The 56,441-nt window shown below is 65.9% G+C and carries 56 protein-coding genes, 2 tRNA genes, 7 pseudogenes and 1 riboswitch (1 of these 66 running past the window's edge); of the genes and pseudogenes, 32 read left to right on the top strand and 33 right to left on the bottom strand.

All coding sequences use genetic code 11. From position 1 onward, the window contains the following. On the top strand, positions 1-961 hold the 3' portion of the coding sequence (locus tag NI18_RS01030) for an MFS transporter (protein WP_052148897.1). The gene continues 371 nt to the left of window position 1, outside the view; only the last 961 of its 1,332 coding nucleotides appear in the window; its start codon lies beyond the left edge, outside the window; its stop codon occupies positions 959-961. On the opposite strand, the gene NI18_RS25410 is transcribed toward NI18_RS01030, so the two are convergent. Beyond that, positions 951-1,118, bottom strand: a complete 168-nt coding sequence (locus tag NI18_RS25410) for a hypothetical protein (RefSeq protein ID WP_192008475.1) — start codon at positions 1,116-1,118, stop codon at positions 951-953. The genes NI18_RS01030 and NI18_RS25410 overlap by 11 nt on opposite strands. Before the next feature lie 96 nt (positions 1,119-1,214). Here NI18_RS25410 and NI18_RS01025 point away from each other — a divergent pair, with 96 nt between their 5' ends. From NI18_RS01025 to NI18_RS21925, 3 genes are all read left to right on the top strand, one after another. Further along, positions 1,215-1,898, top strand: a complete 684-nt coding sequence (locus NI18_RS01025) for a peptidylprolyl isomerase (RefSeq protein WP_037527447.1) — start codon at positions 1,215-1,217, stop codon at positions 1,896-1,898. 140 nt (positions 1,899-2,038) lie between these two features. After that, positions 2,039-3,028, top strand: coding sequence for a methyl-accepting chemotaxis protein (locus NI18_RS21930; protein WP_198526917.1), 990 nt, complete (start codon positions 2,039-2,041; stop codon positions 3,026-3,028). Further along, positions 3,025-3,252, top strand: a complete 228-nt coding sequence (locus tag NI18_RS21925) for a hypothetical protein (protein ID WP_198526916.1) — start codon at positions 3,025-3,027, stop codon at positions 3,250-3,252. The genes NI18_RS21930 and NI18_RS21925 overlap by 4 nt, the downstream gene beginning before the upstream one ends. A 209-nt stretch (positions 3,253-3,461) precedes the next feature. Here the strand turns inward: NI18_RS21925 and NI18_RS01010 are convergent, their stop codons facing one another. Beyond that, a complete protein-coding gene (locus NI18_RS01010; RefSeq protein ID WP_037527445.1) occupies positions 3,462-3,887 on the bottom strand; it encodes a hypothetical protein in 426 nt (141 codons plus the stop codon). Positions 3,888-4,535: 648 nt separating this feature from the next. Here NI18_RS01010 and NI18_RS01005 point away from each other — a divergent pair. From NI18_RS01005 to NI18_RS01000, 3 genes are all read left to right on the top strand, one after another. After that, positions 4,536-5,210 (top strand): recombinase family protein, encoded by a 675-nt coding sequence (locus NI18_RS01005; RefSeq protein WP_037527443.1) that lies wholly within the window; start codon positions 4,536-4,538, stop codon positions 5,208-5,210. A gap of 1,064 nt (positions 5,211-6,274) precedes the next feature. After that, positions 6,275-6,538, top strand: a complete 264-nt coding sequence (locus tag NI18_RS24020) for a hypothetical protein (RefSeq protein ID WP_128082012.1) — start codon at positions 6,275-6,277, stop codon at positions 6,536-6,538. A 28-nt stretch (positions 6,539-6,566) separates the two neighbouring features. Next, complete coding sequence (locus NI18_RS01000) at positions 6,567-7,079, top strand: hypothetical protein (RefSeq protein ID WP_037527441.1); 513 nt, start codon at positions 6,567-6,569, stop codon at positions 7,077-7,079. An 89-nt stretch (positions 7,080-7,168) separates the two neighbouring features. On the opposite strand, the gene NI18_RS24880 is transcribed toward NI18_RS01000, so the two are convergent. Then, on the bottom strand, positions 7,169-7,345 hold the full coding sequence (locus tag NI18_RS24880) for a hypothetical protein (protein WP_157840463.1): 177 nt from the start codon (positions 7,343-7,345) through the stop codon (positions 7,169-7,171). A gap of 290 nt (positions 7,346-7,635) precedes the next feature. On the opposite strand from NI18_RS24880, the gene NI18_RS00995 reads away from it, so the two are divergent. Continuing rightward, positions 7,636-8,469, top strand: a complete 834-nt coding sequence (locus tag NI18_RS00995; protein ID WP_128082011.1) for a hypothetical protein — start codon at positions 7,636-7,638, stop codon at positions 8,467-8,469. 324 nt (positions 8,470-8,793) lie between these two features. Here NI18_RS00995 and NI18_RS00990 read toward each other — a convergent pair whose 3' ends face one another. From NI18_RS00990 to NI18_RS00975, 4 genes are all read right to left on the bottom strand, one after another. Then, complete coding sequence (locus tag NI18_RS00990) at positions 8,794-9,894, bottom strand: site-specific integrase (RefSeq protein ID WP_128082010.1); 1,101 nt, start codon at positions 9,892-9,894, stop codon at positions 8,794-8,796. Further along, entirely contained in the window at positions 9,851-10,390 is a 540-nt protein-coding gene (locus NI18_RS25405; protein WP_347574776.1) for a DUF6538 domain-containing protein, read from the bottom strand. The genes NI18_RS00990 and NI18_RS25405 overlap by 44 nt, the downstream gene beginning before the upstream one ends. A gap of 90 nt (positions 10,391-10,480) precedes the next feature. Continuing rightward, positions 10,481-10,556: transfer RNA gene (locus NI18_RS00980), tRNA-Ala, on the bottom strand. 82 nt (positions 10,557-10,638) lie between these two features. Continuing rightward, a complete protein-coding gene (locus NI18_RS00975; protein ID WP_031395784.1) occupies positions 10,639-10,965 on the bottom strand; it encodes a TIGR02300 family protein in 327 nt (108 codons plus the stop codon). A gap of 98 nt (positions 10,966-11,063) precedes the next feature. Here NI18_RS00975 and aroA point away from each other — a divergent pair, with 98 nt between their 5' ends. Both aroA and cmk read left to right on the top strand, forming a co-directional pair. Then, the gene (gene aroA / locus NI18_RS00970; protein WP_031441627.1) at positions 11,064-12,410 is read left to right on the top strand and encodes a 3-phosphoshikimate 1-carboxyvinyltransferase; all 1,347 of its coding nucleotides are present in this window, start codon (positions 11,064-11,066) and stop codon (positions 12,408-12,410) included. A 1-nt stretch (position 12,411) separates the two neighbouring features. After that, positions 12,412-13,046: pseudogene (gene cmk, locus NI18_RS00965) on the top strand ((d)CMP kinase). A 260-nt stretch (positions 13,047-13,306) separates the two neighbouring features. Here cmk and NI18_RS27690 read toward each other — a convergent pair. After that, positions 13,307-13,558, bottom strand: a pseudogene (locus NI18_RS27690) (SemiSWEET family transporter); the annotation flags it as partial. Between the two features lie 274 nt (positions 13,559-13,832). Between NI18_RS27690 and rpsA the strand changes: the two are divergent. The 5 genes and pseudogenes from rpsA (at position 13,833) to NI18_RS00935 (ending at position 17,992) form a co-directional block, all read left to right on the top strand. Beyond that, positions 13,833-15,549, top strand: a pseudogene (rpsA, locus tag NI18_RS00955) (30S ribosomal protein S1). A gap of 128 nt (positions 15,550-15,677) precedes the next feature. Beyond that, on the top strand, positions 15,678-15,959 hold the full coding sequence (locus NI18_RS00950) for an integration host factor subunit beta (RefSeq protein WP_031393082.1): 282 nt from the start codon (positions 15,678-15,680) through the stop codon (positions 15,957-15,959). A gap of 64 nt (positions 15,960-16,023) precedes the next feature. Beyond that, positions 16,024-16,107 (top strand) — tRNA-Leu (locus NI18_RS00945). 149 nt (positions 16,108-16,256) lie between these two features. After that, a complete protein-coding gene (locus NI18_RS00940) occupies positions 16,257-17,561 on the top strand; it encodes an ABC transporter substrate-binding protein (RefSeq protein WP_249403298.1) in 1,305 nt (434 codons plus the stop codon). 5 nt (positions 17,562-17,566) lie between these two features. Continuing rightward, positions 17,567-17,992 (top strand): DUF4112 domain-containing protein, encoded by a 426-nt coding sequence (locus NI18_RS00935; RefSeq protein WP_037527432.1) that lies wholly within the window; start codon positions 17,567-17,569, stop codon positions 17,990-17,992. Between the two features lie 7 nt (positions 17,993-17,999). On the opposite strand, the gene NI18_RS00930 is transcribed toward NI18_RS00935, so the two are convergent. The 13 genes and pseudogenes from NI18_RS00930 to NI18_RS00885 all read right to left on the bottom strand — a co-directional run bounded on the left by NI18_RS00930 (position 18,000) and on the right by NI18_RS00885 (position 26,057). Then, positions 18,000-18,719 (bottom strand): ribonuclease T, encoded by a 720-nt coding sequence (locus NI18_RS00930; protein WP_037527474.1) that lies wholly within the window; start codon positions 18,717-18,719, stop codon positions 18,000-18,002. Between the two features lie 5 nt (positions 18,720-18,724). Continuing rightward, on the bottom strand, positions 18,725-19,162 hold the full coding sequence (locus tag NI18_RS21920) for a hypothetical protein (protein ID WP_052148893.1): 438 nt from the start codon (positions 19,160-19,162) through the stop codon (positions 18,725-18,727). Between the two features lie 65 nt (positions 19,163-19,227). Then, positions 19,228-20,073, bottom strand: a complete 846-nt coding sequence (nadC, locus tag NI18_RS00925) for a carboxylating nicotinate-nucleotide diphosphorylase (protein WP_031441621.1) — start codon at positions 20,071-20,073, stop codon at positions 19,228-19,230. Further along, positions 20,070-21,074 (bottom strand): quinolinate synthase NadA, encoded by a 1,005-nt coding sequence (nadA, locus tag NI18_RS00920; RefSeq protein ID WP_037527429.1) that lies wholly within the window; start codon positions 21,072-21,074, stop codon positions 20,070-20,072. Before nadA ends, nadC begins: the two co-directional genes overlap by 4 nt. A gap of 14 nt (positions 21,075-21,088) precedes the next feature. Beyond that, positions 21,089-21,829: a DUF4230 domain-containing protein gene (locus NI18_RS00915; RefSeq protein ID WP_042467614.1), complete on the bottom strand. Its 741-nt coding sequence runs from the start codon at positions 21,827-21,829 to the stop codon at positions 21,089-21,091. After that, entirely contained in the window at positions 21,814-22,665 is an 852-nt protein-coding gene (locus tag NI18_RS00910) for an MBL fold metallo-hydrolase (protein WP_037527472.1), read from the bottom strand. The genes NI18_RS00915 and NI18_RS00910 overlap by 16 nt, the downstream gene beginning before the upstream one ends. Before the next feature lie 148 nt (positions 22,666-22,813). Continuing rightward, a complete protein-coding gene (locus NI18_RS26150) occupies positions 22,814-23,314 on the bottom strand; it encodes a hypothetical protein (RefSeq protein WP_306286148.1) in 501 nt (166 codons plus the stop codon). Then, entirely contained in the window at positions 23,302-24,108 is an 807-nt protein-coding gene (locus NI18_RS26145) for a M56 family metallopeptidase (protein ID WP_306286147.1), read from the bottom strand. The genes NI18_RS26150 and NI18_RS26145 overlap by 13 nt, the downstream gene beginning before the upstream one ends. A 109-nt stretch (positions 24,109-24,217) precedes the next feature. Continuing rightward, positions 24,218-24,445: pseudogene (locus NI18_RS26140) on the bottom strand (M56 family metallopeptidase); the annotation flags it as partial. Continuing rightward, entirely contained in the window at positions 24,442-24,810 is a 369-nt protein-coding gene (locus NI18_RS00900) for a BlaI/MecI/CopY family transcriptional regulator (protein WP_037527427.1), read from the bottom strand. The gene NI18_RS00900 and the pseudogene NI18_RS26140, both read right to left, overlap by 4 nt. Positions 24,811-25,161: 351 nt before the next feature. Continuing rightward, the gene (gene grxD, locus NI18_RS00895; RefSeq protein ID WP_031395260.1) at positions 25,162-25,488 is read right to left on the bottom strand and encodes a Grx4 family monothiol glutaredoxin; all 327 of its coding nucleotides are present in this window, start codon (positions 25,486-25,488) and stop codon (positions 25,162-25,164) included. Between the two features lie 10 nt (positions 25,489-25,498). Beyond that, positions 25,499-25,729 carry a BolA family transcriptional regulator gene (locus NI18_RS00890; RefSeq protein WP_031395261.1) on the bottom strand — a complete coding sequence of 77 codons (231 nt, stop codon included), beginning with the start codon at positions 25,727-25,729 and terminating at the stop codon, positions 25,499-25,501. Between the two features lie 4 nt (positions 25,730-25,733). Continuing rightward, positions 25,734-26,057, bottom strand: a complete 324-nt coding sequence (locus NI18_RS00885) for a DUF1476 domain-containing protein (protein WP_031395262.1) — start codon at positions 26,055-26,057, stop codon at positions 25,734-25,736. Positions 26,058-26,207: 150 nt separating this feature from the next. Between NI18_RS00885 and NI18_RS00880 the strand changes: the two genes are divergently transcribed. Beyond that, on the top strand, positions 26,208-26,405 hold the full coding sequence (locus tag NI18_RS00880) for a hypothetical protein (RefSeq protein ID WP_037527422.1): 198 nt from the start codon (positions 26,208-26,210) through the stop codon (positions 26,403-26,405). A 24-nt stretch (positions 26,406-26,429) separates the two neighbouring features. Here the strand turns inward: NI18_RS00880 and NI18_RS00875 are convergent. The 10 genes and pseudogenes from NI18_RS00875 to NI18_RS26130 all read right to left on the bottom strand — a co-directional run bounded on the left by NI18_RS00875 (position 26,430) and on the right by NI18_RS26130 (position 35,835). Then, positions 26,430-27,427: pseudogene (locus NI18_RS00875) on the bottom strand (NADPH:quinone oxidoreductase family protein). Next, positions 27,390-28,019, bottom strand: a complete 630-nt coding sequence (gene leuD / locus NI18_RS00870; protein ID WP_037527420.1) for a 3-isopropylmalate dehydratase small subunit — start codon at positions 28,017-28,019, stop codon at positions 27,390-27,392. The pseudogene NI18_RS00875 and the gene leuD overlap by 38 nt, the downstream one beginning before the upstream one ends. After that, positions 28,016-28,141: a hypothetical protein gene (locus tag NI18_RS26135; protein ID WP_261362615.1), complete on the bottom strand. Its 126-nt coding sequence runs from the start codon at positions 28,139-28,141 to the stop codon at positions 28,016-28,018. The genes leuD and NI18_RS26135 overlap by 4 nt, the downstream gene beginning before the upstream one ends. Then, a complete protein-coding gene (gene leuC, locus NI18_RS00865) occupies positions 28,138-29,577 on the bottom strand; it encodes a 3-isopropylmalate dehydratase large subunit (protein ID WP_037527419.1) in 1,440 nt (479 codons plus the stop codon). The genes NI18_RS26135 and leuC overlap by 4 nt, the downstream gene beginning before the upstream one ends. Before the next feature lie 125 nt (positions 29,578-29,702). Continuing rightward, positions 29,703-30,635, bottom strand: a complete 933-nt coding sequence (locus NI18_RS00860) for an FAD-dependent oxidoreductase (RefSeq protein ID WP_037527418.1) — start codon at positions 30,633-30,635, stop codon at positions 29,703-29,705. 98 nt (positions 30,636-30,733) lie between these two features. Continuing rightward, the gene (locus tag NI18_RS00855) at positions 30,734-33,046 is read right to left on the bottom strand and encodes a glycoside hydrolase family 127 protein (RefSeq protein WP_037527417.1); all 2,313 of its coding nucleotides are present in this window, start codon (positions 33,044-33,046) and stop codon (positions 30,734-30,736) included. Between the two features lie 141 nt (positions 33,047-33,187). Beyond that, entirely contained in the window at positions 33,188-33,397 is a 210-nt protein-coding gene (locus NI18_RS00850) for a hypothetical protein (protein ID WP_037527415.1), read from the bottom strand. Between the two features lie 95 nt (positions 33,398-33,492). After that, positions 33,493-34,062 (bottom strand): ankyrin repeat domain-containing protein, encoded by a 570-nt coding sequence (locus NI18_RS00845; protein WP_306286152.1) that lies wholly within the window; start codon positions 34,060-34,062, stop codon positions 33,493-33,495. A gap of 73 nt (positions 34,063-34,135) precedes the next feature. Then, positions 34,136-35,506 (bottom strand): catalase, encoded by a 1,371-nt coding sequence (locus NI18_RS00840; RefSeq protein WP_306286151.1) that lies wholly within the window; start codon positions 35,504-35,506, stop codon positions 34,136-34,138. After that, on the bottom strand, positions 35,506-35,835 hold the full coding sequence (locus NI18_RS26130; RefSeq protein WP_306286146.1) for a hypothetical protein: 330 nt from the start codon (positions 35,833-35,835) through the stop codon (positions 35,506-35,508). Before NI18_RS26130 ends, NI18_RS00840 begins: the two co-directional genes overlap by 1 nt. Before the next feature lie 218 nt (positions 35,836-36,053). Next, a riboswitch (cobalamin riboswitch) is annotated at positions 36,054-36,294 on the top strand. 248 nt (positions 36,295-36,542) lie between these two features. Here NI18_RS26130 and NI18_RS00830 point away from each other — a divergent pair. Both NI18_RS00830 and NI18_RS00825 read left to right on the top strand, forming a co-directional pair. Then, positions 36,543-38,633, top strand: coding sequence for a TonB-dependent receptor (locus tag NI18_RS00830; RefSeq protein ID WP_306286145.1), 2,091 nt, complete (start codon positions 36,543-36,545; stop codon positions 38,631-38,633). Positions 38,634-38,759: 126 nt separating this feature from the next. After that, positions 38,760-39,893 (top strand): hypothetical protein, encoded by a 1,134-nt coding sequence (locus NI18_RS00825; protein WP_037527408.1) that lies wholly within the window; start codon positions 38,760-38,762, stop codon positions 39,891-39,893. A gap of 113 nt (positions 39,894-40,006) precedes the next feature. Here NI18_RS00825 and NI18_RS00820 read toward each other — a convergent pair whose 3' ends face one another. Continuing rightward, positions 40,007-40,291 carry a hypothetical protein gene (locus NI18_RS00820; RefSeq protein WP_037527406.1) on the bottom strand — a complete coding sequence of 95 codons (285 nt, stop codon included), beginning with the start codon at positions 40,289-40,291 and terminating at the stop codon, positions 40,007-40,009. Between the two features lie 173 nt (positions 40,292-40,464). Here NI18_RS00820 and NI18_RS00815 point away from each other — a divergent pair, with 173 nt between their 5' ends. From NI18_RS00815 to NI18_RS26120, 6 genes are all read left to right on the top strand, one after another. Next, on the top strand, positions 40,465-42,075 hold the full coding sequence (locus tag NI18_RS00815; protein WP_037527404.1) for an ATP-binding protein: 1,611 nt from the start codon (positions 40,465-40,467) through the stop codon (positions 42,073-42,075). Then, on the top strand, positions 42,072-42,668 hold the full coding sequence (locus tag NI18_RS00810; protein WP_031393582.1) for a LuxR C-terminal-related transcriptional regulator: 597 nt from the start codon (positions 42,072-42,074) through the stop codon (positions 42,666-42,668). Before NI18_RS00815 ends, NI18_RS00810 begins: the two co-directional genes overlap by 4 nt. A 23-nt stretch (positions 42,669-42,691) precedes the next feature. Continuing rightward, on the top strand, positions 42,692-43,063 hold the full coding sequence (locus NI18_RS21915) for a hypothetical protein (RefSeq protein ID WP_031439869.1): 372 nt from the start codon (positions 42,692-42,694) through the stop codon (positions 43,061-43,063). Further along, entirely contained in the window at positions 43,053-44,528 is a 1,476-nt protein-coding gene (locus NI18_RS26125) for a DUF2779 domain-containing protein (RefSeq protein ID WP_306286144.1), read from the top strand. The genes NI18_RS21915 and NI18_RS26125 overlap by 11 nt, the downstream gene beginning before the upstream one ends. Positions 44,529-44,665: 137 nt before the next feature. After that, the gene (locus NI18_RS00800) at positions 44,666-45,520 is read left to right on the top strand and encodes an endo-1,4-beta-xylanase (protein WP_306286143.1); all 855 of its coding nucleotides are present in this window, start codon (positions 44,666-44,668) and stop codon (positions 45,518-45,520) included. Next, positions 45,517-45,807, top strand: a complete 291-nt coding sequence (locus tag NI18_RS26120; RefSeq protein ID WP_306286142.1) for an endo-1,4-beta-xylanase — start codon at positions 45,517-45,519, stop codon at positions 45,805-45,807. The genes NI18_RS00800 and NI18_RS26120 overlap by 4 nt, the downstream gene beginning before the upstream one ends. Positions 45,808-45,910: 103 nt before the next feature. Here NI18_RS26120 and NI18_RS00795 read toward each other — a convergent pair whose 3' ends face one another. Beyond that, the gene (locus tag NI18_RS00795) at positions 45,911-49,300 is read right to left on the bottom strand and encodes a TonB-dependent receptor (RefSeq protein WP_052148891.1); all 3,390 of its coding nucleotides are present in this window, start codon (positions 49,298-49,300) and stop codon (positions 45,911-45,913) included. Between the two features lie 221 nt (positions 49,301-49,521). Here NI18_RS00795 and NI18_RS27685 point away from each other — a divergent pair. The 8 genes and pseudogenes from NI18_RS27685 to NI18_RS00760 all read left to right on the top strand — a co-directional run. Continuing rightward, positions 49,522-49,860 (top strand): annotated as a pseudogene (locus NI18_RS27685) (tryptophan 7-halogenase); the annotation flags it as partial. 8 nt (positions 49,861-49,868) lie between these two features. Beyond that, entirely contained in the window at positions 49,869-50,984 is a 1,116-nt protein-coding gene (locus NI18_RS00790) for a tryptophan halogenase family protein (protein WP_347574777.1), read from the top strand. Continuing rightward, positions 50,981-51,304, top strand: a pseudogene (locus tag NI18_RS26115) (tryptophan 7-halogenase); the annotation flags it as partial. The gene NI18_RS00790 and the pseudogene NI18_RS26115, both read left to right, overlap by 4 nt. Further along, a complete protein-coding gene (locus NI18_RS22825; RefSeq protein WP_306286150.1) occupies positions 51,241-52,176 on the top strand; it encodes a tryptophan 7-halogenase in 936 nt (311 codons plus the stop codon). The pseudogene NI18_RS26115 and the gene NI18_RS22825, both read left to right, overlap by 64 nt. Continuing rightward, complete coding sequence (locus tag NI18_RS22820; RefSeq protein WP_157840462.1) at positions 52,064-52,381, top strand: tryptophan 7-halogenase; 318 nt, start codon at positions 52,064-52,066, stop codon at positions 52,379-52,381. The genes NI18_RS22825 and NI18_RS22820 overlap by 113 nt, the downstream gene beginning before the upstream one ends. Positions 52,382-52,438: 57 nt before the next feature. Further along, positions 52,439-53,896 (top strand): tryptophan halogenase family protein, encoded by a 1,458-nt coding sequence (locus tag NI18_RS00770; protein ID WP_052148890.1) that lies wholly within the window; start codon positions 52,439-52,441, stop codon positions 53,894-53,896. Next, on the top strand, positions 53,893-55,395 hold the full coding sequence (locus NI18_RS00765; protein ID WP_037527389.1) for a tryptophan halogenase family protein: 1,503 nt from the start codon (positions 53,893-53,895) through the stop codon (positions 55,393-55,395). Before NI18_RS00770 ends, NI18_RS00765 begins: the two co-directional genes overlap by 4 nt. Next, positions 55,395-56,441 (top strand): glycoside hydrolase family 9 protein (locus tag NI18_RS00760; protein WP_198526914.1); only part of this gene is annotated, 1,047 nt, incomplete at its 3' end. The genes NI18_RS00765 and NI18_RS00760, both read left to right, overlap by 1 nt.

Here is a 56,441-nt window from a genome sequence, read left to right as displayed (position 1 = left end):
GGGGGTGCATTCGACGTTCTTCGGGCCGATCAAATACGCGATCCTGCCGCAGCATCTGCCGCCATGCGACGTGCTCGGCGGCACCGGGCTGGTCGAGGCCGGTACCTATCTGGCGATCCTGATGGGGACGATCACCGCCGGGTTCATGACCGATCATATCGAACGCGCGGCGATCGCGGTGCTGGCGATCGCGGTGATCGGCTGGTTCGCGGGTCGCCAGGTGCCGCCGGCGCCACGCGAAGGCCCACCCCTGGTGCTCAACTACAACCCGTTCACCGCGTCGTGGCGGCTGATCAGCGCGACGATGCACATCCCGCGGCTGTTCCTGGCGATCTGCGCGATCAGCTTCTTCTGGACGATCGGGGCGGTGCTGATCGTGATCTTCCCGCCGCTGGTCAAGAACGTGCTGACAGCGGACGAGCGGGTCGCGAGCTTCGTGATCGCAGTGTTCTCGATCGGCGTCGCGATCGGTTCGGTGGTGATCAACACGATGCTCAAGGGCCGGATCTCGGCGCGCTACGCACCCGCCTCGGTGATCGCGATGGGCGTGTTCGTCCTTATCTTCTCGGTCCTGGTGCGGACCTGGACCCCGGCAGCGCCGGGCCATTTCTACGACTGGGCCGGATTCCTCGCACAGCCGCGCGCCTGGCCGGTGCTCGGCACGCTGATGATGATCGCGATCACCGGCGGCATGTTCGTCGTCCCGCTCTACGCGTTCCTGACGACGACGGTCGAAAAGGATCAGACCGCGCGGACGGTGGCGGCGAACAACGTTGTCAATTCGGGCGCGATGACGATCGGGTCGATCGCGGTCATCGGCATCACGATGGCGGGCGTGACACCCGAGGATCTGCTGTTCCTGGTCGCCGGCATGTGCCTGGTATCTGCCTGGATCGCGCAGAAGCTGCACCGCGCCTGTGACGACGATGCCGAAACCTGCCTGCCCGTGATCAGAAAATGAAGCTGTAGAAGCAGGTGAAGAAGGCCGCGAAGCTCAGCACGAACAGCTTGACGTCCTGATCGTCGCGCCCGCCCGGCGCTGCGATCGCGGGCGGGGGCAGCGTCCGTCGAAACGGGTGGCGCGCGGCTTCGTTGGTCAGGACTAGGCGTCGGGTCATGGCGACCGGTTAACGCGGTGTTTACCTTTTCGACCAGCGACAAAATCGTCCCATTTTAACCCGTCCGCGAATGGGACAGAATTCAGGAGTTTCGACATGCTGCGATACGCCGTCCTCGCCACCCTGCTGGGCAGCACCCCGCTTGCCGCGCAAGAGGTGCCATCAGTGCCAGCGCCTGCCATCACGCCAGCCACCGGGCCCGCAGATGCGTCGCCACCGGTGCCCGTTGCGACGCCGCGCCCCGCGACCATCGGCGTGACCCTGACCACCAGCCTCGGCCCGATCGTGCTCGAGCTCGAGAAAGAGCGCGCTCCGATCACCACCGCGAATTTCCTGCGCTATGTCGACGCGCGCAAGCTCGACGGCACGACCTTCTATCGCGCACTGCGGCTGGGGCCAGATACGGGACTGATCCAGGGCGGGATCGAGGGCGATCCCAAGCGGGCCTTCCCGCCGATCGCGCACGAGCCGACCAGCAAGACCGGCGTGCTCCACACCGACGGCACGATTTCGCTCGCACGGCTGGCGCCGGGGACCGGCCGCGCCGACGTCTTCATCACTGTCGGCGCGATCCCCTTCCTCGACGCGCATCCCGAGAAGCCGGGCGACAATACGGGCTTTGCCGCCTTTGGCCACGTTGTCCAGGGCATGGACATTGTCCGCGGGATCCTCGCCGCGCCCACCTCGCCGACCAAGGGCGAAGGCGTGATGAAGGGCCAGATGATCGCCGCACCGATCCGCATCCTGACCGCCCGGCGGACTCCGCCCGCGACACGGTAACGCCCGTCGTAAAGGGTAACGGATCGGGGTTAAGTAACGGACTTAAAACCATTTTGGGCTAGTCCGCGGTGATGCAGACGCGACATGCCGTAATCCCCCGCCCCTTGCCAGCGGTGGAAGCCGCGCCAGGCACCGGATCGATGCCCCCCGACGTCTTGCTGGCGATCGCGATGACCGCGGTCGCGGACGGCGTCGTGGTCTTCGACCCGGCGGAGCGGATCGCGCTGGTCAATCCACGCGTGGGGGCGCTGTTCCGCTTCGACCCGGACCGCGTCATGATCGGCATGGACATGGCGGACTTTCTCGGAGTCGTCGGCACCGCCGTCGGCTGGTCCGCGGCACGGATCGCGACGGTGGTCGACAATCATCGTCGCTGGCAGGCCCGGCAGGAAAGCGTCGATATCGATCATCATTTCGACGACGGGACGATCCTGCATATCAACTTCGCCCCGCTGCCCGGGCACTGCGCGGTAATCACCTACCGCGACGTCACGGTCGAGCGACGGCTGACCGACGTCGTCGCGGCGCAAGCCGCGCAGGCGGAACGGTTCCGCAAGGAGATCGCGACCGTCGTCACCGAAACCGATGCCGCGGCGGCGGAAGGCCAAGCGATGGGCCGCGCGGGCGAAGCCGAACTCGAACTGATCGTCCGCGATTTGGGCGACGTCGTCGTCGCCGCGCAGCAATCCACCGCCGCGATGCAGGATGCCGCACAGACCTCGGCGATGATGGCGGGCATGATCGACACGGTCGTCGACCAGGTCCGCCACACCAGCAGCGCCGCCAGCGGTGCGATGGCGCATGCGCACGAGACGGTCGCCCTGTCGCAAGGGCTGTCGGACCGTGCCGGATCGATCGGCTCGATCCTCGACATCATCCGCGCGGTCGCCCGGCAGACTAGCCTCGTCGCGCTCAACGCCGCGATCGAGGCGGCGCGCAGCGGAGAGGCCGGGCGCGGCTTCGCAGTGGTCGCAGCCGAGGTGAAGACGCTTGCCACGCAGACGTCCGATGCGGTCGCGCGGATCGAGCCGCAGATCTCGCGATGCAGATCGCGACGCGCGACGTCGTCGCGGCGAATCGCGCGATCGCGCACGACATCGCCGATATCCAGGCTCGCGCGGTCATCGTGACCGACACCGCACATAGTCAGAGCGAGCGCATTCTCGCGATCACCGCCGCGATCGACGAAACCGCGCTCACCGCGCGCGCGACGACCGACAGCGTCGAACATCTCGAAGTCCGAAACCAGCGCTTCATCAGCTTGGCCCGGCGGATCGGCCAGCAGCTCGAATCCGTACACGCACTGACCCATGGTCTCAGCGTCGCCACCGAGACCTTCCAGGCGACCTATTGACGCCCGTCACCGCACAACGGCAGTACGACCCGCTGCGGGGTATCCATCATAAATAAGGGACCGCGACCGCGTCGCGTATCAACGAGAATGGTGGAGCCGAGGGGGATCGGTTAAAATCCCCGTAAGCACTGAAAAACAAAGGATATTTATTTCGGCGTCGGGACCGTTGTATTAGCCCTTTGTACTAGCTGAGGCAAGGGGCTTCCGTGCTATCCCTGCCCTGCCACACCTTTGATAAGCTCGATCATACGTCGCCGCTGTTCGCAGAATATGAGGTACTGCCGCTTATCCGTAGCCGCAGGCCAGATATCGTGGTCCTTCTCGTTCATGGCTAGATACTGAGCATCTGCCTTGTACTCCGCCTCAACATCCGCCTTAAGCTTTTCTGTGACTGGGTAGTCGTACCCAATATGGGCCAAGCTATTTTGCAGCATCTGTATAGCCTGCATATTCATGCCAATCTTGCTCATAGCCATTTTACTGCCTCTTGGCTGAATGACCATTCGCTCTGACATATCGAGTGCTACAATCGCTGCCTCCTTCCGCTCTCTTGCTTGCACCCTTTCGGTTTCAGCCTTCTCTTGGGCAAGGAGCCGAGCAGATATTCCGTCCAACTCAGCAAGTCGCTCTTGCATTGCGATCTCGGCGGATGCTCCGCAAACGGGCCCGTGACATCGCCAGTTTCCGGTAGGGGCTGGACCAATACTTCACCCGGATCATGCTTGTGCTTTCTAGGTCGCACTAATGATCCAAAACTCAATATTATTCCTAAGAGGCCGAATAGCCACGGCATGTAGCCAATGACACCCATACCTTTATGCCAAGCGTCAGATATGTCCCCCCGGCAAATTTATTAGATCTATGCCCTCTTTCACTGCAACTACAGTGAGCAAGATGATCCCCCCAAACTCGCGCTGTAATCCTAGTCATTCCCCAACCCTATCTGAGCGGCACTGTTAGCCGCCACCCCCGAAGATAAGAGAGGGCATTTCACCACGCAGGGCAAGGATAGCGAGCCGCCTACGATCTAAAATTGCTAGAGATTTGCGAGAGGGTCCCTCCGATCAGAGTGAGCGCGGTTTACCCCGTATGCCCGGTCCCAGCCTCAGGCGATTATGACACGCCTAGCGCGACCTGCATTATCGCGCGTGGTTCTCCATCCCTGCATGACGTGTCACTATCGCCAAACGATCCGCTTCCTGCTCTGTCCAGAATAACCTAACGAGCGTTTGACAATTATGGACAGCGGTTCTACCTAGGCTTGGCAACAGGGAAGCCAGCCAATGCGAACCGTCACCTACTACCGTGTCTCAACTGCCAAGCAGGGCCGCAGCGGCTTGGGCCTAGATGCTCAGAAAGCTGCCATCGCCTTGTTCTGTCAGTCGCGGGATTGCCAGCCCCTCGCTGAGTATGTCGAGGTAGAGAGCGGCAAGCGGGATGATCGGCCTGAGCTTATCAAGGCACTGCATCATGCCAAGGTGACAGGGGCTACCCTCGTTATCGCCAAGCTGGACCGACTGAGCCGCAACCTCGCCTTCCTCGCCAAGCTGCAAGATGCGGGGACACGGTTCATCGCTGCCGACATGCCAGAGGCTAACGAGCTTACAATTCACATCATGGCAGCAATGGCCCAGGCCGAACGCAAAGCTATCAGCAAGCGGACGATTGAAGCCCTCGCTGCCGCCAAGGCCAGAGGCACCAAGTTAGGCAATCCAATGGGCGCTAAGGCGTTCGGGGAGAGCAAGGGCAACGGGGCAGCGGTGGAAGCGATCAAGGCCAAGGCTCAGGCGTTCGCTAGTGACGTTGCGCCCATCATTGAGGCTATCAAGGCTGACGGGCATACCAGCCTGAGGGCTATTGCCGGGGAGCTTAATGCTCGCGGGATCATCACAGCCCGAGGCGGCAAGTGGGCGGCTCAGTCCGTTAGCGACGTAATGCGCTGCCATTCCCCAACCTGATACCGAGCAGGCAGCGGGAAGGCCCGCGTATCCGCCGCAGGGGGTCGCTGGACTCGTTTAGTAGGGGTTCGGGTACTCACCCAGCCTGATTGTCAGAATGACTCTGTACGGGGCTTATTCGGCATCGGGCCTTTTTAGTACCGTCTAGAATAGCAAGCATCATTAGCCCATTCGGTCCTATTCAGTACCGTATTGCAACAGAGACAATCGTCTTCGCAATCGGTCCCTTCCAGTACCGTAGTGCAATAGAAAACCATTCATCACCGCCATAGCTAGGAAGCCCTAGGACGCCTGACAGTGCGATAACTGTAGATACCACAGCCCGCGAGGGTTAGCCGTAGGGCGAAGGGGTGTGCCGACTTTAACAGTTTGGCTCACGGTATCGGACGCTAGGCTCTACAAGCGACGTATGATCTAACTCAAGATGATGCTGCTGTATTTGCTGCCCACTGACTGTAGCTGAGACATTCCGTCTCTCCCTATGTAGTCGATTATCCTCATATCCGTCTTACGGGTAGCATCCGGTTTCGGAGGCTTGGGGGGTAGGGGGGACGCTAGGATACAGCTTAATATTCTCTAATCTAAGATGATACCATAGTATTATCTATGATACCCCGGATCAATCTCCGGTACTCTACGGCCCCATTCCGTATTTCTCATACGCATCCTTCAAATAAGCTCAGTAGTCAATATCGAGGCGCCCCTAGTCTTTGTATTTGATAGGCATACGATACGCTGGTTTCCGTCATTGGTTTTCCAGTGATCTGTCATACTGAGTTTATTTGAGGAATGTACGAGCGTTGAACCTTAACAGGTCCGCTTCATGGCAAGCATATTGCGGCGATAGGCTTGCCGCTCCTCTACCTACGCAATACTCATTTATCCAATGACGCCCATCGGCCCTGAGCATTGCCAGCCTGCTAACTGTAGCGTTGCCCCTGTTGGCAGTTAGCAGGCATCCCTTCTCATACCATCGATTTACCCGTTCCCGTTTGCTTATACGCAAGGGGGCTATCTCTCTTTTACATTGGGACAAGTTCCTACACACCATGAAAGGATAAGCCATGAATACCGTCACCGTTAACACCGACCGCATCAATAATAAGCCCGTTGCTGATTACCTCGCATCTACCGACCGCCGTGTAACGATTGGCGTTCGCTTCACATTGGAAGCCCTAGGCATCGAATTGCCTGACTTCCTCTGCCGTAAGCCCGCAGGCCGACCGGGACGGGCCGCTCTGATGGCCGCAGTCGATGCCGATACAGGCACGATCCATACCTACCGCGCCGAGAAGCTACGGGTCGGCCCGTTCGCTCCGCGTCCTTAATCCCCTCAATACATTCCAAGGAAAACCAATGACACAGAACACCACGCTTGCAGATATCGCTAATGAGATTGAAACCCTCAACAGCAATCTGCTTAAGATCAAGGACCTTGTTGCTCTAATCGGCAAGCCCGCAATCCTCAAGGCTGATGAAGTCGCTAAGGCCTTGGAAGATGCAAAGGAACGGTACGCCGAGGCTCTTGCTAATCAGGCAACGGTAGCGCGAGAGGAACGGCTTAAGGCTTTCACCGATATACGCATTGTTGCTACACCCGGTCACAACCTGATGAATACGGCTTTTACGATCCATTATACCCGTAAGGCTTGGGACAATGACGCAAAGGAATCTCTCCCCAAGGTGTTTGAGTGCAGGGGGTTTGCTGGACTGGACGATGCTGCATACGAATATCTCGTAACGGTGAAGCCTGAGGCTATCCCTGCCGAGATTATGAAGCTGGCACCGGGAAACGCACAGGAGGCGTTCGGCCTGTACTTCATCGGTAAACAGCGGGGCTACGTTAAGGGCGCGGCGGTAGCGGCCTAATGTCTAACCTTGATGATCGGGGAACAGGGGATGCGCCAAGGCCATCCCGCCCTGATTATGTCCCCAAGGTAGCTATCGTACCGCAGACCCTAGACGATCTGATGCAGCGAGCAGGGCCATATGCCGATGCCGTCAAAGCCCATCTGGAATGGTCCGCCATTTCCGTTTGGTTGATGAAGACAGACGGCGAGCAGGTTGACGCCGCATCGTTGCCGGTCCGTGTCGCTAACCTCTCCGTCCTCCTGATAAGGGAAGCCGAAGAACATGCCGCAGGATGGCCCCGCCTATCAGGCCCTGCCGTAACTCCTGCAATCTACGGCTATTCCCCGGACAGCCAATGCGAAGCCCGACACTCCGCCGCTCAAGTCCGCTCGATATGGGAAGCTAATGGCCGCCCGTATCTCCGGGCTAGCGATTGCAAGTTCGGCTTCCAGTACCTTGCCGCCTGCATCCGCTCCGGCGTGATCCCTCCCGTCCCGACCATTGGCGACGTGGAGCCAAGCTCCCCTGCCAAACCGGCACCGCCTCACATTCTAAATATGTACAAGGAAAACCAATGACCGCACTAACCCCCCGCCAAGCCATTAAGGTAAAGGCCGCTCTTTCGCTGATTGCAGTACATGGGCACAATCCCCGTACTGTACAGAAGCAAGCTCAGGACGAAATGGCAAAGGGCTATCCCGCCAATGCCGCATACTCTACGGCTCTAAATGCTTTTTCGGCTCGCGTTCCTGCATTGAAGAACACCCTAGAGATTGCTGTCGATCTTATCCACAACAGCGATGATGCTACCGTTTCGATGTATGACAAGGCGCTGACTGCATACAATAATACCGGTGATGAAGGCCATCTTGATAACCTAGCTCCTATGATCCTTGAGGATGCAAAGGCGCTGGCTATCAGTAAGGGCGAAGTCACCGAAGCCGATGCCGCTAACTGGACCGTTGATGATGCTCTAGGCAGCACTGTCGAAGCCTATGCAGAAACGCCTGATGTTCCTGAGGCGTCTTCGATCCCGCCCGGTGAGACTGTCAAAAGCTCATTCGGATTTAATATCCCGAAGCCGAATGCTCCACAGCCCGCCCAGCAGCCCGCTCAGGCGCAACCGACCGGCCCGCAGTGGATCATGGGTCCGACCGGCTACACCCTCGTAGCGAAGGCTCCTACCGGCCCACAGACGGGGCAGAGCATGACCGGCTATGATCCCTACAAGGGCGGACAGGACGTGACCGGCATTCGGGTAGCTCAGACCGGCGACGCAGCCCGTCGTTCGTATGGCACCCCGGTAGGCGATGTTGCCGGTTTCCAGACCGATACGGGATACCGCGTTACCCCGACCGGGGAGCAGGCCCGCCGCGAGGCTGGCGTCCCGCTTGGCTATGATGCCTAATAGACCGGCTAGGAGAGTCGCTGAGAGGCGGTAGCTAATCCGGCCATACAGATACCCGAACGCATTCGATTGATTCCCCAAGGGGCTGATACGGGCGCAATCCGGGTATCTGTATGTTCGGCTCTTTTAGCGCCCGCCTGTCGTGGTTCGATAGCAGATATTACGATCATCATCTTCGACAACAACCCTGATAGTGAGCGGCATGGATATAGTCTTGTCAGCCTCGCTAATCGCTTCTTCCAAGGTAGCAAAGCGGTCAGAATTATAGACTTGATCATTAGGCTCAAATATTCGAGTGACTGTGTACCACATTAATTCTCTCCATCAGGTGAAATTATATTTAATTATGATTAACCCCGGCACCCGGTATGTCGCCATAGCTTCCGCCAAACTATGCAGGTCGTATCCGCTGCCGTAATCGTCGGCTACGTCTTTGCCTGCATGGCCCATTAGCTGCCGCTGCACTCCCTCCGCGATCCTGGCCCTACGGATATAATCCTTGAAGGTATGGCGGAAGGAATGGAAAACCTTACGCTTGTCAGTGATACCACAGACCTTGCGGAGATAAGGCCCAAACCACTCTCCCCACTTTGCAGTAAGCCGACCATAGACGTTAGCCTTTAGGTCCGGGAATACCCTGCCCTTTTGATCCGCTAACTTCTCGACATAGGCTATAAACCCGAGCCGCTCTAGATCAGGATGCAATGGAATTAGTCTCTCACTTGCTGCATTCTTAATTCTGTTATCCTGCCCCAGCGCATCGGTAGCCTCAGTGATCTGTAGGAACCAGCCTGACAGCATCTTGCCGTCTTGATCGGGGTATTCCTTACGCTGCACGTCCGACACGCGAAGCTGTCCAATTTCCTCTAGCCGCGCCCCAGTGAACAGACCGAGCAGCGGTAGCCAGTATGCAGCCTCAAGCCTGCCGCCCTTGGGCCGCTCGCCCTTCGCATAGACCGGGCTGGCAAAGATGGCCTGCAAATCAGACAGGGAGAACGGTTGGCGCTGCATCTTGCCGCCGTCAGCAACCTTGACGCTAATGCCCTCAGCTACGTTCGCTGGCGCTAGATCGTTCTGATATGCCCAGCCTATCAGCGTCCGCAGGCGGGATAGCTTCATGTTCGTATTGGCGACTGTCTGCCCCTCAGCGAGCAGCTTGTCTTTGAAGGCCAGCACGTCCTGCCGGGTGATTAGCTCCACCGGCTTGCGCCCAGTCCGCTCATAGAACCACCGCGCTACGGCCTCATGGGTATCCTTGCCCTTGGGAACAACACCGCGTTCCGCAGCCCAGCGATCTAGAATATCCTTGTCGAGATACAGACCGGACCCGGTAGCAGGCTCGCGCTCAGTGGTAGCGGGCTGGCATTCAACGGCTCGATTTTTACCCAGCAATGCGCGGGCATCTTTTACATGCTTCGGCTGCATGGAGAAAAGTAGGGCTTCCCCGTTCCGCCCCCGCCTTCTCCCGTTCATGCAGGACCAGCAAGCGCCCAGCCCTAGCTATCTCAGCCGGGGAAGCATCGGCCTCCTTGCCCTCGCTAAGTGCATCCATGATCGGCCCTAGGGCTTCATGCTCCATATCAGCGGCGAATGATTCGTCAGCGGCATAGTCAGCTTGAGCTTGCTCATGCTCCCAACGCTGGCGCTCCCGCTCGGTCTGAGCAGCGGCCTTGTTAGGCATCGGCTTAGGTTCGGATTTATCCCCGGACTTATCCACAGCTTTATCCCGCTCCGCTTGCTTAAGCAGGGCATGAGCAGCCTTCGTCATGTCGGGTATCACGGCTTTAGCGGCATCACGGTCCTTTAGCCCTAGCGACCGCTTTATCTCCCGCTTGCCAGCCATGAAGGGGCGCAGGTCCGCAGGTATGCCCATGCGGAAATAATAGACCCCGTTGGGTGCTCTGTGGAGGTATGAACACATAGGCTTTCGTCCTCGTACCTTTGTACTAGACGCCTGTAAAAGTCCTATGTTTCCCAGTGGTTTACCGTGATTTCAACGGCTTAACGAGAATGGTGGAGCCGAGGGGGATCGAACCCCTGACCTTTCGCATGCCATGCGAACGCTCTCCCAGCTGAGCTACGGCCCCATTCCCGTTGGGAGGCGGCTCACTAACCGGAGCCGCCCGGGTTGGCAAGCGGCGTAAACGCCGCCTGCCAAATTTCTTTATCTCAACGCTCGTGCTCGTCCTGCGGCGTCTCGACGCCAAGGTCGTCGTCGCCGCCCAGATCGACTTCGTCGTCCGCGGACGGCTCTTCGTCCTCGCCGGTGATCGAGGCGATATCCTCTTCCTCGTCACCCTCGAGATCCGCATCGGGCTTCTTGGTGTCGGGCTTGGCGACCTCGAACGGCAGCGGCTGCTTCGACTTCAGGATCGGCTCGGGCTCCCACGCATACCCGCATTCGATGCAGGTGACGGGGTCGGCCTTTTCGAGGTCGTAGAAACGCGTCGCGCATTTCGGACACGAACGCTTCGTGCCCCATTCCGGCTTGATCATGCCGATAGAACCTTTCGAATGGATAGATTGTGGGGGATGCCCCCGCAAAGTGGGCGCGCCTTGCCATAGCGCAAGGCCACTGTCAAAAGCCCGGCCCCATGACACACCCCCTCCCCCAACCGCTGGACGTCGTCGCGCGCGGTCCGTTGACCGGTTCGATCGCGGTCCCCGGTGACAAGTCGATCAGCCACCGCGCGCTGATGTTCGCGAGCCTCGCGGTCGGGACCAGCCGGATCACCGGCCTGCTGGAGGGCGAGGACGTGCTCGCCACCGCGGCGGCGATGCGCGCGATGGGCGCGACGATCGAGCGGCAGGACGACGGCATCTGGGTCGTCGACGGCGTCGGTGTCGGCGGGCTGCTCCAGCCCGAGACCGCGCTGGAGATGGGCAATTCGGGCACCTCGACGCGGCTGCTGATGGGGCTGGTGTCGAGCCACCCGATCACCTGCACCTTCACCGGTGACGCCTCGCTGTCGGGACGACCGATGGGCCGCGTGATCGAGCCGCTGTCGCAGATGGGCGCGGACATCACCGCGTCGCCCGGCGGCAAGCTGCCGCTGATGGTGCGCGGGATCTGCCCCGCGGTGCCGATCACCTACACGTTGCCGGTCGCGTCGGCGCAGGTGAAGTCGGCGATCCTGCTGGCGGGGCTCAACACGCCCGGCATCACCACGGTGATCGAGCCGGTCGCGACGCGCGATCACAGCGAGCGGATGCTGACCGGGTTCGGCGCGCAGCTGACCGTCGAGGAAACGGACCAAGGCCGCGTGATCTCGATCACCGGCGAGGCGGAGCTGACCCCGCAGGATATCGTCGTGCCGGGCGATCCGTCGTCCTCAGCCTTCTGGCTGGTCGCGGCGTCGATCGTGCCGGGGTCGGACATCGTCGTGCGCAATGTCGGGCTGAACCCGACACGGATCGGCATCGTCACGGCGCTGCGCATGATGGGCGCGGACATCACCGAGCTCGATCCGCGGACCGTCGGCGGCGAGCCCGTCGCCGACCTGCGCGTCCGCCATGCCGCGCTGACCGCGATCGAGGTGCCGGCCGATCTCGCGCCGAGCATGATCGACGAATATCCGGTGCTGTTCGTCGCCGCGGCGTTTGCGTCCGGCACGACCGTCGCCAGGGGCGCGCACGAGCTGCGGGTGAAGGAATCGGACCGGATCACGACGATGCGGATCGCGCTCGAGGCGTGCGGCGTGACGTGCGAGGAATTCGAAGACGGCATGGCGATCACGGGTTCGGGCGGGGCGGCGATTCGCGGTGGCGCTCGGGTCGCCTCGAAACTCGATCATCGCATCGCAATGAGCATGGTGGTGGCTGGACTTGGCAGCGCCGAGCCCATCACGATCGACGACATATCGCCGGTGGCGACGAGCTATCCCGTGTTCTTCCGGTCGCTCGACGAATTAACGGGTCGGGCGACCGGCCAGGGGAATTAAGATGATCATCGCAGTCGACGGTCCGGCGGCATCGGGCAAGGGCACGATCGCGCGCGCCTGGCGAAGCATTACGGCCTCCCCTATCTCGATACCGGCTTGCTCTACCGCGCGGTCGCGCTGAACGTGGCGCGGATGGGGCTGGACCCCGAACAGGAAGCCGATGCGGTTGCCGCATGCGACTTCGACGATGCGGTGATGACGGACCCGGCGCTGCGCGACGACGATGTCGGGGCGATGGCCTCGATCGTGTCCGCACATCCGCTGGTCCGCGCGGCGCTGATGCAGCGGCAGAAGCGGTTTGCCGCGCAGGCGGGTGGCGCAATTCTCGACGGGCGCGATATCGGCACGGTGATCGCGCCGGATGCGGATGCCAAGCTGTTCGTGAAGGCGACCCCCAATATCCGCGCGCAGCGGCGCCATGCTGAATTGCAGGCACGTGGCGGGACGGCGAGCAAGGACCGCGTGCTGGCGGACATCCGGGCGCGGGATGCGCGCGACAGCGGGCGCTCGATCGCACCGCTGGTGATGGCGCCGGACGCGGCGCTGCTCGATACGAGCTTCCTGTCGATCGAAGCGTCGGTGCAGCGCGCGGTGGCGCTGGTCGAGGCGCAGCGGGCGAAGAAGGCTGCGGGTTAAGTCTTTCGCTTCCCGCTTAGAGCAACACCACCCCGCGTAGGCCGGGGCCCAGTTGGAAAGGTCGCAGTAACGGAGCGCTGCCCTTAGTCAGCGACGTCTCCCAACTGGGCCCCGGCCTTCGCCGGGGGTGGTGGTTGGGGGAAGTGCGGTAAACCAACAGCGTTTCCCCGCGAAGGCGGGGACCCAGACTGGGCTCCCGCCTTCGCGGGAGACCAAGGGGGCGGAGAGCCGGCACTCGTTCCGAAGCCGCCCCCCTTACACGCCGTCGCCAGCGTGATCGCGCCCAGCACCACCCCCGGGAAGTTCGCCACCGCGATCGGCCAGTCGCGCTTCGGCTTCAGCACGCCATACGCGACCCACAGCCCGCAATTGACCATCGTCGCGAACGGCTGGACCACCGATCCCTTCTGACCGGCCAGGTTCAGCATGATCTGGTCGATATACGACAGGTACATCACGATTGCCGTCGCCGTGGCGATCCAGCCCAGCACGAGAATGCCGCGTTCGCTCAATCTTCGCTCCTGTTGTAAGCCGCCCCTAACGCTGCAGCGGCGAACTTGCTCCGAGACGGGGTTTCCGCTACACAGGAGCGTCCGGCGAGCGATGCTCGTGGAGGAAGGCGCGGAGACCTCTGAGTCTCACGCGCCGTTTTCGCATTCAGCGTCTACGTCCTCTGCGCCTCGTGCCGTCCGGATGCCGTGCCGGCGTTCGGTCGTCGCGGCAACGAAGGCCAAGACCAGCGGATCCAACCGCTTGGCCGGAAACAGACTAGGATTACTGAATTCTATGGCAACCCAGGTAATGCCGTCGCGCGACGATTTCGCCGCGATGCTGAACGAGACGCTCGGCGACGCCGACAGCTTCGAGGGCCGCGTGGTGCATGGCACCGTGACCGGCATCGAGAACGACATGGCCGTCATCGACGTCGGTCTGAAGTCGGAAGGCCGCGTGCCGCTTCGCGAATTCGCAGCGCCGGGCCAGAAGGCTGACCTGAAGGTCGGCGACGAAGTCGAAGTCTATGTCGACCGCGTCGAGAACGTCCATGGCGAAGCGATGCTCAGCCGCGACCGTGCGCGCCGCGAAGCCGCATGGGACAAGCTGGAAACCGAATTCTCGAAGACGACCCGCGTCGAGGGCGTGATCTTCGGCCGCGTGAAGGGTGGCTTCACCGTCGACCTGAACGGCGCCGTCGCGTTCCTGCCGGGCTCGCAGGTCGACATCCGCCCCGTGCGCGACGTCACCCCGCTGATGGACATCCCCCAGCCGTTCCAGATCCTGAAGATGGACCGCAAGCGCGGCAACATCGTCGTGTCGCGTCGCGCCGTTCTCGAAGAGACGCGCGCAGAGCAGCGTTCGGGCCTGATCCTCAGCCTCGCCGAGGGCCAGATCATCGACGGCGTCGTCAAGAACATCACCGATTACGGTGCGTTCGTTGACCTCGGCGGCATCGATGGCCTGCTGCACGTCACCGATCTCAGCTACAAGCGCGTCGGTCACCCGAGCGAAGTCCTGAACATCGGCGACACCGTCAAGGTGCAGATCATCCGCATCAACAAGGACACCCAGCGCATCAGCCTCGGCATGAAGCAGCTGGAGAGCGATCCCTGGGATGGCGCGATGGTCAAGTATCCGGTCGGCGCCAAGCTCACCGGCCGCGTCACGAACATCACCGAGTATGGTGCGTTCGTCGAGCTGGAAGCGGGCATCGAAGGCCTTGTCCACGTGTCGGAAATGTCCTGGACCAAGAAGAACGTCCATCCCGGCAAGATCGTGTCGACCTCGCAGGAAGTCGACGTCATGGTCCTCGAAGTCGATTCCGAGAAGCGTCGCATCTCGCTCGGCCTCAAGCAGGCTCAGGCCAATCCGTGGGAGGCCTTCGCGGCCGCGCATCCGATCGGCTCGACCGTTGAGGGCGAAGTCAAGAACGCGACCGAATTCGGTCTGTTCATCGGCCTCGACAACGACGTCGACGGCATGGTCCACATGTCCGACATCGCCTGGGGCGTTTCGGGCGAGGACGCGCTCAACCTGCATCGCAGGGTGAGACCGTCGAGGCGTCGTGCTCGACATCGACGCCGAGAAGGAGCGTATCTCGCTCGGCATGAAGCAGCTCGAGCGCGGCGGGCCTTCGGCCGGCGGCATCGCAGCAGCAGGCGACAAGCTGAACAAGAACGCGATCGTCACGGTCACCGTTCTCGAAGTCCGCGACGCGGGCCTCGAAGTTCAGCAGGGCGACGATGGCGCGACCGGCTTCATCAAGCGCACGGATCTGGGTCGCGATCGCGACGAGCAGCGTCCGGAGCGTTTCCAGGTCGGCCAGAAGTTCGACGCGATGGTGACGGGCTTCGATCGTTCGAAGAAGCCGACCTTCTCGATCAAGGCGATGCAGATCTCCGAAGAGAAGCAGGCTGTCGCTCAGTATGGTTCGTCGGATTCCGGCGCGACCCTCGGCAACATCCTGGGCGAGGCTCTCAAGGCCCGCACGGAAGCCGAAAAGAAGTAAGCGAATTGGGACCGGGATGCTCGATGCATTTCGGTCCCTTTTGCTTTTGGCTTGAAACTCATTTGGTGCTATCGCCCCAATTACTGACCTAAATCAGTATTATCACATATGGGCGGGGGCTCGTTACCATGATCAGATCTGAGCTTGTTCAAAAACTGACCGATGCGCATCCGGACCTGGAGCCGCGCGAGGTCGAATTGATCGTCTCGTGTTTCTTCGACGAGATCTCGAAGCGCCTGGCCGCCGACGGCCGGGTCGAACTGCGCGGCTTCGGCGCATTTTCCACGCGCGCGCGCGATGCGCGGACCGGACGCAATCCCCGGACCGGCGAAGTCGTCGCTGTCGACGCCAAGCGCGTCCCCTATTTCAAGCCCGGCAAGGAAATGCGCTCGCGTCTTAACGTCGATTGAGCGGCACCTGCGGGTCCAACATGGGTTGACCCTGCGCTCGACCTCGTCTTTCTGACTCCAGTGTGCGGACGTGGCGAAACCGGTAGACGCAGGAGACTTAAAATCTCCCTCCCCTGGAGTGCGGGTTCGAGTCCCGCCGTCCGCACCATCACGCTTGCCTGTGCCGCCGCGCTGCTCTTCGCACCGGCGGCCTGCAACCGGCGCCGCGACTCGGGCGCGGTCGTCGTCAGCGCGATCGGTGGGGTGCCCGCTGCCGCGGATGCCCGCCGAGGCCCGATCGACCTCCCCTCGCGCCTGTTGATCGATTCGACGGCGCAGGGGCTGGTCCGGTTCGATGCTGCCGGCCAGATTGAGCCCGGCCTGGCCGAACGTTGGATCGTCATCGATGATGGCATGAGCTATATTTTCCGCCTGCGCGAAGCCACGTGGAGCGACGGTAGCCGCATCACCGCGGACCAGATTGTCGCGATGCTCAAACGCCAGATCGTGCCGGCATCGCGCAATCCACTCGCCCCCTTTCTCAGCGCGGTCGACGAGATCGTCGTGATGACGCCGCAGGTGATCGAGGTCCGGCTGTCGCGGCCGCGTCCCGACCTGCTCAAGCTGTTCGCTCAGCCCGAACTTGCCCTGCTGCGTCTGCGCCCGCCCGGCGGCAGCGGCCCGTTCCGCATCGCCCAGCCCGGCGCCGCGCCGCTGCTGCGCCCGGTCTATGATCTCAACCGCGCCGACCCCGAAGACCAGCTCGAGATGCAGCCCGAACGTGACGTCCGTCTGATCGGCGAGCGCGCCGCGCGGGCGATCGCGCGGTTTGCGCATCGCGACTCGGACCTGGTCAGCGGCGGCAGCTTCGCCGACTGGCCGCTTCTCGCGACGGCCGATATCGCCCCCGCCGCGATCCGGGTCGACCCCGCGGTCGGGTTGTTCGGGCTCGCGATCGTTTCGCGGACGGGCTTCCTTGCCGAGGCGGCGAACCGCGCCGCGATCTCGCAGGCGATCGATCGCAGCGCGCTGACCGCCGCGATCGCCCCCAATTGGGAGGCGGCCGACCGCATCCTCGCCGAACCGCTCGACTCCGCCGGGCTCCCGCAGGTGCCGTCATGGACGCTGCTGAACCAAGACGAGCGCCGCGCGGGTGCCCGGTTACGGGTCGCGACGTGGCGCGAGCAGGCGCAGAGCGGGCCGATCGCGATGCGGATCGCCCTGCCCGCCGGATCGGGCGCGACCATCCTCTACGCGCATGTCGCCGCCGCCCTGCTCCGGATCGGCATCCTGCCCGAGCGCGTCGCGATCGACGCCCCCGCCGATCTGCGACTGATCGATCTGGTGGCGCCCTATGATAGCGCGCGCTGGTATCTGGCGAACGCCTGCATCGTCTGCAGCGCCCCCGCGCAGGCGGCACTCGACGCCGCGCGTGCGGCACCGACGCTTGCCGAACGCAGCCAGCGGATTGCGGCGGCCGATGCCGCACTGAACGAGGACGTGCCCTTCATTCCGCTCGCACGGCCGCTCCGCTGGTCGCTGGTCGCGACGCGGCTGCAACAATGGCAGCCGAACAGCCGCGCGTGGCACCCGTTGAACAGGCTTCGTCCCGACACCAAGTGAGTCGCATGACCAACAATGCCACTCGCATCGATCCCGCCACGCTGGCCAGCAGCTTCGCGATCGGTCAGGACCCGGCCTCGGTCCGCGCCCGGGTCGAGGCGCTGGAGCGGATTCTCGAACGCGCGTTCATGGTCCCCGGGATCAACCGCTCGATCGGGCTCGATGCGATCGTCGGGCTCATTCCCGTCGTCGGCGACCTGATCGGTGCGCTGATGGGAAGCTGGCTCGTCTGGGAGGCGCGCAACCTCGGCATGTCGAAGTTCCAGCTCGCCCGGATGATGGGCAATGTCGGGTTCGATGCGGCGCTCGGACTGGTGCCGTTCGTCGGCGACGCCGCAGATTTCATGTTCCGATCGAACACGCGCAACCTGCGGATCATTAAGCGTCACCTCGACAAGCACCACCCCTCAACTGTCACGCTGGCCGGCTGAGTACGGGTCAGCCCTCGCCGCGCCAGATCCTGATCGGCGTGCCCTGCGTAACCCCGCCTGCGTGCGCGGGGCAGCGCTTGTAGCGGAAGGCGGTGTCGAGGCAGATCCATAGCTCGTCGAGCCAGCCCTGCTTGGTCGTCGTGACGCGCATCATTGCCGCGTTAAGTCCCGGATTGGCCTTCGCCATCGCCGCCGCAAACTGTCCGGCGGTCAGCGGGCTTCGCGACAGGGTGTCCATGTCGGGATAGCGCAACTTGGCGTAGAGGCTGCTCGACTGGCGGAAATAGCGTGCGGGCTGATAGCCCGGCATGCAGGTCCCGTGCTTGGCCCATTCATGCTGGATCAGCTGCGCCGACGGCGTCGTGCAGAGCTGGCGCTTGATCACTGCCTGCGGGACGATCGCGGTCGCGCGACAATATTGCGGCCAGGTCTTGCCCGCGCCGTCGGGCCACAGGCCGTGGAGCGTGAAGCCGAACCGGTTGCCCGCCCCGCACTGGAACCTGGCGCTCGGCTGGTCGCCTTTCTCGCGGCAATATTGCGGGGCCCAGGTGATGGCGAGCGTATAGCTCGCGATCGGCAGGATCCGCGCGGGTTCGCGCGCGGACGGCAGGTCGGGGCGGACGCGGTCGATGCCGCCCATGGGCGCCGAACAGCTATAGGCCTGCGCCGCGGCAATGCCCGGCGCGGACAGCCCCGCGACGATCATCATGCCCGCGAGTCGGTTCATCCGCGTCATGCCTCGATCTCCTCCTCGGCATCGTCGTCGACGCCGCGGTCCGCGACCTCGTCGAACCAGGCGCGCGCGCGCGGCCGGAACAGCAGGACGATCGGCAGGATCGTCAGCACGAGCTGCGCGATCGTCAGCATCCCGATCAGCCCTGTCGCAAGCACCCCCGTCGCGACCTGCAGCATCACCCCAGCGGCGCCGAGTACCGTCAGCGCGACGAGCAGCCACAGGGCAACCCGGCTACCCCTGCGCGTCGTAAGGATCAGCAGCAGCAGCGACAGTCCGACGCCGAACGCCGTCACCCCTGCCGCCAGTGCAAAGCCGCCCTGCGCAACCGCGGCATCCCAGGTCAGCACGCTGACCGCGATCAGCAGACCGATCGAGGCGAGATACAGCCATTCGGCCAATATAACGGATTTGGGACGCATCTTCACCCTGTTCATTTCGCGATCATGTCGTGGCGGCACGATACCGCGTCTCTACCCACGCGCCAGTCCCCGCGCGCCAATCAAAGCGTCGCGAAATCGAGCCCGATATCGGCGGCGGGCGCGGACTGGGTCAGCCGTCCGACCGAGACATAGGTGACCCCGCTCTCGGCGATCGCGCGGATCGTGTCGAGCGACACGCCGCCCGATGCTTCGGTCGGCACGCGGCCATCGACCAGCGCGACCGCACCGCGGAGAATCTCGGGTGGCATGTTGTCGAGCAGCAGATGCGTTGCCCCCGCCGCCAGCGCGGGCTCGATCTGGTCGACACGGTCGACCTCGACGATGATCTGCGCGATGCCCGCATCCCTCGCCCGACGCACCGCCTCGCCGACGTCGCCGGCGACCGCGACGTGATTGTCCTTGATCATCGCCGCATCCCACAGCCCCATGCGGTGGTTCTGCGCACCGCCCATGCGGGTCGCGTATTTTTCGAGCACGCGCAGCCCGGGGATGGTCTTGCGCGTGTCGAGCAGGATGGCGCCGGTGCCCTGCATCCGATCGACATAGGCCTGCGTCATCGTCGCCACACCCGACAGGTGCTGGACGGTGTTCAGCGCGGACCGCTCGGCGGTCAGCATCGCGCGCGCGCGGCCCTCGATCCGCATCAGCTCGGTACCCGCAGCGACCGCCTGCCCGTCCTCCACGAGATGCTCGATCCGGACCTCGGGATCGAGCGCGCGGAAGAACGCATCGGCGAGGGCGAGGCCTGCGACGGTGATCGCGTCGCGGCTGTCCATCACCCCGGCAAAGCGCGCCTCGGCGGGGATCACCGCCGCAGAGGTGATGTCGCCGATCGTGCCCAGATCCTCGGCCAGCGTCGCAGCGACGAACCTATCGATGTCGAAGCCCGCCAGCGCTGCGCTCACGAACGCGTCCCGCTGGTCTGCGCCGGGCCGAGATCGCCCATCCCGACCGTGCCCGAGGCCATCGCCAGCATCGCATCGAGGCTCTTCTTCGCCTGGAGCCGCAGCCCCTCCTCGATCTCGATCCGCGGCGACAGATCGCGCAGCGCAACGTACAGCTTCTCCATCGTGTTGAGCGCCATGTACGGGCAGATATTGCAGTTACAGTTACCGTCGGCGCCGGGCGCACCGATGAAGCGCTTGTTCGGCAACGCCTTTTCCATCTGGTGGATGATATGCGGCTCGGTCGCGACGATCAGCGTGTCGCCGGGCATCGCGATCGCATAGTCGAGGATGCCGCGCGTCGACCCGATATAATCGGCATGGTCGAGGATGATCGGCGGGCATTCGGGATGTGCGACGATCGGCGCGCCCGGATTGGCGGCCTTGAGCTTGAGCAGCTCGCTTTCGCTGAACGCCTCGTGGACGATGCACACGCCCGGCCACAACAGCATCTCGCGCCCGGTCTTGCGGACCAGATAGCCGCCGAGATTGCGGTCTGGGCCGAAGATGATCTTCTGGTCCGCGGGCAGCTGCGACAGGATCTTCTCGGCCGACGAGGACGTCACGATGATGTCGGACAGCGCCTTCACCTCGGTCGAGCAGTTGATGTACGTCAGCGCGATGTGATCGGGATGCTTGGCGCGGAACGCCGCGAACTGTTCGGGGGGACAGCTGTCCTCGAGGCTGCAGCCGGCATCCATGTCGGGCAGCACGACGATCTTGTCGGGCGACAGGATCTTGGCGGTCTCCGCCATGAACCGCACGCCGCAGAACGCGATGACATCCGCCTCTGTCGCCGCCGCCTTGCGCGACAGGTCGAGGCTGTCGCCGACGAAATCGGCAATGTCCTGCAATTCGGGCTTCTGGTAATAATGCGCGAGGATGATCGCGTTCTTCTCCTTGCGGAGCCGCTCGATCTCGCCGCGAATGTCGATGCCCGCAAAATTCTGGTGGAGTTCCATTGTCGTATCCCGGTTTAGTTGCGGTTCCCTAGCACGTCCTGCAGCGAACGCGACGTGTCCCATCGCTCGGTCGACGCCTGCGCCTCGTCGGCGAAGCGCACGCTGACGGTCGCATCCACTCCCGCCGCGCGCAGCGGCATCGCGAAGCTACGCTCGACCGCACGCCGCGTCGCGTCGCGCGCCAGCCGGATCATCGCGGGCTCGCGCGCCTGGCGGACCAGCTCGATCTGGCCCGCGCGCCGGTTGGCGGTGTCGAGCCGCTTCTCCGCATCGGTCAGCGTCGCCAGCACACCGCCCGAACCATATTCGCGCAGCGCATTGAGGTCGATTTGCGGCCCCTCCACCTCGACCGGCGGCAATCGCACCGCGAGCGTCCGCGTCGCGGCATCCCAGGCGACATCGCGCTGCGACAGCTTGCCGAGGTCGACCTCATAGCGGACCATTCCCGGCATGATCAGCGTCTTCTCGGTGGTGAAACCCAGTTGCGACTGGCGCGACGTCACCACCGCGACGAACCGCGCGGCAAAGGTCGACAGCCGGTTCTGTTCGCGCAGCCCCTCCAAGCTCGCACTCGCGATCGTCGTCGGGTCGGGCGTCAGCCGGCTCTGCACGTACCGCTGCACGCCCCACAGCGCGATCAGCGCGGCCAGCGCGAGCAGCACCAGCACCCCCGCCGCCTTGGCCAGGAACGACCCGACCCCGCCACGCCGCGCAGACTCCGTGCCGCGGCTGTCCTCGTTCACGCCATCCGCCATGCACCATCCCCTTCCGTCTCGCCGACCAGCCCGCGACCGCGCAGATCATACAGATGCGCCAGCACCGATCCCTCGGCGCCCGGCACCAGCCGCGGATCGAGCCCGACATACATGCGCTCGACCAGCGCCGCGACACCCCGCGGCGCCTCGCGCAGCAGACGGAGGATCTGCCCCTCGCGCTGCTTGCGGTGGCCGAGCATCCCGCGCACCAGCCGCTGCGGCCGCTCGATCGCCTCGCCATGCCCTGGATAATAGACACGGTCGTCGCGTCCCAGCAGCCGCTCGAGGCTCGCCATATAGTCGGTCATGTCGCCATCGGGCGGCACGACGACGCTGGTCGACCAGCCCATGACGTGATCGCCCGAGAACAGCGCCCCGCTCTCGCGCAGGGCGAAGGCGAGATGGTTCGACGTGTGGCCCGGCGTTGCGATCGCCTCGAGCGTCCAGCCCGCCGCGCCGACCGTCTCGCCGTCCGCCAGGACGCGATCGGGTGCATAGAGCGCGTCGAACGAACTATTGGCCGCGACACCGGGCGCGAACGCGGCGGCGCCGACGATCGGCGCGCCGGTCGCGGCCTGCAACGGGCGCGTTGCCGGACTATGGTCGCGGTGATGATGCGTGACAACGATCGCGGCAAGAGGGCGGCCATCGATCACGCGCAGCAAGGCATCGAGATGCGCGGGATCGTCGGGCCCGGGATCGGTCACCGCCAGCGCGGTCGTCCCGACGATATGCGTCTGCGTGCCGGTGAAGGTATAGGGCGACGCGTTCGGCGCGAGCACGCGGACGACGAGCGGCTCGAGCTGGATCGGGATGCCGGTCGGATGCTCAGCCATGCCCCCGAAATGGCGGCTGGCGGCGCGCATGGCAAGACCCGAACCCAAGACCCCGCCGCCCGACCCTGTGATACCACCCCGATCCCGTCATCCGGACGAAAGTCAGAGTCCAGGGCCGCAGGCACCGCCCCCTACCCCAGAATGCCGGTCAATCCCGCTTGGCGATGTCCGCCTGGACCTCGGCCAGACCCTCGTCGATGCCGGCAAGCGCCTCGCGGCGTTGCGCAGCGGTCATGTCGGTGTTCTTCTCGATCGAGGCCCGCGCGATCTTCAGACTGGCGAGTGCGGAGGCGTAGGCGCTCGCCTCGATCTCGCGGCTATTGATCGCCGCGGTGGCGGCGTCGGCGGCGGCCTGTTCGATGCGATTGGTGCAGATGACCATCTTGCGCACGCCGCCTTCGGTCCGGTCGATCACATAGTGCTTGCCCGGCCCGTCCTTGCCATCGACGCAGGCGCGTTCGGTCACCTCGGGTACCATCCCCGACGCGACGATCGTGCTGCCCGGCTTCGCACGGATGACCCGCGTGCTGACGGTCTTGCCGTCGCGCGTGACGATCGTCGTGACCTGACGCGCGTCGGCGGGGCGTGCGGTAAGCGGCGCAGCGGGCGCGACAGGCGCCACGGGTGCGACCGGGGTCAAGACTGGCATAGATGGCAGAGGTGGCAGAGGTGGCAGGGGCGCCGCCGGGACGACCGGCGCCACGCGGTCCTCGACACCGGCACGATCGCCGTGGCGGCCTTGGTGCCCGAAGCGGTCAGCGCGAGCCCCGTCGCGACCAGCAGGCCGACCGAGGCCGCCCCCGTCGCGATCCGGCCGCGTGAAATCCGAGAAGTCGTCAACATGCGCAATCTCCCTTTCAGATCGGTGATGGTGTGGAGGTGACACGCGGCCGACACCGCGCCGCCATGCGCCGCCTTGACGATCGCACAGGCATAGATGTGGCGGTCGACCGCGGATCGGCCGGCGAGCACGCGTGCGTCGTTGGCAAGCTCCTGGTCCGCCCGGAACCGACGAAACGCATGCCAGGCGACCGGGTTGAACCAGTGAAGCGCGAGCACGATCAACGCCACCCAGTTGGCGAACAGGTCGCCACGCTGGTGATGGCCAATCTCGTGCGCGAGCGCCAATTCGCACTCGTCCGCGTCATAGCGATCCGCGAAATCACGCGGAAACGCGACGTAGCGGCGGACGAGACCGAAGGCGAGCGGACCCGGCGCCGCCGCGGTGGCGATCACGCGCACCCCGTCGCGGTCGTCGAGCCGGTCCGCGCTGTCGAGCATCTGCCGGCAGAACCGTCGATGCTGAAGCAGATGCCAGACGAGCAGCCCAAGCGCCCCGACCGCCCATGCGGCCCCCAGCGCGCTGCCGAGCCCGCCCCCGAACAGTCCCGCAAGGACCGCGCCGAACGACGGTTCCACCACATCCGGTGTCGCCGCAGCCATCGTTGCCCCCCGTCGTCGCGGCCGTTGCAGCGGGCGCGATCATGTAGACGCTGATCGTCTCGCCAGCGCGCGTAATGGGCGTCGCCGCCGCGTGCCACGTCTCGGGCATCGACGGCAGCACGAGCCGCAACACGGGCAGCGCCCAGAGCGCATAGGCGACCTGCGCCCCGAAGGCGCGGCGCACCGGGGCGCGGACCAGCAGCACGACGAGCATCAGCAGCGTCGATGCGATCAGCGCGTCGCTGGCCCATCCCGCGAGCGCGGCCGTATCGATCGACTGGAGGGCGGCGGCGGGGCCGTCTCCGATCCCCCCGGACAGGATTGGCCCCGCGCTCATGCCTTGAGATCCTTCAGCAACGCCTCGATCTCGGCAATGTCCTGCGCGGTCAGTTCGTCGCGTTCGGCGAGATGCGCGACCAGCGGCGTCAGCCTGCCGCCGAACAGCCGGTCCATCAGCCGCCGCGACTCGCCCGCCACATAGTCACCGCGCTTGACGGTGGGACGATAGAGGTAGCGCCGGCCATCTTCCTCATGCGTGATCGCCGATTTCGCGATCAGTCGCCCGAGCAACGTCTTGACCGTGTTGGCACTCCAGCCGCGCGCCGGGTCGACGCGTTCGGCGACATCCTGCGCGCTGAGCGGGGATTCGTCCCACAGCACTTCCATGACGCTGTGCTCGGCATCACTGATCCGTTCGGCCACGACTCACTCCTCACTGACTACGCTTGTAATCAGCTCGTTTACGGTCGTAGTCAATGTCAGTTTCTTACGGTTTCGCGATCGACGCCGATGACCGTCTGTGTCGGTTTTTTTACGATCAGCGGCCGGCGCTGCGGCCGATTAACCACCGAGAACGGGGAAAGCCCGCAACTCGGGCGAACTGGCACATCGTCTGCACCGTCTCATGCGTTACCGAGCGTTCAGCGCTTATGCAGGGTGGACGGGTCGCTGTCATTCAGGTCTCGCACCGGTCCACCCTCACCCGGCACGCTTCAAGCCCCGACCGCGCGGCGGCCAGATACCCCCGCGCGATCCCAGAGCCTCGTCAAATACTCAGCCTGCCGCCTTCTGCGCGTCCAGGACCTGCTTCAGTTCGCCGCTCTCGTACATCTCCATCATGATGTCCGATCCGCCGAGGAATTCGCCATCGACATAAAGCTGCGGAATGGTAGGCCAGTCCGAATAGGCCTTGATGCCCTGGCGGATGCCCTGGTCCTGCAGCACGTCGACGCTTTCGAACTCGACCTCGAGATGGTTGAGGATCGCGATCGCGCGGCTCGAAAACCCGCATTGCGGGAATAGCGGGCTGCCCTTCATGAAGAGTACCACGGGGTTGGCCTTCACCAGCGCGTCGATGCGCGCGTGCGTGTCGTCAGTCATGTCGTCGTCCTTATGCAATCACGGTGGTCAGTTGCAGCGCATGAAGAACGCCGCCCATGCGGCCTCCCAGCGCGTCGTAAACGCTCTTGTGCTGCTTCACCCGGCTCAGCCCGGCAAAACTCGCGCTGGTCACGCGCGCAGCATAGTGATCACCGTCCCCGGCCAGGTCGGTGATCTCGACCTCGGCATCGGGAATGGCGTCGCGAATCATCGTGCGGATATCGTCGGCGGTCATCGGCATCGGATTACTGGGCCTCCATTAATTGACGACGCGCCTCGATCATTTGCGTCGCCAGCGCACGGCGCACCGTCGCCTCGTCATGGTCAAGACCCGCCGCAGTCATGTCGCCGACCAGCTTGCGGACGACATCGTCGTCGCCCCCGCCTTCGAGATCGGCATGCACCAGGGCTGTCGCATAGGCGTCGCCCTCTTCGCGCGTCAGCCGCATCTCGGCCGCAGCCCATTGCCCCAGCAACCGATTGCGCCGCGCCGTGACACGGAATGCGAGTTCATCGTCACGGGCAAATTTTGCCTCGAAAGATCGCTCGCGATCGTCAAAAGTCGTCATGGCGCACGTGTTCCCTCCGGCGTGTCGAGCTTAGCAGATAGGTAGCGGTCCGCGGCTCCGCAATAATTTGGTGCGGCTCTGGAACAATGCCGGCACATCCATCATCTATAAGACAGTCACGTGACACAGGGCACGGGCATGGAGAGTAGAATGACTGGCCACCATCCAAGGAGCATTTCGCCGCCGTCCGACACCGCCGTATCGCGTCACCCCGCAGCGCCGCCGATCGGTGCCGGTGGTCATGGTCGCGGTCGCTTCCCTTCGATCGCGCATGGCATGGCACTCGGTGCGGCCGCATCCGCGATCCTGTGGATGGCGATCGTCATGACGATCTCGCGCCTGCTCTGAACCGCCACGGCGCGAGAGACATCATCAGCCGAGTTCGACGACCAGCTTCCCGATCGCGGCGCGTGCGGCCATCTTCGCGATCGCCTTGCCACCGTCCTCCAGCGCGAACCGCTCGGTCACCCGCGGCGCGATCTTGCCGTCGCGCCACAGCTCGAACAGAGTTTCGATATGCGCCTGGTTGGCCTTCGGGTCACGGGCAGCGAACGCACCCCAGAACACACCACACACGTCGCAGCTCTTGAGCAACGTCAGGTTGAGCGGCAGCCGCGGGATACCGGCGGGGAAGCCGACGACCAGATACCGTCCCTCCCAGGCGATCGAGCGCAGCGCGGGCTCGGCATAGTCCCCGCCGACCGGATCGTAAATCACGTCGCACCCGCCTTGCCGACGGCTGCCTTGAACTGCTCGGCCAGCGCCTTGGACTGGTCCTTGTCGAACGGCGCGCGTGCATAGACGATCGTCTCGTCGGCACCCGCCGCACGCGCGGCGGCGGCCTTCTCCTCGGACGAGACCGCAGCAACGACCCGCGCACCGAACGCCTTGCCAAGCTCGATCGCCGCAAGCCCGACGCCGCCCGCCGCGCCCAGCACGAGCAACGTCTGCCCCGCTTTCAAATGCCCGCGGTCGAGCAAGGCATGGATCGTCGTGCCATAGGTGAGGATCAGCGAAGCGCCCTCGGCAAAGTCGCGCCCCTCGGGCAGGCGATAGAGCTTGGCCGGGTCGGCGACGACCTTTTCGGACAGCCCGCCATGGCCGAGCATTGCGATCGCCCGGTCGCCGACCGCCCAGCCCTCGACCCCATCACCGACCTCTGCGACGATACCCGCGATTTCGCCGCCGGGTGCAAAGGGGCGTTCGGGCTTGAACTGATATTTGTCCTCGATGATCAGCACGTCTGGAAAGTTGATCGCGCAGGCCTTGACGGCGATCACGACCTGACCCGGCGCGGCGACCGGATCGGGCAGGTCCGACAAGATCAGAGTTTCAGGTCCGCCCGACGCCTTCGACAGCAATGCCCGCATAACCGCTTTCCCTCTCCAGAAAGGGGCGATGTTCGGCCACCGCCTCCTCGAATTTCGAAATCGCGGTATCTCTTGCCAGTGTCAGCCCGACCTCGTCCAGCCCTTCGATCAGGCATTGCCGACGAAACGCGTCGAGTTCGAAGACGAAGCGGTCCTGGAACGGGGTGGTGACGGTCATCGATTCGAGGTCGATCGTCACGCTGTCGGTCCGCGCCACCTCGATCAGCCGGTCGATCGCATCCTGCGGCAGGACGACGGCGATGATGCCGTTCTTGAACGCGTTGCCCGAGAATATGTCCGAGAAGCTCGGCGCGATCACCGCGGCGATGCCCATGTCGGCGAGCGCCCAGGCAGCGTGCTCACGGCTCGACCCACAGCCGAAATTATCGCCCGCGATCAGGATCGGCGCGCCGGCATAGCGCGGATCGTCAAACACATTGTCCGGCTGAGCACGGACCGTCTCGAACGCGCCGCGCCCCAGCCCCGTCCGCGTGATCGTCTTCAGCCAGTGCGCGGGGATGATCACGTCGGTATCGACGTTCTTCGCCCCCCAGGGATAGGCGTGCCCCGAAACCGTCGAAACAGGCTTCATCGCGGGCCGGTCTCGGCGGGGGCAACACGTCCGGTACCCGGCAGCGTCCGCGCTGCCGCCATATAGGCTGCAACGCCACTCATCACCGCGCCGGCCATCAACAGCATCATCACACGCTTCATAACTCATGTCCCATCAGGTCGCGCACGTCGCTCAGCCGGCCCGTGACCGCGGCCGCGGCCGCCATCGCGGGCGAGACGAGATGCGTGCGCGCACCCGGCCCCTGCCGCCCGACGAAATTGCGGTTGCTCGTCGAGGCGCAACGCTCGCCCGGCGGCACCTTGTCGGGGTTCATCGCCAGGCACATCGAGCAGCCAGGCTCGCGCCATTCGAAGCCTGCGCCGGTGAAGATCCGGTCGAGCCCCTCGGCCTCGGCCTGACGCTTCACAAGGCCGGATCCGGGGACCACCAGCGCGCGGACACCGTCGGCGACCCGCCGACCGTTCGCGATCGCCGCAGCCGCGCGCAGATCCTCGATCCGGCTGTTCGTGCAGCTGCCGATGAAGACATGCTGAATCGCGACGTCCTGCATCGCGGTACCCGGCGTCAGCCCCATATAGTCGAGCGACTTGCGCGCCGCCGCCTGCTTGGCGGGGTCGGCAAAGCTCATCGGGTCGGGGACATGACCGGTGATCGGCACGACGTCCTCGGGACTAGTGCCCCAGGTCAGGCCCGGCGCGATATCGCTCGCCTGCAGCACGACCGTCTTGTCATAGGTCGCCGCCGCATCGCTCGGCAGCGTGCGCCACCAGGCCAGCGCACGCTCCCAGGATTCGCCGCTCGGTGCCATCGGCCGGCCCTTGATATAGGCGAACGTCGTCTCGTCCGGCGCGACGAGGCCGGCCCGCGCACCCGCCTCGATCGACATGTTCGCGACCGTCAGCCGCCCCTCGATCGACATCGCGCGGATCACGTCGCCGGTATATTCGATCACGTGACCGGTCCCGCCCGCGGCACCGAGCCGCCCGACGATCGCGAGGATCACGTCCTTGGGGCTGACGCCGAAGCCCAGCGTGCCGTCGACGCGGACCTCCATCGTCTTCGACTGGCTCAGCAACAGCGTCTGCGTGGCGAGCACATGCTCGACCTCGCTGGTGCCGATCCCGAAGGCGAGCGCGCCGAGCGCACCATGCGCCGAGGTGTGGCTGTCGCCGCAGACCAGCGTCGAGCCGGGCAGCGTGAAGCCGAGTTCCGGCCCGACGACATGCACGATCCCCTGCTGCACCGCGGTCGCGTCGATATAGTCGATCCCGAACTCGGTCGTGTTGCGACGCAGCGCGTCGAGCTGCTGCGCGCTTTCGGGATCGGCGATCGGCAGCGGCACGCCCGCGGCGTCGACGCGTGCGGTCGTCGGTAGATTGTGATCGGGCACCGCCAGCGTAAGATCGGGCCGCCGCACCCGCCGTCCGGCGACGCGCAGGCCTTCGAACGCCTGTGGGCTGGTCACCTCGTGAACAAGGTGGCGATCGATATAGATCAAGCAGGTGCCATCGTCGCGCCGTTCGACGACGTGCGATGCCCAGATCTTTTCGTAGAGGGTCTGCGGACGGGTGGCCATGCGGCCCCGTTAACCGATAATGCCTGCCGCGCAAAGGTTCGCGGCAATTTTCATGCGCCGGACCATGACCGGATCGCGTCGATGCGTGGTCCGCGTGACGAACCTCGCGGCGCTGGGATCCGTCGTTACGCGTCTGCCAGCATCTGCTCGGCAAGGCGTCGGCCGGATAGCCAGCCGCTCTCGATCCGCGGCGCCAGCAGCCAGTCGCCCGCCGCCCCGATCCCCTCGCCCGCATTCCAAAGGCAGCCGGACTCGCCCGCCGCGGCGCGGGCATAGCGCCAACGATGACCGACACGGACGATCGGCACGGGCAGCGCGTCGGCACACTGCGCGGCGAGCGCCGCCTGCAGCTGATCGACCACCGTCTCCGCCGCGTCTTCCAGATGATCGCGGGACCAGTCTGGCGTCGCCTGGACGACCCAGGCCTCCGGACCATCGCGTCCGGGTTTCGCGCTGTTGCGCGCGGCCCAGCCGATGATGCCGCGATCCTTCAGCACATCGTCGGGAATCGATAGCGGCGTCTCGAACGCGAACATCGCCGTCCAGCACGGCGCAGACCGGCTGTCCGTCGCGACGCGCGCCATCGCCGCGTCATGCGGTGCGAGGAGCGCCGCCGCCTGTTCCGCAGGGATCGCGACGACGACGCTGTCGAACAGCGCCGCGTCGCCGGGATCGAGCTGCCACCCCGCGGCCGTCTTGCGCAGCGCGGTGACCTGGGTGTTCCAGCGCACGTCCGTCTGCGCCGCAAGATGCCCGACGATCGCGTTCATCCCCGGCGTCCCGACCCAGGCATCGGGCCCCGCCGCGGGCCAGCGCGCGACGACGCCCGCCGCCGCCCAGCCCTGCATCGCCGCCACGAAATCCGGGTCGCGCATCGTCAGATATTGCGCGCCATGGTCGAACGCGATCATGCCGCCGGGCGTCTCGATCCGCCGCGTCGCCATCCGACCACCCGCCCCGCGTCCCTTGTCGAACAGTGTCACCTCGCAGCCGTCCTGCTGGAGTCGCAGCGCACAGCTCAGGCCCGCAATTCCTGCACCAATGATCGCAACCTTCATGACGTCTCCGATCGACGATCCGCGGGACGGCGCGATACCGCTCCCGGGCCTAACCGACCAGCCTGAAATCCCCCGGGGCCTATCGACCGGCGTATCGGTCAGATCGTCTCGGATCGCATCGTCCGCACCGTATAGACCTCGACCCCCTGCCATGTGTCGGACTCGAAGCGGACGCGGATTTTCGACTTGCCGCGCGTGGTTTCGGGCGGCAGCGTATAGGTCCGGACGTTGCGGGCGGCGGTGACGTCACCCGTGAGCCGCTCGCGCGCCAACGGCATACCGTCGACCGAGATCCGAAAATCCTTGTTGCGCTGTCCGCCGCCATATTCGACCTGCAGCGTCAGCGGCCCCGGCGCGACCGCCAGGTCGAATTCGAAATATCCGATGTTCACGTTGCGGCTACGGTCGGCGACATGCGACACCGCCGCAGAGTTGCCGCTGTCGGCGAACGCGTGGTCGACCTCGGGCTGCTGCTCGCCCAGTCGGATGACATCGACCGTCCGCGCGGCCAGCGCCGCCCGCTCCTGCGACGCACGCGCCCAGGCGAGCTGCGCAGTCGGCCACTCGGCGGTGCCGAACCGGCGGAAATAGACCGCGGTGCGGTTGTCATGCTGCGCAAAAAACGGTCGCAGCGTCAGGTCGCCCGGCTTGCCCTGCCCGCCCAGTCGATACCGGTGCAACCCGCCTGCCGCCGCCAGCACAGGTTCCGCCCGGTCGGTGACGAGCGCGGGGTCCGGCCCGTCGGACCGACGGTCCCCCGCGCCCATATCGGCCGCAAGGACCAGCGGGCCGCTGAGGAACGCGATCAGCCTGGGATCGTCGGGCATCGATTCGACGCGCACCGGCATGGGCAGCGACAAGGCAATCTGATCGCCCGCCTTCAGCCCGGTCAGCAGCAGATACGCGCCGTCGCGCACGCCGGCCGTTCTGCCGTTCACCTGCAACAGCGGCGCTGCGCACCAGCCGGGCACGCGGAGCGCCAGCGTCCGCGGCGCTGTCCTGACGGCGATCCGCACCGTGTCGCCGAGCGGGAATTGCGTATCGATGTCGAGCTTCGCCTCGGGGGCATCCAGCGTGGAGGCATAATAGAGGTTGATCGCAACCGCATCGCCGCGCTTCCAGTAGATGCTCTCGCCGTGCTTCGAATGGCTCTCCATGCCCGACCCGACACAGCACCAGAAATCCTCGGTCGGGCTCGAATGCACACGCCCCATGCCCGGCGCCAGCGCGGTGAAATAGGTGAACATCCCCGTGTCGGGGTGCTGCTGGCTCATGATGTGGTTGAGATGCGCGCGCTCGTAAAAGTCGAAATAGCGCGCATCGCCGGTCCAGCCATAGAGATGCCGGGTCAGGCGCAGCATGTTGTAGCTGTTGCACGCCTCGCACGTCTGCTGGTCGAGCCGCTGGGCAAGCTTGCGCGGCTCGCCGAAATGCTCGTGGTCCGAATTCCCGCCGATGACATAGCTGTGGTCGCGCGTCACGATCGTCCAGAACGACCGGGCGACCCTGGCATGATCGGTATCGCCGGTCAGCTCATGCAGCCGCGCCTCCCCCACGATCTTCGGGATCTGGGTGTTGGCGTGATGCCCCGCGAGGTCGTCGCGCGCGTCCCTGAGCGGGTCGACGATCGCGTGATGCCGCAGCCGTTCGGCCAGCGTCAGCCAGCGGCGATTGCCGGTTCGCGTGTACAGCTCGGCATAGGATTCGGTCAGCCCGCCATGTTCGGTCCGCAGGATGTCCTGCACCTGGACGTCGTTCAGTCCTTCCAGGATCGTGCCGAGATAGGTCCCAAGCCTGATCGCCACGGCCAGACCCTCTGCAAGCCCGGCATGCCGGTGCGCGTCGAGCACGCCCGCCATGACCTTGTGATAGGTGTACAGCGGCACCCATCCTTCGTTCAGGCTGAACCCGGTCGACCGGATCTCCCGCTTGCGCAGTTCCTCGTACACGACCTTGCCATCGACGGTCTTGCCGTCGCGCTCGACGGTCGTCCCGCCGGCATAGCCATCGCCCTGCTTCCGCTGGATCGCCTTGAGTTCGGCGACGATATAGGCCGCGCGGTCACGGAATTGCTGGTCCCCCGTCTGCGCATAGATCAGGGACAGTGCGCTGAGATAATGACCGAGCGAATGCCCGGCGATCCCGCGTGACTCCCATCCGCCATAGACTTCGCCCTTGGTCGGCAACCCTGCCCCGGCATGGAAATTGTGCAGCAGACGGTTCGCATCGAGCGACAGCAGATAGCGCTGGTTCGCCTGCACCGACGTCAGAAAGATCGACGGCCGCAACCGCACCTGCGACAGCGGAAACGGGGTCGCCGCCGAGGGTGCACCCGCCGCCGCCAGGGCGAATGGCGGCACCGCCCCCAGCGCAATCCCTGCGCCTAGCGCACCGCGACGCGTCCAACCCATGTCACTCTCCCAGCCACGTCTTCAGACACAGGCTATCGGCTTCACTTGTCGGAGTAAATCCCGGGACTGACATGAGCTTCCGGTGTGATCGCGACCACCACTGCGCCGTGATCCAGACCCGGCCCCACCTACGCGAGGGTCTCAGTCGCGCGGCGCGCGAGCGATCACCGCCTGCGCGGCCCGGAGGCGGGCCTTCCAGATCTTCACCGACGGATGCCCGGCCGCGAGGCCGGCGAGCCGCCCCTCGATCTGGACGGCCTCGTGCTTGGCTGCGTCGAGCTCGGCGGCTGTCGGCGCAGGCTGGATATTGGCGCGCGCGTGTGCGCCGGTGCGTCCCTTGCTCTTGGTCATGGCCAAAGCGATGGCCCCGGATGCCGCGCCGCGTCAATGCGGAACGGTAGCGACACGGCCCGCTGTGGCGCGCGCAACACCCGAGCAAGGTCGCGTCAGCCCTTGACGCGTTCCGCCATCGCGGCGTTGCCCTGCCCGGCCGCGACCGAACCTGCCGATCGTCCCGCCGCGTCCTCGATCGTCCGGTCCGCACCCGCCGCCAGCAACAGGTCGACCTGTGCCCGGCGATTGAAGAGCGATGCCATCATCAGCGCGGTCTGCCCGGCATGATTGCGCGCGTTTACGTCGCACCCTGCCTTCAGCAGCCGCGCCGCGATCGCATCCTCGCCCTTGAACGCGACACCCATCTGCGCGCTGTTGCCCTGGTCGCGATCCGGACGGCAGGCGTCGGCGCCCTTGCCGATCAGCGCGTCGACCGTGGCAAGCTGTCCGTTATACGCCGCCAGGATCACGGGCGTGAAACCGCGCTCGTCATAGGCATTGATGTCGGCGCCGGCCTTGAGCAGCGGATCGATCATGTCCGTGCGGCCGAGCCGCGCCGCCTCGAACAGCAGCTGCTGGCGACGCTCGGGTGATGGCAAGGCCGCGACCGCAGGGGGCGTGCGTCGCTCGGTCGCAGCGGCCTGTGGACCGGCTGCGGCGAGCAGCGCGGCAAGATAAGTCAGCATCGTCGGTCTCGATTCCTTGAAGTCTGCCACGGCAGGAGGCGCGCGCCATGCCGCGCCTCCTGCCCCGGGATCAGCGGGCGCCCTGGCCCGGGTTGGCGGCGCGATAGTCCGCCACCGCGCGCGACACGTCGGCGATCGGCACGTTCACCGCGGTTGCCAGGCGCGTGCCGAAGTCCTTGTCGGCCTGGTAAAAGTAGCTGACCATGATCGTCTTCGTCCGCGCCGACGTCACGACATTGAGATCACCCGCCAGGTTGGTGACCAGATCCGCCTTGTCCTGCGGCTTCAGCGCCCGGTAGAATTCGCCCGCCTGGGCGAAGTTGTTGGTCTTGGCGATCGGCTTCGCATCGACGGTCGCGTCGATGCCATAGGGCGCGGCGCGGAAGCGGGCATCGGTCGACTTTGCCGCGGTCGCCGCCGGGAAATAATTCACGTCGGACGCGCGGTTGGCGTGGTCGAGCTGGCCGTCCTGGTAATTGTTGACGACGCTCGCGAGCGGACGATTGACCGGCAACTGCATCGCATTGGCGCCGATGCGATAGCGCTGCGTGTCCGAATAGGAAAACAGCCGCCCCTGCAGCATCCGGTCCGGCGACGCCTCGATCCCCGGCACGAGGTTGGCCGGTGCGAACGCCGACTGCTCGGTATAGTCGAAGAAGTTGGTCGGCACCTTGTTGAGCGTCATCTCGCCGATCTTGCGGAACGGTACGCCCAGCCATTCCTTGGTGTCGTCGAACGGATTATAGTCGAGCTTGGCGAACGCCGACGCCGACATCGTCTGCACCATCAGGTCCCAGACGGGGAAGTTGCCCTTGCCGATCTCGCCATAAAGATCGTCGGTCAGGTAGTTCCAGGTCGCGGTCGCGACCTGCGCGCCGTTCAGGTTGCGCACGCCCTGGCGGCTGATCCAGCGGAACTTGGCGAACACCGTTTCGCCCTTGGCATTCACGAGCTTGAAGGCATGGACGCCGTTGCCGTCCATCGTCCGGTAGGATGCCGGCGTACCAAGGTTCGAATAGACATGCGCGAGCATGTTGGTCGCCTCGGGCGTGGCCGAGAAGAAGTCGAAGAAGCGATTGGGGTCCTGCTTGTTCGTCAGCGGCGAGGGCTTGAGCGCGTGGATCATGTCCGGGAACTGGATCGCGTCGCGGATGAAGAAGATCGGCAGGTTGTTGCCGACCAGATCCCAATTGCCCTGATCGGTGTAGAATTTGGTCGCAAAGCCGCGCGGATCCCGCATGCCCTCGGGGCTGCCCGAGGGGTGGATCACGGTCGAGAAGCGGACGAACACCGGCGTCTGCTTGCCGGGCATGAACAGCGATGCACCGGTGATGCTCGAAATGTCCGCGGTCGCGGTGAACACGCCGTGGGCACCGGTTCCGCGGGCATGGACGACGCGCTCGGGCACGCGCTCCCGGTCGAAGCGTGCGAGCTTCTCGATCAGCGTCGTGTCCTCAAGCAGGACGGGGCCAAGGTCGCCCGCCGCCTCGAGTGGCGGTTCTCGCCGATCGGCGCGCCATTGTCGCGGGTCATCTGCGGTGCGGCGACACTCGCTGAATCACCCTTGGCTTCGACGGTGCCGGCAACCCCGGCCTGCGCCAGCGCGGGCTTGCCGGCGCTGGACGGGGCCGCCGCGGTCGTCATGCGGGTTTCCGCCTGCGTCTCGGCCGGCGCCACCGTCTGCGCGGCGACTGGCTGAATCATGGCACCAGCCGATGTCGCAGCCAGCAGCATCGCCGTCACGGCCTGACGGCTCTTCACGTTCTTCATCTCTATCCCTTAATCCTGCATGCCATCAGCGTGGCATCCCCGCACAGAGCGTGCGGCACCGCCGCCTCCTGATCGAGGACGCGCATCGCGCCAAACGGAGCTTCTGGATCACAGCAATCGAGCAGGACGATCGAGCCGCCATCGCGCCGCTCGCCGGACGATTGCCGAACGATCCTGACCGGGATAGACCGGCGCCGCTGACCTGTTCGATCCGAGCAGGGCGGCATGATCGCGTCGGTGCCCCGAAAGGGCTTAATAGGGAACGCGGTGAGGGTGGTTCGCCACCTGAAGCCGAGGCTGTCCCTGCAACTGTAAGCGGCGAGCGCGATGCATTTCGCTTCTTCCTGCAAAGGAAGGAGCAGCCACTGGGCCAGACGTTTCGTCATGAGGGCCTGGGAAGGCCGTGCATCGTGTGATGACCCGTGAGCCAGGAGACCTGCCGGCGTCTGGTCGCTCTTGCCTGGCCCAGGGGGTGGCCGCGGCACGGTACTCCGTCGAGCGACGACGTGTGCGGTGGGGACCGCACGGGCATGCGTGCCGGTCGCAATCGCGTCCGGCTGGCGCGGATGTCGGCCGTTCGCGGGAGGTCCCTGCCGGGTTCGCCAGACGCCCGGGGGATTACCGTAATGCCGTTCCTATTGTCTCGCCTCGCGCTCGCGGGGGCTATTCTGTCGCCTGTCTTCGCAGCACAAGTCCACGCCCAGTCCGTGCCGGATCCCGATACCAAGGACATCCTGATCGTCGGACAGCATGCCCAGGACACGCTCACCACGCCGAATGCGACCGGCAGCCGCCTGGGGCTCACGCCGCTCGAGACCCCCGCGACGATCTCGGTCATCGATGGCGCCACGATCCGCGCGCGCGGCGACCTGTCGGTGATCGACGCGACGAGCCGCGCACCGGGCATCAGCAACGCCGGAAACCCCGGCAATGGCGGCACCGCGCTCGCCGCGCGCGGCTTCAGCGGCCAGGGATCCGTGCTTCAGCTGATCGACGGTATAAGGCTGTTCCCGGCTGCCGGCACGATAACCTTTCCGACCGATCCGTGGATGGTCGAGCGGATCGACATCCTGAGCGGCCCGGCCTCGGTGCTCTACGGCCAGGGCGCGCTGGGCGGCGCGGTAAATGTCCTGATGCGCAAACCCGATACGCAGCGGACGCATGTGGAGGGGGAGATCGGCTATGGCTCGCAGGACAGCTTCCATCTCGCGGCGGGCGCAGGGGGGCCGATCACCGAGCGCCTCTCCTACCGCATCGACGGCAGCTATCGCCGATCGGACGGCTATGTCGATCGCGGCCAGTCGCGCAGCCATGCCGTGTCGGGCACGCTGCGCTGGGCACCGACCGACACGCTCGTCGTCACCGCGCGGGACGATTATGGCGACCAGAAGCCGATGCGCTATTTCGGTACGCCGCTGATCGACGGTCGGCTCGACGACCGCATCCGGGAGCGCAACTACAACACACGCGACGGCGTCATCCGCTACCGGGACAACCGCACCAGCCTGCAGGTCGACTGGACGCCGAGCGATGTGGTCACCGTCAGCAACCAGGCCTATCGCCTCAGCTCCAAACGCTCCTGGCTCAATCTCGAAACCTATTGCTGGGTCGCCGCAGACGGGGTCTGCGCCAACGGCAGTGGCAACACCGGCACACCCGGTGGCATCCTGCGTACCGACATGACCGGCATCGTCCATGATCAGACGCAGTGGGGCGACCAGGGCAGCGTGACGTTCAGGACGGGCATCGCCGATGGCGTCGGCAACGACTTGGTCATGGGCTTCGATGTCAACCTTATCAAACTGACATATTCCCACAATTTCGGGTCTGACCCGCAGGTTTCGGAGGTCGATCCCTTCGCGTTCGATCCCGGTCTGATCATCGACACGCAAGGCATCGCACCGCGCTATCGCACGCGCACGACCGAATATGCGGTCTTCGCCGAGGACCGGCTGAAGCTCGGAACGCACGTCTCGATCGTCGGTGGCGTCCGCTTCGAGCGCGACACGATCCGCCGCTGGTCGATCGACTATCCGGGCGGCACCGGCACCGAGACGTTCGTGCTCGCCAAGCAACTGCACAATCTGACCTGGCGGGTCGGGAGCGTCTATCAACCGATCACGACGGTGTCGCTCTATGCGCAATATGCCACCGGCGTGGACCCGCTGGGGACGCTGACGACCTATTCGACCGGGCAGGTGCAGTTCAGCAACGCGGTTGGCGACCAGGTCGAGGTTGGCGCCAAGGCGGTGTTCCTCGACGGTCGCGGCACCGCCACCCTCGCCGCCTACCGCATCGTCAAGAAGCGCCTGCTGGCGCAGCTGACCCCGACGAGCCCGGTCGAGCAGGTAGGCCAGCGATCGGCCAGGGGTATCGAGGCCGCGGTATCGCTCGATCTGCCTTACGGTGTCGGGATCGATGCGAACGGCAGCATACTCGACGCGACGTTCGACGACTTCGTCTCCGGCGACACGCGCTTTGACGGCAATACCCCGCCGGACGTGCCCGAGACGCTCGCCAATCTCTGGCTGCGCTGGAACGCAACGCGTGCGCTCCAGGCGCGCGCCGGGCTGCGCTACGTCGGGCGCCGCTATTCGGACAACGCCAACAGCTTTCGCGTCCCCAGCTACACCATGGTCGATGCAACGCTCTCCTATGCAGTGACGCCACGGCTCGCGGTCGACATCCACGGCTACAATTTATTCGACCGAAACTATGCGATCAGCACGTACAACAACCAGCAATGGGTGCTCGGCCGTCCCCGCGCGGTCGACGTCTCGCTTCGCGTCGGCTTCTAGCGCGCCCCGCGGCCGGCAGCCCTTGGGACGGGCCGCCGGCGATGTCGCCCCCCGGGAAACCCCGGATAGCCGGTCGCGCGCGCGCCCGCCTAAGCCGCATGGCCACCCCATGAGGAGACATTGCGCATGCCGTTTTACCGGGCTTCCGAGCTGTTTACCCTCCGTCCCGTGCCGCCCACGCTCGGCAAGCCGGCATGGATGAACCTGCGCGCCGTGCCGCGGGCACCCTGGGCGGGGGAGCCGGAGGCACTGCGCGGGCCCGGCATCTACGGCATGTTCCATGACGACCGGCTCGTCTATGTCGGCCTATATGCCGGCAAGGCCGAGCGGCCCTTTGGCGGATCGGTCCTCGAGCGCTGGGAGAAGCACGTCACCTATCAGACGCTGCGCTCGCCCTATGTCACCTTCGCCCGTCGGCATCTCAAGCATCTGCATGCGCTCGCCGCCGCAGAGCCCAACGGACCGATCGAGACGATCGTTGCGATGCTGGCACTGAACGGCGATGAAAGCCCGCTTCTCCAGCGCAAGGGCGGCAGCTGCACCTTCGCCAAGGCGCAGCTCGCAGCCGCACACTGGGATGTGTTCGGGCCGGGGAACGAGGCCACGATGCTCGATCACCTCGGCTTCACCTATCTCCAATTGCCGCGCGACCTGGCCGCGACCATGCTCCCCGAGCCCGGGCAGCGGCCGAGCGCATGGGTGAAGAAGCACTGGCTTGCGCCGATCGAGCGGGACCTCATTGCCGCGTTCATGCCGCCCTGCAACGACGGCACCGAACCCGGCGACGCGCCAGCGGTCGATCCGGTCGCGTTCGAGGAGCGGCTCGCCCGGCTGCTCGCCGACCGCCCCGCACCCGCCGTCGAGGATCTGGCCGGAGAGAGCGAGGCCGATGATGAAACCGATGGTGACGAGGAAGCGCTGCGCACCGAACCGACCGCCGCGCCGAACGAGCGCGAGGCGCTGCTCGACGATCTCGCCCGGCTCTGCCCCGGCGCGCTGGAGATCTATTATACTGACGTTCCCGATCTGCGCATCCGGCCGCGCTCGCACGCACGCCGGGTGCTGCTGAACGTCTTTGCACATGGCGGCGGGCTCGCCTGCAGGACCAAGGCGAGCGTGGCGGCCTGCCGCGCGCTCGGCTTCGATGCGAACGACGCGCCGGCGGGCGTGTCGATGAGCGCGGCGTTTCCGATCGACCTGTCCCGCCACTCCGCGGCGGATCTGTTCGCAGTCGCCGGTGCCGCCCTCCCCGGCGACTGACCAGCCGGTCGGGGGGGCCGGCCATTGCATGATGTGCCCTGGCGAGCCACAAGCCCGTCAGGGCGCCCGCCCTGCTGCGCAGACCTTCCGATTCCGCGTCTAAACGCGGTTGCCTATGGATCGCTCCAGCGCCTGGCCCCCCACAGGATCAGATCACGGCCGACGAACACGACGCACACGTCGCCAATGGCAAACGCCAGGCCCAGCCATGTCCATCCATGAGATAGCAGCAATGCGGGCCACGCGACGGCGAGCACGATCAGCAGCACGCCGATCGGCCGCGTCAGGCGGTTCCACCACCGCCGCGGCACGACCTGATGGCTGTAGACGATGACGCTGCCATCCTCCTGGTACCAGAGCTCGCGCACCTCGTGAATCGGATCAGGTCCTTCCGTCATCGTACGGCTGCGCCCGTTACGCGGTGACGATTCCGCGATCGCGAGACACTATGGGCTGGCATCGATACATTCCCGGGGCTGGCTCGCGATCATCATGGCCATCGCCGCCGCGCCGAAAACCCGGGAATTTCCCCGATGGCCTATCGGCGCCGGATGCGGCTAGGCAGCCCTCAATGCCGCTGCCTCCCTCTCCGCCCCGCCTCTCGATCGGTGCCGTAGCCGGCAAAACAGTGCCACGACTGGCCGACCTTCCCTGGCTCATCGGCTATGCAGCGGCGTTCGCGGCCGCGCACCAGGCCGCGGCAGGCTGGGGCGGTCAGGGCTTCTACTCGCTGCTCTATCCCGCCGCGGGCGTCAGGCTGGCGCTGCTGTGGAGCCGTGGCCCGCGGCTGACGCTGGCGGTGATGGCGACGGAACTGATCGTGCAGACGATCGCCGGCATCATCGTTCCGGGTCAGGCCGGCTGGCTGACCGCGGCAAACGGCGTCGCCCGGCCCGCGCTGACCTATGGCATCGTCGTCTGGCTGGTCCGCCACGTCGCGGCGCGGTCGCAATCGAGCCTCGGCGTCGCGCCGATGCCGCTCGGCCTCGCCGCAGTCACCGCGCCGGTCGCGGCGACCATGGCGGCGCTGCCCTGGACCTTGTTCAGTCCCGAATTAACGGGCGTCTCGGGCCTTCGTCAGACGGTGGCATCGCTGACAGGCTTTGTCGTCGGCGACCTGCTCGGCGTGTTGCTGATCGCCCCGCCCTTGCTCTGGGTGGTCCATGCGGGGCAGGACCGGCCCCGGGCACTGCACCGCCCGACGCTCCGCCAGCTTGCCGGACTGGCCGAAGCGGCCCTCGTCCTCGGCGCAGCGATCGCCGCGAGCACGCTGCTGGCAGAGATCGGGCTGGGCGTGCCCGCCGCCCCAGCGCTGCTCGCGGTCGCCTGGATCGGCTTGCGCTTCGGCCGCACCGCAGGCTGGTGCGCGATCGTGATCGTCGCGGCGATCGTCCTCCCCTTTACCGCGACCGAACTGCCCGTCGCCGAACGGCTCGCCTTGCACATGAGCCTCGCATCGATCGTCGTCGTCGGCTACCTCGCCGGCAGCTTCGCCGATGCGCAGGCGCGGGCCCAAAGCGACCTGTCGCGGCGCGACCGCATGCTGTTCCAGGCGGAACGGCTGAAGACGCTGCGCGCCATGTCGGTGGCGGTGATCCACGAGATCAGCCAGCCGCTTTCGACGCTGGCGATCGAGGCCAAGCACCTGCACGAGATCACCGTCGCCGCCGATCCGGACATCGCCCAGACCGCCGCGCTGATCGACCGCAAGGCGGCGGCGCTGTCCACTCTGGTCCGCCGGCTGCGCCGTTTCGGCGGTCGATCGGTCGACGAACCGAGCGCCCTGCCCCTGTCCGCGCTGGTCGAGACCGTCACGGCATTGACCCGTGCCGAGGCCAGGGCGGCGCGGGTCGTGGTGGAGGTGTCGCCCATCGATCCCGACTTGGTCGTCTTCGGCCAGGAGATTGAGCTCGCGCAGGCGGTGGTCAATCTGGTCCGCAATGCGGTGCAGGCGTGCGACGGTCGTGTCGCGCTCTCCGCCCATCAGAACGAGGACCGGGTCATGGTCATGGTCGCGAACCGCTGCCCCGATCGGCGGGAAGCACGCCCCGGCATGGGCGTCGGGGCGCTCGTGGCGCGGGCGATCGTCGAAGCCCATGGCGGCACGGTGGAGCGTGTCACGCACGCCGACGGCACCATCTGCGCGACGCTATCCCTCCCGCGCCCCGGAGCCGAGTCATGACACTCCCCGCCAATCAGCCGGATCGTGCCGCCGTCTATGTCGTCGATGACGACCATGACCTCGGCGCGGCCGTCGCACGACTGCTCTGCCGTCACGGTCATGCCGCCGAACCCTTTCTCGACCCGGTCATGCTGCTGTCGGTCTACGCAGAAGCACCGGCGCTGTGCATCGTCACCGACATCATGATGGGCGACCTCGACGGCTTCGGCTTTGCCGACCGCGTGCGGATGATCGACCCCGCGGTTGCGATCGTCTTCATGACCGCGTGGCCGACGACCGCGAATGCCGTGGATTCGGTGCGGCGCTATGGCGGCCTCGATTATCTGGAAAAGCCGCTCGACGAGACACGCCTCCTCAGCGCGGTCGACGAGGGGGTCGCGTGGTCCCGGCGCCAACGCAGCATCCGCGCACGAACCGCAGCCCTGTCGGCGCGCGAACGTCAGGTGTTCGACCTGCTCGTGCAGGGACATAGCAACAAGGCCGTTGCCGACATCCTCGGGCTCAGCCCCAAGACGGTCGAAGATCACCGCGCGGCCATCGTCGCCAAGACCGGTACCAACGGTCTTGCCCAGTTGATCGCGCTCGCGCGGTGACCGCATCCTTTGACGGAGGTTTCATGCCGACCACCACGGCGATCGACGAGACGATGATCGAACGGGCCATTCTCGACCTGCTCAAGACCCGCCGCGAGATCTATCCGTCGCATATCGTCGGCGAATTGCGGCGCAGCCATGCGGGACTGCCGTTGGACCGCACGCGCGACGTGCTCGAGCGCCTTTTCATCGAACGACGCGTCGCGCGATTATGGCATCGCTACATGCTCCCGGCGGACGTCGAGGCGGTCCGCGCCAAGTGGCTCGGCCTGATCGAACGCCAGGCCGAACGGATCGACGCGGTCGCGGTCGATCCCGCAACGTCGCGCGACGCGCGGGATCTCGTGATGCGCTGGGACGGATGGTCGATGGAGGGGTGTGATTTTGCCGCCTGACACGCTCTCGCCATCGCGCCTCGCCGCGTTCGAGCGGTGCCCGCGGCAATTGTGGCTGATGACGTTTCGGCCCGACAGCGCAGGTTCGACGAACGATGCCGCCGATCGTCGGGCGACCGCGCATGTGATTGCTGCCGAGGCGCGGCGGCAGATGCCTGACATGGTCATGATCGACCCCGCCTCCGGTCGATCGGCAGCGTCAGCAGCGACCGGCGCAGCGATTGCGACCCGCCAGATCATCGCGGGCGCGCAGTTCTTCCACGACGGCGTGCAGGCGATCGTCGATATCCTTGAACCGGATGGCGACGGCTGGCGCATCATTGCCGTTCGCGGTTCGACCAAGGCAAAGCCGGACCATCTCGCCGCGCTCGCGACTCAGGCCTGGGTCGCCGCCGCCAACGGCCTGCTCATCACATCGGTTCACGTCCGCCACCTCGATCGCGACTTCACGCTGGACCGCTCGGGGGACCGCGGCGGGCTGTTCGTCGATACCGACGTGACCGCGCTGGTTGCGCCGATTGTGGTGACACAAGGCACGCGCGTCGGTGCGGCCAAGGCCTTGCTGACACAAAGCGAACCTGCAGCGATCGTCGGCGATCACTGCCACGCGCCGTACACCTGTGCCTTCACCGACTATTGCCACGCAGGTTTGCCGGCGGGTCCGTACTGGCCCGTGACGATCCTGCCGCGCGGCGCGGGCAAGGCGTTCCTGCAGCGTGGCATCGTTGACCTGACGCATGTCCCGGTCGAGGATCTGGGCTCCGACACCGACCGCCGCGTCCATCGCGCCACGATGACCGGGCAGGTCGAGCATGACCCCGCGGGCGCTGCGCAGGCGATGGCCGGCTGGTCGTATCCGCGCATCTGGCTGGACTTCGAAACCGTCAGCGACGCGGTGCCGGTCTGGCCCGGCTGCTCGCCCTATGAGCAGGTGCCGTTTCAATTCGTCGCGGATGTCGAAGCCGCTGACCACGGCATCGTACGGCGCGAGTTTCTCGATCTGAGCGGCAAAGATCCGCGCCGCGCCTGTGCCCAGGCGCTTGCCGCACTGCCACGGACCGGCGCGGTCATCGCCTGGCACGCCCGTTTCGAACGCGACGTCGTGCTGCGCCTCGCGCGTGCCTATTCCGATCTCGCCGCCGTGCTCGACGATCTCGCCGCGCGCATCGTCGACCTGCTGCCCGTCACCCGCGACCATTGGTACCACCGGGACCAGCGCGGAAGCTGGTCGATCAAGGCGGCCCTGCCGACGATCGCACCTCATCTCGATTATGCCACGCTGGCCGTACGGGACGGCGGCGACGCGGTCGCGGCGTATCGCGAAGCGGTCGACGTCGCATCTACGCCAAAGCGCCGCGCCGAACTTGATACCGCCCTGCGCCTCTATTGCGGCCGGGATGTCGAGGCGATGCGGGTGGTTGCAGAACGGCTGATTGAATCGGGCCCGGCTTCCCCCGTTGCATAGACACGTCCAGGGCCCGCTTGCCACCGAACCATTGCGTCTTCGGCCATCCAGTTTGCGTATCAAACCAGAGGCTTCGGGATTGACCTGTTGCGGAGAAACCGCCAGCGTTAGCGCTATCATAAAAGAGAGGATGTGCTGTGGAAATTACGCGACGCACCGGGCTGGCGATGCTGACGGGTCTTGCCGTATCGGCCGGCGCCCGTGGAACGGCCGCACCTGCACCGACCGGCCTGCACGGCATCGCCGCAACCAAGGGAATGCGGATGGGGTCGAGTTTCGCATGGGGTGCCCCGGGTGCCGATCGCGGCTCGTTCGCGAACCCAGCCTATGCTGACCTGCTCAAACGCGACTGCGGCCTGCTCGTGGCCGAAAACGAGATGAAGTGGCAGGCGTTGCGACCGAGCGCGACCGCCTTCGACTTCACCCGCTTCGATGCGATGATGGCATGGGCGGACGCGAACGCGCTGCCGGTGCGCGGGCATAATCTGCTGTGGCATCAGCCCAAATGGATGCCGCGCTGGGAAGAAACGCATGATTTCGGCGCGACCCCCGCGCGCGCCGCCGAACATCTGCTGGTCGATCATATCACCACGGTATGCCGCCGCTATGGCACGCGGATCCGCAGCTATGACGTCGTCAACGAGGCGGTCGATCCCAAGGATGCGAGCCTGTACCAGACCGCTTTGTCGCGCGCGCTGGGCAGCCCCGAGGCAACGCTGGACCTCGCCTTCCACACCGCGCGCCGCGTCGCGCCACACGCGCAGCTGGTCTATAACGACTATATGAGCTGGGAGCCCGGCAACGCGACGCACCGCGCCGGCGTGCTCAAGCTGCTCGAAGGGTTCAAGGCGCGCGGCGTGCCGGTCGATGCGCTGGGGGTGCAGTCTCACCTCGTCACGCAGGGGATCGACGCGCGCGCGACGATCGCAGGGCTGGAAGGCGAGTGGCGCCGCTTCCTCGATGCGGTCACCGCGATGGGCTACGGCTGGTGATCACCGAGCTCGACGTCCGCGACAATTCGCTCCCTGCCGACTTCACGGTCCGCGACCAGGCGGTGGCCGATTTCACGCGCGGCTATCTCGACGTGATGCTCGCCTATCCGCAGCTTCGCGACGTGCTGCTGTGGGGGATGACCGACCGCTATAGCTGGATCGAGGGGTTCGAGCCGCGCAAGGACAAGGCCCGCCGCCGCCCCTGCCCCTATGACGCCGCGTTCAAGCCCAAACCGATGTACACCGCGATCGCCGCCGCGCTTGCTGCCGCCCCGCCCCGCACCTGACGCCCGGACAAAAAAAGGGCGCCGCGATTGTCGTGCGGCGCCCAGGGGGGAGAACGGGGAAAAGGATCGGGAGGGTCGGCCGCACCGGCCGACCCTTTCGCGCTTATCTGAACGACGCGCGGATCGAGAAGGTGAAGCGGCGATCCGCGATGAACCAGTTGCGCGGCCGGGTCAGCAGATCATCGTTGATCACATATGACGTGCGCGTGATCGAATTGGTCAGGTTGACGCCTTGGAACCCCATCTTGATCGCTGGCGTCACCGCGTAGAAGATCGAGGCGTCGAGCTGCCCGTATTTCTCCGCGTAGACCGGCGAGTTCGGCACGATCACGTCGCGGATCGTCAGCAGGTTCTTCGACCGCCAGTTATACGCGGCGCGTACCTCCAGCCCGTTACGCTGGTAGAAGGGCGCGAAGTTGAACTGGTATTTCGACAGCCCCTGCAACGGCAGCCCGCTGGTGTCGACGTTGGAGATGATCCCGGCGGTGACGTTCGGATCGTCGGAATCGAGGTTCTGCTGCGACACGCCCGACGACTTCACGTAGGTGAAATTGGCCGCGAGCCCGAACCCGCTCAGGAGCCCCGGCAGGAAATCATAGGTCTGCTGATAGCCGACCTCGAACCCCTTCACGCGACCCGTCTCGGTCGAGTTCAGCGGGGTCGTGATGATCCCGTCGAATGTCGCGCCGTTGTTGGTGAAGCTCTGACGCTGCAGGCTGTTGGTCTGCACGCCGTACAGGTCCTTCTTGAACAGCGACAGCGTGAGCTGGCCGACGTTCGAGAAATACCATTCCGCGGTCACATCGTAATTGTCCGCACGGACCGGCTTGAGAAACGGGTTGCCGACCTGGAAGGTCGCGACCGGCGCCCCGTTGAACAGGATCGTCTGGTCGCTCGTGTTCAGATTGATGTTGTAATAGGACCGGGTCAGCCCGAAATCCGGCGGAGCGACGCTCTTGGTGAACGCCGCGCGGAACTGGAGACCACCGCCCATCGCCAGCTTCACGTTGAAGCTCGGCAGGAAATAGTCGTAACTCAGCTTGGCGTCGTTGGGTGTCGTGCTGCCGTTCTGGAACGCCGCGGCGGCGTCACGTACGGCTTGCGGCAGCGCGCAGAACCGCGAGACCGGCTGCCCGTCGGTCGGCGCGACGCAGCTGAACGACTGTTGCGGGAAGGCGAAGAAGCCCGACGAGACGCGATCCGTCTTGGTGTACCGCACACCGATATTGCCGCTCAGGTTCCAGCCGTTCGACAGGTCGTTGCCAAAGCGCGCCATCGCATAGACCGCGTTGTTGCGCTCGCTGACCGGATTGATCTCACCGGGCAGGAACGGCGTTCCGGCGACGACACCGGCACGGCTCGCCAGCGGCACCCAGCCATTGGCGCCCGACAGGTTGCTCGTGAAGTTGCGCCATTCCTGCGCGATCTGGCTGATCGCCTGCGTCGCCGCGCCATAATCCTGGAGGAACGACCCCGGCACGAACACGCGCCCGCCGTTCGACGAATCGTTCGCCTTGCCGCGGAAGAAGTTGTCGTAGAGGAATGCCTGCTGCGGGCCGAGATTGCCCGTATTGCGCGTGACGGGATTGCCGTCGATCGGGCGATCGAACCAGACCGGGCCACCCGGGCCGGTCGGCGCCGCTGCATTGTCCTGGTTGTTGCCGCCGCCCCAGATCTCGCTGAGCACGCCCCAGTTATAGCCGGTCGAACGCGCTTCATTCTGGCGATCGGCGAAGCGATAGCCGACGCGGACCGAGGTCAGCCAGCTATCCTCCGGGAAGGAATAATCGAGGTCGATGCGCGCAGCATCCTCGTTGCCTTCGCTGTCCTCGATATGGTCCATCGCCGAACGGTAGAAGTTGTTATAGGCGTCGAGATAGCTCGGGTGCGCGGCGTTCTGGTAATTGTTCGGCGTGTTCGTCACGGGGATGAAGTTCACATAGGCCGGGTTGGTCCCGTCGAGCCGGATATCGGCATTCTGGAAGGTCGTGCCCCAGACCGTCAGGTCGGTGACCTTCACCTGCGACCAGACATGCTGGTAGTCCAGGTTGATGCCGAGCCGGTTCGTCGCCTGCCACTTCAGGTTGAAGCTGGCGTCGTTGGTGCGGAAGCGCGACTGGTTGCCGCGCGAGATGTTGTTGCTCTGCAGGCCGTTGCTCGGCGTGCGCTGGTCGCCGCCGTTCGCCGGATCCTGATCGGCGCGATAGCCGTTCGGGCCGGTGATGATCCCGCTGGTGAAGACGTTATCGTCGTCATAGGCAAAGCTGGTGCCGGGGAAGGGCTGCGTGTCGCCTGCCGCCAGCACGTTGTCGGTCGCGACCTCGATCGAATTCTCGGTCCACGCCTCGCGCGAGTCAGTCCGCAGGAACTGCGCGGTCGCGGTCATCGACTTGTCGGGGCTACGCCACTGGCCGGCGGCCGAATAGCCGTAGCGCGTGCGGTTGAATTCCTGGCTGCGGATCGCCGCGCCACGGGGCACGTAGACGGTGCGGCCCGCGTTGACCACGCCGGTGGTCGCGTCGACCGGCTGCAACAGCGATCCGTCGGCGCCGATCACGCGCTCGCCCCAGTTCGAGATCTGCACGCTGTCGGCGCGGCTACGGACCTGCGAGCGCACGAAGCTGGCGAGGATGCCGAAGTCGCCGATGCCGGTTTCCCAGCGGTTGCTGCCGAGCACCGAGACCGTGGGCGCCGACTTCTTGACGAAATCGCCGTAATTGTTCTCGAGCGTCCCGCCCAGCACCAGTCCGGTAGAATCGAACGGCAGGCGCGTGCGCAGATTGACCGAGCCGCCGATGCCGCCTTCGATCATGTCGGCGGACGGGCTCTTGAACACGTCGACGCCGCCAAGCAGTTCGGCGGGCACGTCGGCGAAGGACAGGCCGCGGCCGTTGTTCGCGCTGAACGAATCGCGGCCGTTGATCTCGGAGCGCGTGTAGCTGAGGCCGCGGACGGTGACGCCCGACCCTTCGGTCGCGAAGTGATCGGGATCGGCACCGGCCGAGAAGCGGCTGATCGACACGCCAGGCACACGCTGCAGCGCTTCGGTGACCGAACGATCGGGCAGCGCGCCGATGTCTTCGGACGAGATCGAATCGCCCACGACTTCGGAATTGCGCTTGATCGCCTGCGCACTCTTCAGGCTCTGGCGGATGCCGGTGACGACGATGTCCTGATCGGCGGCTTCGTCCTGCGGCGTTGCGGTCGACTGCTCGGCCTGCGTCACCTCGGCACCGCCCGAGGGCACCTGCCCGTTGGCGGAGGGCTGTGCCGCGCCCGCCTGGGGCGCCCCGGCCACCGTCGCCGCAGTGCGATCAGAAGATGCGGTACGCCCGGCCGCGTTCGGCGTCAGCGTGGTCTGGCCGGCGGCGGCATCGGCTTGCTGAGCCAGAGCGCCGTTTGGCGCGGCGGCCAGGCACAGCGCAAGCAAGGAGGCACCACCTTTGAGGAGGTTCCCGCGACGCGCGGCGCGTGTGATCTCGAACTTGGCCATGACTCCCGGCATCCCCTCATTGTGTTAGCGCTATCATTTGTAAGCGCTTTTTTCTTACAATGTTTGGTAGCGAGAGGGATGAGTTCGGCCTCGACTGAATCGGACGGTTTTTAAGTGAATTGCTAGGCTTGTTGCATGATTGCAACATAGCCGGGGGGGTGGAATTGGACGAACGTGCTCGGCTACGCATCGTTATCGTTGGTGGCGGTACCGCAGGCTGGATGACCGCGGCGACGCTCGGCCTAACGACCGGTACGCCGTCCGCGGCACGGCTGGCCGACATCACGCTGGTCGAGTCCGAGGAGATCGGCACCGTCGGTGTCGGTGAGGCCACGGTGCCACACATCCGTTTCTTCAATCAAAGACTGGGTATCGACGAAGCCGATTTCGTCCGGCGTACCAAGGCGACGTTCAAGCTGGGTATCGAGTTCTGCGATTGGGGTCGGATCGGCGACAGCTACATCCATCCGTTCGGCGATTTCGGGCATGACATCGACGGACTGCCATTCCATCAGCATTGGCTCCACGCGACCCGGGGCAGGCCGGATGAGACGCCCGCGCTCGCCGCCTGCTCGCTCCCGATCGTCGCCGCGCGTGCCGGGCGTTCACGCCGCCGCTCGACGATCCGCGATCGGTCGGGTCGACCTATTCCTATGCGTATCAGTTCGATGCCGGGCTCTATGCCGCGTATCTGCGCGACTATGCTGAAGCCCGCGGCGTGACGCGGATCGAGGGTCGCGTCGAGCACGTCGAACGGGGCCCGAGCGGTATCGCGGCCCTTCGCCTGGCGGACGGGCAGCGGATCGAGGGTGATCTGTTCGTCGACTGTTCAGGGTTCCGCGCCTTGCTGATCGAAGGCGCCCTGAAGGCGGGACACGAGGATTGGGCGCACTGGCTGCCCTGCGACGCGGCCTGGGCGGTCCCGACGGCGAACACCGGTCCCCCCGTCCCCTATACCCGCGCCACCGCGCGCGACGCCGGCTGGCAATGGCGGATCCCGCTGCAGCATCGCACCGGGAACGGTCATGTCTTCTCGACGCGCTTCACCGATCCGGACCGCGCGCGCGCGGTGCTGCTCGACAATCTCGAGGGCGAGCCCCTGGCCGAGCCGCGGATGCTGCGATTCCGCACCGGGCGTCGGCACCGCCAGTGGATCGACAATTGCGTGGCGATCGGCCTTTCCGCCGGGTTTCTCGAGCCGCTCGAGTCGACCAGCATCCACCTGATCCAGCTGGCCATCGGCAAGCTGATCGAGCTGTTCCCGAACGACGCCGTGCTCGACCCTGCGGATGCCGCGGAATTCAACCGCGCGATGGCGCTGGAATATGACCGCGTCCGCGACTTCCTGGTTCTTCATTATTGCGCGACCGAGCGTGACGACACGCCGTTCTGGCGCCACATGCGGACTATGGACCTGCCCCCCTCGCTGGCCGGGAAGATCGCCGCCTTTCGCGATCGGGGCATCGTCGAACAATATCGCGAGGGCATGTTCCTGCCGGCGAGCTGGCTCGCGGTCTATTATGGCCAGCGAATCATGCCCGAACGGATCCACCCCCTCGTCGCCGCACTACCCGTCGCGGACGCGCGCGCGCGCGTCGCGGCGGTCGCCGACGCCTGCCGCCGCACCGCCGAGGGGATGCCGACGCATGCGGACTATCTTGCACGGATCGGAGCTGCCGCGTGACAGCCACGGTCGCTGTGCTGGGCGCGAACCTGTGTGGCTGGATCGCCGCGGCGGCGCTGGCGCGGCGCTTGCCACGCGAATCCTACCGCGTGGTGGTGATCGACGACGGCACCGGCGGCGATGGCCTGGGCGATTTCGCACCGGTGATCGCGGTGCCGCCAGCGCTCGCGGGCTTCCATGCCGATCTCGGTCTCGATGCGGCGACACTCGTTCGGATGACGGGCGGCGGCCATGCGCTGGGCGTCGCGTTCGGCGGCTGGCGGGCCGACGGCGCGGCGACGTTCCTGTCTTATGGCGAGACCGGTGCGCCGCTCGAGGCATCGCGTTTCACCAACTCGCCGGACGGCTGCGCGCGGCGGGGCACCCGGTCCGGCTGGCCGATCATGCGCTGTCCGCGGTCGCCGCGCAGGCGGGCCGGTTCGCGCCCGGGGCGCCGATCGCGCATGCGCTGCATCTGCCCGTCGCGCCCTATGAAGCGTTGCTGCGCGCGGCGGCGCTGCGAGCGGGGGCCGAACGCGCCTCCGCGGACTTCGTCGATGCCGAGATCGCAGCGAACGGCATTGTCGAGAGGCTGACACTCGCGGACGGTACCGCAGTCCAACCCTGGCTCGTCCTCGACTGTTCGGGAACCGACGCGCGCATCGCCAGCCGTACCAGCCCCGCGTCCGAGGACTGGTCCGGCTGGTTGCCGTGCGACCGGACGCATGCCGAGACGGTGCCCGCGCAGGGCGCGCCCCCGCCCTATACGCAGGTCGATGCGCAGGACACGGGCTGGACGGCAACCTGGCCGCTCGACGGCGCCGATGTCCGACTGACGTGCAGCATCGGGGGCACCGGCAAGCCGTTCCACGCGGCGCGGCGGGTCGAGGCATGGCGCGGCAATTGCGTCGCGCTGGGCGCCGCGGCGGGCCTGCTCGAACCACTGCACCCGACCACACTGACGCTGTTGCTGCGCTCGCTCGCGCAGTTGATCCAGCTCTGGCCCGCCGGACCGCAGGCACCCGTCGAAGCCACCGCCTTCAACCGCACTGCGGCCGGGGCGTACAGGCGCGCGCGACTTCCTGATCGCGCATTATGCCGTGGCCGGTCGCGCCGGCGCGCTGTGGGACGACCGCCGCGCAGCATCGCTACCCGGACCGCTGGCCGCCAAACACGATCTGTTTGCGGCGCGCGGGCGGTTGCCGATGTATGACGACGAAGTGTTCGAGGAGGAGGATTGGGCGGTGATGTTCGACGCGATGGGCCTCATGCCGCGCCGTTACGATGCGCGCGCGGACATAGTGCCGCTGGCGGCGATCGAGCGGCATCTGGCCGGGCAGCGTGCGCGGGTCATCGCGCAGGTCCGCGCGCTTCCCCCTTATGCGCAGGCGATGGCCGCGTTGCGGGCGCGCGCATGACGATCGGCGCCCCCCGTCCGCCGCATCGTCATCGTCGGCGGCGGCACGGCCGGCTGGATGGCGGCGGCCGCGCTTGCCCGGCTGATCCCGACCGGAGCAAGCATCACCCTGATCGAATCGGACGCGATCGGCACCGTCGGCGTCGGCGAAGCGACGATCCCGCCGATCCGCGGCTTCAACGCGATGCTGGGGATCGACGAACCAGAATTCCTCGCCGCGACCGCGGGGAGCTTCAAGCTCGGGATCGAGTTCGTCGACTGGGGTGCGCTTGGCGAGCGCTATCTGCATCCCTTTGGCGGCTTCGGTTTCGATATCGAGGGTGTGCGCTTCCACCAATATTGGCGCCGCCGCCGCGCCGCCGGGGTCGTGGAGGATATCGAGGCCTATTCGCTGTGCGCGGTCGCCGCGCGCGCGGGACGGTTCGTGCCCCCCTCGCCCGACCCGGCGTCGGTGCTGTCGCAGATGGCGCACGCCTATCATTTCGACGCGGGGCTCTATGCACGCTTCCTGCGCGGGCGCGCCGAGCGCGACGGCGTCGTGCGCGTCGAAGGCGATGTCGTCAACGTCGCACTCGACGGCGAGACCGGCCATGTCCGCCACGTCACGCTGGCCGGCGACCGCGTCATCGAAGGGGACCTGTTCCTCGACTGTTCGGGGTTCCGCGGCCTGCTGATCGAGCAGACGCTGGGCGCGGGCTATGAGGACTGGACGCACTGGCTTCCCTGCGATCGGGCCGTCGCGATGCCGACCGCGAACGCCGGCGCGGCGATCACCCCCTATACCCGCTCGACCGCGCGCGCGGCCGGCTGGCAATGGCGCATCCCGCTGCAGCACCGCACCGGCAACGGCTATGTCTACAGCAGCGCGCATTGTTCGGACGATGAGGCCGCGGCGACGCTGCACGCCGGGGTCGACGGCACCCCGCTCGCCGAACCACGCCTGCTGCGCTTCACTGCGGGACGGCGGCGCAAGCAGTGGATCGGCAACGTCGTCGCGTTGGGCCTTGCCTCCGGTTTTACCGAACCGCTCGAATCGACCAGCATCCACATGGTCCAGACGGGCATTTCGAAACTGCTCGCCTTGTTTCCCGACCAGGGCTTCTCGCCGGTCGAGATCGACACCTATAACCGGCTGGCGGCGACTCAGTTCGACCAGGTCCGCGACTTCCTCATTCTCCATTACCATGCGACGCGCCGCGATGATTCGCCATTCTGGCGCGAGACGCGGGCGCGGGCGATCCCCGACAGCCTCAGCGAGAAGCTCGCCTTGTGGCGTCGCCGCGGACGGCTGTTCCGCTGGGAGGACGATCTGTTCGCGGAGGCGAGCTGGGTCGCGGTGCTGCTGGGCCAGGGCATCGTTCCCGACGGCTGGGACCGGCTTGCCGATGCGGTCGATGCGCGCGAGGTCGATGCACGGTTCGACCGGCTGCGCGCGATGTTCGCCGATGCCGCATCGCGAATGCCCCGGCACGAGGACTATCTGGCCCGCACCTGCCCGGCGCGGGTGCGCGCATGACCGGCACGCTCGGATCGGTCGTGATCGTCGGCGGTGGTACCGCGGGCTGGATGGCCGCGGTCGCGTTCGGCCGATTGCTGGGCCCGGCCGGGACGCGCGTGACGCTCGTGGAATCGGACGACATCGCCACGATCGGCGTCGGCGAGGCAACGATCCCGCCGATCCGCACCTTTCACGCGATGCTCGGGATCGACGAGGACGCATTCCTCCGTGCGACCGGCGGCAGCTACAAGCTCGGCATCCGCTTCGAGGGCTGGACGCGCCCGGGCGAATCCTACGTCCATCCGTTCGGCCAGATCGGGACCGACATCGCCGGCGTGCCGTTCGCCGCGCAGTGGCTGCGCGCCCGCCAGGCGGGTGCCGCCGAAGCGCTCGGCGCCTATTCGCTCGAAGCCCGCGCCTCCGAAGCCGGCCGCTTCTCGCGCCCGATCGCGAACGGTGATTCACCGCTGTCGCGCATCAGCTATGCCTATCATTTCGACGCAGGCCGCTACGCCGTGTTCCTGCGCGCGCAGGCCGAGGCGCACGGCGTCATCCGCCGCGAGGGCCGGGTCGACCGCGTCGAGCGTGGCCCCGCCGGAATTGCCGCGGTCCATCTCGCCGATGGCAGCCGTGTCGAGGGCGACCTGTTCCTCGACTGCACGGGGTTTCGCGCGCTGCTGATAGAAGGCGCGCTGCAGGCGGGCTGGACCGACTGGTCACAATGGCTGCCGTGCGATCGTGCGGTTGCGGTCCCGTCGGCCGCCGACGCCGCGCCGCTCGCGCTCACGCGGGCGATCGCGGAACCCGCCGGCTGGCGCTGGCGTATCCCGCTGCAGCATCGCACCGGCAACGGGCATGTCTTTTCCAGCCGCCACTGCAGCGAGGACGAAGCGACCGCGACGCTGCTCGCAGGGCTGGGGGGTGAGACACTGGCCGACCCGCGCGTGATCCGCTTCGCCACCGGGCACCGCACCCGGTTCTGGAGCGGCAACTGCATCGCGCTCGGCCTCGCGGCGGGGTTCATGGAGCCACTGGAATCAACCAGCATTCATCTGGTGCAGAGCGGGCTTCAGCATCTGTTGCGAATGCTTCCGGCGGGCGGTCCCCCTGCCCCGGCGATCGTCGACCGATATAATCGCACGATGACCGGCGAGTTCGTCCGGATCCGCGATTTCCTCGTCGCGCATTATCGCCTCAATGCCCGTACGGAACCCTTCTGGCGCGAGCGCGCGGCGGCGCCGATCCCGGATGGCCTCGCCGAAAAGCTCGCGCTGTTCCGCGCCGGCGGACGCATTTTCCGCGAAGCGGACGAGCTGTTCAACGAGGTCAGCTGGCTTGCTCTGCTGACCGGACAGGACGCACCCGTGACCGGCCATGACCCAATCTGCGACGCGCTGCCGATCGCCATCGCGGCAAAGCGGCTCGCTCAGATAGAACGCGTCGTCGCCACCTCGCTGACGCACATGCCCCCCCATGCCGACGCGCTGGCACGGTTGGGCCAGGACAGGACAATCTGATGCCCATCGCCCTCTTCCTTGCCGCGGCCGTCATCAACCTCAACCAGCTCGGCTTCCGTCCCGAAGACCCCAAGCTTGCGATCGTCGCCGATCACGCGTCGCGGCCGCTCGACTGGGTCGTGGTCGACGACGCTGGCAAGACCGTGCTGACGGGACGCACCAGCGTCGGCGGTGACGACGCTGCGTCGGGCGATCATGTCCATGTCGCGCGCTTCACCGCGCTCACCCGCCCGGGCAGCTACCGGCTGCGCGTCGACGGGACCGAAAGCGGCCGCTTCCGCGTCGGCCGCGACGTCTACGCCCCGCTTGCGCTGAACGCGCTCAACTTCTTTTACCAGCAGCGCGCCGGTACGCCGATCGACGCGCGCTGGGCCGGTGCCCGCTGGGCCCGCGCGGCCGGCCATCCGCGCGAGGTAGCTGCCTGTTTTTCGGGCGCGGACGAGAAGGGCAATGTCTGGTCCGGCTGTCCCTATACGCTCGACGTCACCGGCGGCTGGTACGACGCGGGCGACCACGGCAAATATGTCGTCAACGGCGGCATCGCGGTGTGGACGCTGCAGAATCTCTACGAGACCGGGCTTGCGCGTCGCGTGTTCGCCGACGGTCAGGCGCGGCTGCCAGAAGCCGGCAACCGCCGCGACGACCTGCTCGACGAAGCGCGGTGGGAAATCGAGTGGATGCTGCGGATGCAGGTCCCCGCGGGCACCCGCGTCGCACTCCCCATCGGGCCGCATGATCGCTCGGGCAGGCTTGCACTTACGCCTGTCGATGCGGGCGGCATGGCGCACCACAAGGTTGCCGACGCGCGCTGGACGACATTGCCGACCGCACCCGCCGACGACAAGGAACCGCGGCTCCTCTACCCGCCCTCGACCGCGGCGACGCTCAACCTCGCCGCGGTCGCGGCGCAAGCATCGCGACTTTGGAAAGCGACAGACCCCGCCTTTGCCGCGCGGTGCCTTGCCGCCGCGCGCGCCGCCTGGACCGCAGCGCAGCGCAACCCCGCGATCCTTCGCGGCTCGCCGCAGCGGGGCATTGCCAACGAG

The sequence above is a fragment of the Sphingomonas sp. Ant20 genome, assembly GCF_000783375.1.
GTDB classification, from domain to species: Bacteria; Pseudomonadota; Alphaproteobacteria; order Sphingomonadales; family Sphingomonadaceae; genus Sphingomonas; species Sphingomonas aerolata.
The sequence above is the reverse complement of the archived record's forward strand: the minus strand, read 5'-3'. Positions and strand labels throughout refer to the sequence as shown.

Coding starts and splice junctions, on each gene's coding strand:
- NI18_RS25410 (WP_192008475.1), bottom strand. CDS start 1,118: ATGACCCGACGCCTAGTCCTGACCAACGAAGCCGCGCGCCACCCGTTT.
- NI18_RS01025 (WP_037527447.1), top strand. CDS start 1,215: ATGCTGCGATACGCCGTCCTCGCCACCCTGCTGGGCAGCACCCCGCTT.
- NI18_RS21930 (WP_198526917.1), top strand. CDS start 2,039: ATGCCCCCCGACGTCTTGCTGGCGATCGCGATGACCGCGGTCGCGGAC.
- NI18_RS01010 (WP_037527445.1), bottom strand. CDS start 3,887: ATGCAAGAGCGACTTGCTGAGTTGGACGGAATATCTGCTCGGCTCCTT.
- NI18_RS01005 (WP_037527443.1), top strand. CDS start 4,536: ATGCGAACCGTCACCTACTACCGTGTCTCAACTGCCAAGCAGGGCCGC.
- NI18_RS24020 (WP_128082012.1), top strand. CDS start 6,275: ATGAATACCGTCACCGTTAACACCGACCGCATCAATAATAAGCCCGTT.
- NI18_RS01000 (WP_037527441.1), top strand. CDS start 6,567: ATGACACAGAACACCACGCTTGCAGATATCGCTAATGAGATTGAAACC.
- NI18_RS24880 (WP_157840463.1), bottom strand. CDS start 7,345: ATGTTCTTCGGCTTCCCTTATCAGGAGGACGGAGAGGTTAGCGACACG.
- NI18_RS00995 (WP_128082011.1), top strand. CDS start 7,636: ATGACCGCACTAACCCCCCGCCAAGCCATTAAGGTAAAGGCCGCTCTT.
- NI18_RS00990 (WP_128082010.1), bottom strand. CDS start 9,894: ATGCAGCCGAAGCATGTAAAAGATGCCCGCGCATTGCTGGGTAAAAAT.
- NI18_RS25405 (WP_347574776.1), bottom strand. CDS start 10,390: ATGTGTTCATACCTCCACAGAGCACCCAACGGGGTCTATTATTTCCGC.
- NI18_RS00975 (WP_031395784.1), bottom strand. CDS start 10,965: ATGATCAAGCCGGAATGGGGCACGAAGCGTTCGTGTCCGAAATGCGCG.
- aroA (WP_031441627.1), top strand. CDS start 11,064: ATGACACACCCCCTCCCCCAACCGCTGGACGTCGTCGCGCGCGGTCCG.
- NI18_RS00950 (WP_031393082.1), top strand. CDS start 15,678: ATGATCAGATCTGAGCTTGTTCAAAAACTGACCGATGCGCATCCGGAC.
- NI18_RS00935 (WP_037527432.1), top strand. CDS start 17,567: ATGACCAACAATGCCACTCGCATCGATCCCGCCACGCTGGCCAGCAGC.
- NI18_RS00930 (WP_037527474.1), bottom strand. CDS start 18,719: ATGAACCGACTCGCGGGCATGATGATCGTCGCGGGGCTGTCCGCGCCG.
- NI18_RS21920 (WP_052148893.1), bottom strand. CDS start 19,162: ATGAACAGGGTGAAGATGCGTCCCAAATCCGTTATATTGGCCGAATGG.
- nadA (WP_037527429.1), bottom strand. CDS start 21,074: ATGGAACTCCACCAGAATTTTGCGGGCATCGACATTCGCGGCGAGATC.
- NI18_RS00915 (WP_042467614.1), bottom strand. CDS start 21,829: ATGGCGGATGGCGTGAACGAGGACAGCCGCGGCACGGAGTCTGCGCGG.
- NI18_RS00910 (WP_037527472.1), bottom strand. CDS start 22,665: ATGGCTGAGCATCCGACCGGCATCCCGATCCAGCTCGAGCCGCTCGTC.
- NI18_RS26150 (WP_306286148.1), bottom strand. CDS start 23,314: ATGCCAGTCTTGACCCCGGTCGCACCCGTGGCGCCTGTCGCGCCCGCT.
- NI18_RS26145 (WP_306286147.1), bottom strand. CDS start 24,108: ATGGCTGCGGCGACACCGGATGTGGTGGAACCGTCGTTCGGCGCGGTC.
- grxD (WP_031395260.1), bottom strand. CDS start 25,488: ATGACTGACGACACGCACGCGCGCATCGACGCGCTGGTGAAGGCCAAC.
- NI18_RS00890 (WP_031395261.1), bottom strand. CDS start 25,729: ATGCCGATGACCGCCGACGATATCCGCACGATGATTCGCGACGCCATT.
- NI18_RS00885 (WP_031395262.1), bottom strand. CDS start 26,057: ATGACGACTTTTGACGATCGCGAGCGATCTTTCGAGGCAAAATTTGCC.
- NI18_RS00880 (WP_037527422.1), top strand. CDS start 26,208: ATGACTGGCCACCATCCAAGGAGCATTTCGCCGCCGTCCGACACCGCC.
- leuD (WP_037527420.1), bottom strand. CDS start 28,019: ATGAAGCCTGTTTCGACGGTTTCGGGGCACGCCTATCCCTGGGGGGCG.
- NI18_RS26135 (WP_261362615.1), bottom strand. CDS start 28,141: ATGAAGCGTGTGATGATGCTGTTGATGGCCGGCGCGGTGATGAGTGGC.
- leuC (WP_037527419.1), bottom strand. CDS start 29,577: ATGGCCACCCGTCCGCAGACCCTCTACGAAAAGATCTGGGCATCGCAC.
- NI18_RS00860 (WP_037527418.1), bottom strand. CDS start 30,635: ATGAAGGTTGCGATCATTGGTGCAGGAATTGCGGGCCTGAGCTGTGCG.
- NI18_RS00855 (WP_037527417.1), bottom strand. CDS start 33,046: ATGGGTTGGACGCGTCGCGGTGCGCTAGGCGCAGGGATTGCGCTGGGG.
- NI18_RS00850 (WP_037527415.1), bottom strand. CDS start 33,397: ATGACCAAGAGCAAGGGACGCACCGGCGCACACGCGCGCGCCAATATC.
- NI18_RS26130 (WP_306286146.1), bottom strand. CDS start 35,835: ATGAAGAACGTGAAGAGCCGTCAGGCCGTGACGGCGATGCTGCTGGCT.
- NI18_RS00825 (WP_037527408.1), top strand. CDS start 38,760: ATGCCGTTTTACCGGGCTTCCGAGCTGTTTACCCTCCGTCCCGTGCCG.
- NI18_RS00820 (WP_037527406.1), bottom strand. CDS start 40,291: ATGACGGAAGGACCTGATCCGATTCACGAGGTGCGCGAGCTCTGGTAC.
- NI18_RS00815 (WP_037527404.1), top strand. CDS start 40,465: ATGCCGCTGCCTCCCTCTCCGCCCCGCCTCTCGATCGGTGCCGTAGCC.
- NI18_RS00810 (WP_031393582.1), top strand. CDS start 42,072: ATGACACTCCCCGCCAATCAGCCGGATCGTGCCGCCGTCTATGTCGTC.
- NI18_RS21915 (WP_031439869.1), top strand. CDS start 42,692: ATGCCGACCACCACGGCGATCGACGAGACGATGATCGAACGGGCCATT.
- NI18_RS00795 (WP_052148891.1), bottom strand. CDS start 49,300: ATGGCCAAGTTCGAGATCACACGCGCCGCGCGTCGCGGGAACCTCCTC.
- NI18_RS00770 (WP_052148890.1), top strand. CDS start 52,439: ATGGCGGCGGCCGCGCTTGCCCGGCTGATCCCGACCGGAGCAAGCATC.
- NI18_RS00765 (WP_037527389.1), top strand. CDS start 53,893: ATGACCGGCACGCTCGGATCGGTCGTGATCGTCGGCGGTGGTACCGCG.